Annotated in this window: 47 protein-coding genes (1 of these 47 running past the window's edge); 34 read left to right on the top strand and 13 right to left on the bottom strand. The window is 44.4% G+C overall.

Annotated elements, in window-relative coordinates:
• From C9I89_RS03105 to C9I89_RS03065, 9 genes are all read left to right on the top strand, one after another.
• A protein-coding gene (locus tag C9I89_RS03105; RefSeq protein WP_107281902.1) for a xanthine dehydrogenase family protein molybdopterin-binding subunit crosses the window boundary here: on the top strand, window positions 1–275 show its end. It extends 1,879 nt beyond the left edge of the window; only the last 275 of its 2,154 coding nucleotides appear in the window; its start codon lies beyond the left edge, outside the window; the stop codon is at window positions 273–275.
• A complete protein-coding gene (locus C9I89_RS03100; protein WP_211315194.1) occupies window positions 265–735 on the top strand; it encodes a (2Fe-2S)-binding protein in 471 nt (156 codons plus the stop codon). The genes C9I89_RS03105 and C9I89_RS03100 overlap by 11 nt, the downstream gene beginning before the upstream one ends.
• Complete coding sequence (locus C9I89_RS03095; protein ID WP_107281900.1) at window positions 729–1,583, top strand: FAD binding domain-containing protein; 855 nt, start codon at window positions 729–731, stop codon at window positions 1,581–1,583. Before C9I89_RS03100 ends, C9I89_RS03095 begins: the two co-directional genes overlap by 7 nt.
• 460 nt (window positions 1,584–2,043) lie before the next feature.
• Window positions 2,044–2,820 (top strand): molybdopterin-dependent oxidoreductase FAD-binding subunit, encoded by a 777-nt coding sequence (gene ygfM, locus C9I89_RS03090; RefSeq protein ID WP_107281899.1) that lies wholly within the window; start codon window positions 2,044–2,046, stop codon window positions 2,818–2,820.
• 2 nt (window positions 2,821–2,822) lie between these two features.
• Window positions 2,823–5,699, top strand: a complete 2,877-nt coding sequence (locus C9I89_RS03085; RefSeq protein WP_107281898.1) for a molybdopterin-dependent oxidoreductase Mo/Fe-S-binding subunit — start codon at window positions 2,823–2,825, stop codon at window positions 5,697–5,699.
• Between the two features lie 289 nt (window positions 5,700–5,988).
• Window positions 5,989–7,401 (top strand): nucleobase:cation symporter-2 family protein, encoded by a 1,413-nt coding sequence (locus tag C9I89_RS03080; protein WP_107281897.1) that lies wholly within the window; start codon window positions 5,989–5,991, stop codon window positions 7,399–7,401.
• Between the two features lie 180 nt (window positions 7,402–7,581).
• Entirely contained in the window at window positions 7,582–8,898 is a 1,317-nt protein-coding gene (guaD, locus tag C9I89_RS03075) for a guanine deaminase (RefSeq protein WP_107281896.1), read from the top strand.
• A 147-nt stretch (window positions 8,899–9,045) separates the two neighbouring features.
• Window positions 9,046–10,431 (top strand): NCS2 family permease, encoded by a 1,386-nt coding sequence (locus C9I89_RS03070; protein WP_107281895.1) that lies wholly within the window; start codon window positions 9,046–9,048, stop codon window positions 10,429–10,431.
• A gap of 153 nt (window positions 10,432–10,584) precedes the next feature.
• Complete coding sequence (locus C9I89_RS03065; protein ID WP_107281894.1) at window positions 10,585–11,271, top strand: DNA alkylation repair protein; 687 nt, start codon at window positions 10,585–10,587, stop codon at window positions 11,269–11,271.
• Between the two features lie 65 nt (window positions 11,272–11,336).
• On the opposite strand, the gene C9I89_RS03060 is transcribed toward C9I89_RS03065, so the two are convergent.
• The gene (locus C9I89_RS03060; RefSeq protein ID WP_107281893.1) at window positions 11,337–12,014 is read right to left on the bottom strand and encodes a MaoC family dehydratase; all 678 of its coding nucleotides are present in this window, start codon (window positions 12,012–12,014) and stop codon (window positions 11,337–11,339) included.
• 696 nt (window positions 12,015–12,710) lie between these two features.
• Between C9I89_RS03060 and C9I89_RS03055 the strand changes: the two genes are divergently transcribed.
• Complete coding sequence (locus C9I89_RS03055) at window positions 12,711–12,935, top strand: alternative ribosome-rescue factor A (protein ID WP_107281892.1); 225 nt, start codon at window positions 12,711–12,713, stop codon at window positions 12,933–12,935.
• Window positions 12,936–12,959: 24 nt separating this feature from the next.
• Here the strand turns inward: C9I89_RS03055 and C9I89_RS03050 are convergent, their stop codons facing one another.
• On the bottom strand, window positions 12,960–15,755 hold the full coding sequence (locus C9I89_RS03050) for an EAL domain-containing protein (protein WP_107281891.1): 2,796 nt from the start codon (window positions 15,753–15,755) through the stop codon (window positions 12,960–12,962).
• A gap of 658 nt (window positions 15,756–16,413) precedes the next feature.
• On the opposite strand from C9I89_RS03050, the gene ptsG reads away from it, so the two are divergent.
• Window positions 16,414–17,802 (top strand): PTS glucose transporter subunit IIBC, encoded by a 1,389-nt coding sequence (ptsG, locus tag C9I89_RS03045; RefSeq protein WP_107281890.1) that lies wholly within the window; start codon window positions 16,414–16,416, stop codon window positions 17,800–17,802.
• A 51-nt stretch (window positions 17,803–17,853) separates the two neighbouring features.
• On the opposite strand, the gene cyaB is transcribed toward ptsG, so the two are convergent.
• Entirely contained in the window at window positions 17,854–18,396 is a 543-nt protein-coding gene (cyaB, locus tag C9I89_RS03040; protein ID WP_107281889.1) for a class IV adenylate cyclase, read from the bottom strand.
• Between the two features lie 242 nt (window positions 18,397–18,638).
• Complete coding sequence (locus C9I89_RS03035) at window positions 18,639–19,175, bottom strand: hypothetical protein (RefSeq protein WP_107281888.1); 537 nt, start codon at window positions 19,173–19,175, stop codon at window positions 18,639–18,641.
• Window positions 19,176–20,137: 962 nt separating this feature from the next.
• Between C9I89_RS03035 and C9I89_RS03030 the strand changes: the two genes are divergently transcribed.
• The gene (locus tag C9I89_RS03030; RefSeq protein WP_107281887.1) at window positions 20,138–22,651 is read left to right on the top strand and encodes a hypothetical protein; all 2,514 of its coding nucleotides are present in this window, start codon (window positions 20,138–20,140) and stop codon (window positions 22,649–22,651) included.
• 180 nt (window positions 22,652–22,831) lie between these two features.
• On the opposite strand, the gene C9I89_RS03025 is transcribed toward C9I89_RS03030, so the two are convergent.
• From C9I89_RS03025 to C9I89_RS03010, 4 genes are all read right to left on the bottom strand, one after another.
• A complete protein-coding gene (locus tag C9I89_RS03025; protein ID WP_107281886.1) occupies window positions 22,832–24,016 on the bottom strand; it encodes a YibE/F family protein in 1,185 nt (394 codons plus the stop codon).
• An 83-nt stretch (window positions 24,017–24,099) separates the two neighbouring features.
• Entirely contained in the window at window positions 24,100–26,310 is a 2,211-nt protein-coding gene (locus C9I89_RS03020) for a bifunctional metallophosphatase/5'-nucleotidase (protein WP_107281885.1), read from the bottom strand.
• Window positions 26,311–27,042: 732 nt separating this feature from the next.
• Window positions 27,043–28,950, bottom strand: a complete 1,908-nt coding sequence (locus C9I89_RS03015; protein ID WP_107281884.1) for a methyl-accepting chemotaxis protein — start codon at window positions 28,948–28,950, stop codon at window positions 27,043–27,045.
• Between the two features lie 560 nt (window positions 28,951–29,510).
• The gene (locus tag C9I89_RS03010) at window positions 29,511–30,083 is read right to left on the bottom strand and encodes a PhnA domain-containing protein (RefSeq protein ID WP_107281883.1); all 573 of its coding nucleotides are present in this window, start codon (window positions 30,081–30,083) and stop codon (window positions 29,511–29,513) included.
• Window positions 30,084–30,460: 377 nt separating this feature from the next.
• Between C9I89_RS03010 and C9I89_RS03005 the strand changes: the two genes are divergently transcribed.
• Together C9I89_RS03005 and C9I89_RS03000 are read left to right on the top strand one after the other, a co-directional pair.
• A complete protein-coding gene (locus tag C9I89_RS03005; RefSeq protein WP_107281882.1) occupies window positions 30,461–30,943 on the top strand; it encodes a hypothetical protein in 483 nt (160 codons plus the stop codon).
• 210 nt (window positions 30,944–31,153) lie between these two features.
• On the top strand, window positions 31,154–32,353 hold the full coding sequence (locus C9I89_RS03000) for a S1 family peptidase (RefSeq protein ID WP_107281881.1): 1,200 nt from the start codon (window positions 31,154–31,156) through the stop codon (window positions 32,351–32,353).
• A 491-nt stretch (window positions 32,354–32,844) separates the two neighbouring features.
• Here the strand turns inward: C9I89_RS03000 and C9I89_RS02995 are convergent, their stop codons facing one another.
• Window positions 32,845–33,840: a lipoyl protein ligase domain-containing protein gene (locus tag C9I89_RS02995; protein WP_107281880.1), complete on the bottom strand. Its 996-nt coding sequence runs from the start codon at window positions 33,838–33,840 to the stop codon at window positions 32,845–32,847.
• Window positions 33,841–34,066: 226 nt separating this feature from the next.
• Here C9I89_RS02995 and C9I89_RS02990 point away from each other — a divergent pair, with 226 nt between their 5' ends.
• The gene (locus tag C9I89_RS02990; RefSeq protein WP_107281879.1) at window positions 34,067–34,735 is read left to right on the top strand and encodes a response regulator transcription factor; all 669 of its coding nucleotides are present in this window, start codon (window positions 34,067–34,069) and stop codon (window positions 34,733–34,735) included.
• Between the two features lie 72 nt (window positions 34,736–34,807).
• Here C9I89_RS02990 and C9I89_RS02985 read toward each other — a convergent pair whose 3' ends face one another.
• Complete coding sequence (locus C9I89_RS02985; RefSeq protein WP_107281878.1) at window positions 34,808–35,437, bottom strand: hypothetical protein; 630 nt, start codon at window positions 35,435–35,437, stop codon at window positions 34,808–34,810.
• A gap of 260 nt (window positions 35,438–35,697) precedes the next feature.
• Between C9I89_RS02985 and C9I89_RS02980 the strand changes: the two genes are divergently transcribed.
• Window positions 35,698–37,092, top strand: coding sequence for an ATP-binding protein (locus tag C9I89_RS02980; protein ID WP_107282299.1), 1,395 nt, complete (start codon window positions 35,698–35,700; stop codon window positions 37,090–37,092).
• Window positions 37,093–37,188: 96 nt separating this feature from the next.
• On the opposite strand, the gene C9I89_RS02975 is transcribed toward C9I89_RS02980, so the two are convergent.
• Window positions 37,189–37,620, bottom strand: coding sequence for a hypothetical protein (locus C9I89_RS02975; protein ID WP_107281877.1), 432 nt, complete (start codon window positions 37,618–37,620; stop codon window positions 37,189–37,191).
• A gap of 316 nt (window positions 37,621–37,936) precedes the next feature.
• Here C9I89_RS02975 and C9I89_RS02970 point away from each other — a divergent pair, with 316 nt between their 5' ends.
• The 8 genes from C9I89_RS02970 (at window position 37,937) to C9I89_RS02935 (ending at window position 45,662) form a co-directional block, all read left to right on the top strand.
• Window positions 37,937–40,018 carry a TonB-dependent siderophore receptor gene (locus tag C9I89_RS02970; RefSeq protein WP_107281876.1) on the top strand — a complete coding sequence of 694 codons (2,082 nt, stop codon included), beginning with the start codon at window positions 37,937–37,939 and terminating at the stop codon, window positions 40,016–40,018.
• Window positions 40,019–40,231: 213 nt separating this feature from the next.
• On the top strand, window positions 40,232–41,077 hold the full coding sequence (locus C9I89_RS02965; protein ID WP_107281875.1) for a DUF3450 domain-containing protein: 846 nt from the start codon (window positions 40,232–40,234) through the stop codon (window positions 41,075–41,077).
• A 1-nt stretch (window position 41,078) separates the two neighbouring features.
• Window positions 41,079–42,425, top strand: coding sequence for a MotA/TolQ/ExbB proton channel family protein (locus tag C9I89_RS02960; protein WP_107281874.1), 1,347 nt, complete (start codon window positions 41,079–41,081; stop codon window positions 42,423–42,425).
• Window positions 42,425–42,955 (top strand): MotA/TolQ/ExbB proton channel family protein, encoded by a 531-nt coding sequence (locus C9I89_RS02955; protein WP_107281873.1) that lies wholly within the window; start codon window positions 42,425–42,427, stop codon window positions 42,953–42,955. Before C9I89_RS02960 ends, C9I89_RS02955 begins: the two co-directional genes overlap by 1 nt.
• A complete protein-coding gene (locus C9I89_RS02950; RefSeq protein ID WP_107281872.1) occupies window positions 42,955–43,359 on the top strand; it encodes an ExbD/TolR family protein in 405 nt (134 codons plus the stop codon). The genes C9I89_RS02955 and C9I89_RS02950 overlap by 1 nt, the downstream gene beginning before the upstream one ends.
• On the top strand, window positions 43,359–43,985 hold the full coding sequence (locus C9I89_RS02945; RefSeq protein ID WP_107281871.1) for an energy transducer TonB: 627 nt from the start codon (window positions 43,359–43,361) through the stop codon (window positions 43,983–43,985). Before C9I89_RS02950 ends, C9I89_RS02945 begins: the two co-directional genes overlap by 1 nt.
• Before the next feature lie 5 nt (window positions 43,986–43,990).
• On the top strand, window positions 43,991–45,157 hold the full coding sequence (locus C9I89_RS02940) for a tetratricopeptide repeat protein (RefSeq protein WP_107281870.1): 1,167 nt from the start codon (window positions 43,991–43,993) through the stop codon (window positions 45,155–45,157).
• A 313-nt stretch (window positions 45,158–45,470) separates the two neighbouring features.
• The gene (locus tag C9I89_RS02935; protein WP_107281869.1) at window positions 45,471–45,662 is read left to right on the top strand and encodes a hypothetical protein; all 192 of its coding nucleotides are present in this window, start codon (window positions 45,471–45,473) and stop codon (window positions 45,660–45,662) included.
• 309 nt (window positions 45,663–45,971) lie between these two features.
• Here the strand turns inward: C9I89_RS02935 and C9I89_RS02930 are convergent, their stop codons facing one another.
• Entirely contained in the window at window positions 45,972–47,576 is a 1,605-nt protein-coding gene (locus tag C9I89_RS02930; protein ID WP_107281868.1) for an ABC-F family ATPase, read from the bottom strand.
• A 399-nt stretch (window positions 47,577–47,975) separates the two neighbouring features.
• On the opposite strand from C9I89_RS02930, the gene C9I89_RS02920 reads away from it, so the two are divergent.
• From C9I89_RS02920 to C9I89_RS02875, 10 genes are all read left to right on the top strand, one after another.
• Entirely contained in the window at window positions 47,976–48,641 is a 666-nt protein-coding gene (locus C9I89_RS02920) for a PepSY-associated TM helix domain-containing protein (RefSeq protein ID WP_107281866.1), read from the top strand.
• A 35-nt stretch (window positions 48,642–48,676) separates the two neighbouring features.
• Window positions 48,677–49,192, top strand: coding sequence for a DUF2271 domain-containing protein (locus C9I89_RS02915; RefSeq protein ID WP_107281865.1), 516 nt, complete (start codon window positions 48,677–48,679; stop codon window positions 49,190–49,192).
• 17 nt (window positions 49,193–49,209) lie between these two features.
• Entirely contained in the window at window positions 49,210–50,046 is an 837-nt protein-coding gene (locus C9I89_RS02910) for a DUF4198 domain-containing protein (protein ID WP_107281864.1), read from the top strand.
• An 86-nt stretch (window positions 50,047–50,132) separates the two neighbouring features.
• Window positions 50,133–50,450 (top strand): hypothetical protein, encoded by a 318-nt coding sequence (locus C9I89_RS02905; protein WP_107281863.1) that lies wholly within the window; start codon window positions 50,133–50,135, stop codon window positions 50,448–50,450.
• Window positions 50,447–51,028, top strand: a complete 582-nt coding sequence (locus C9I89_RS02900; RefSeq protein WP_107281862.1) for a DUF6162 family protein — start codon at window positions 50,447–50,449, stop codon at window positions 51,026–51,028. The genes C9I89_RS02905 and C9I89_RS02900 overlap by 4 nt, the downstream gene beginning before the upstream one ends.
• 151 nt (window positions 51,029–51,179) lie before the next feature.
• Entirely contained in the window at window positions 51,180–52,049 is an 870-nt protein-coding gene (locus C9I89_RS02895) for a metal ABC transporter solute-binding protein, Zn/Mn family (protein ID WP_245905405.1), read from the top strand.
• Between the two features lie 2 nt (window positions 52,050–52,051).
• A complete protein-coding gene (locus C9I89_RS02890; RefSeq protein ID WP_107281861.1) occupies window positions 52,052–52,792 on the top strand; it encodes a metal ABC transporter ATP-binding protein in 741 nt (246 codons plus the stop codon).
• Window positions 52,792–53,667 (top strand): metal ABC transporter permease, encoded by an 876-nt coding sequence (locus tag C9I89_RS02885; RefSeq protein WP_107281860.1) that lies wholly within the window; start codon window positions 52,792–52,794, stop codon window positions 53,665–53,667. Before C9I89_RS02890 ends, C9I89_RS02885 begins: the two co-directional genes overlap by 1 nt.
• Window positions 53,668–53,730: 63 nt before the next feature.
• Window positions 53,731–54,573, top strand: a complete 843-nt coding sequence (locus tag C9I89_RS02880) for a metal ABC transporter substrate-binding protein (protein WP_211315211.1) — start codon at window positions 53,731–53,733, stop codon at window positions 54,571–54,573.
• A gap of 182 nt (window positions 54,574–54,755) precedes the next feature.
• Window positions 54,756–55,019, top strand: coding sequence for a DUF3622 domain-containing protein (locus tag C9I89_RS02875; RefSeq protein WP_107281859.1), 264 nt, complete (start codon window positions 54,756–54,758; stop codon window positions 55,017–55,019).
• A gap of 306 nt (window positions 55,020–55,325) precedes the next feature.
• On the opposite strand, the gene C9I89_RS02870 is transcribed toward C9I89_RS02875, so the two are convergent.
• Window positions 55,326–56,309: an integron integrase gene (locus C9I89_RS02870; RefSeq protein ID WP_107281858.1), complete on the bottom strand. Its 984-nt coding sequence runs from the start codon at window positions 56,307–56,309 to the stop codon at window positions 55,326–55,328.
• Window positions 56,310–57,671: the final 1,362 nt, after the last annotated feature.

Raw genomic sequence — 57,671 nt, 5'->3', positions numbered from 1 at the left:
ATGGCATGTTTGCTCAGAAAACCATGGCAGATTACGTGATCCCAACCTCGCTAGATGTACCGATGATCAACAGTGAGCTGGTGGATAACCCTTATCCGTACGGGCCTAAAGGCGCGAAAGGTGGTGGTGAGCTGACACATAATGGTGGAGCAGCCGCGTTTGCAGCTGCGGTTGAATCTGCCATTGGCAAACCGTTGTCTTCTATTCCGGTGACACCTGAAAAAGTGTGCGAGGCGCTTTATAGCGATGAGCTTGGAGAGCAGTATGGAAATTGAGTTTATTCTGAACGGTGAACAGGTCACTGTGGATGTCGATCCGATGCAAACGCTGCTGGTTACGTTACGGGGTAACCTAATTAAGACGGCGACCAAAGAAGGCTGCGGCGAAGGTGAGTGCGGCGCCTGTTCCGTGCTGTTTAATGATCGGCTGGTAAATGCCTGTATGTTTCCGATTGCTCAGGCTGAAGGCGGGAATATCATGACATTGGAAGGTCTGAAACAGACCGAGAAAGGCCAGTGTGTGATTGATGCGTTACTTGAAGCCAAAGGCGTTCAGTGTGGGTTTTGTACACCGGGAATGGTACTGGCACTTTATGCATTACTGGAACAAAACAGCAATCCGAACGAAAGTGAAATACGCACTGCCATTTCCGGGAACCTGTGCCGTTGTACCGGCTACGGCATGATTGTCGATGCGGCCCGTATTGCAGCAACGAAAGGAGAAGGATTATGGTAGCAGTTTATCGTCCTGAAACTTTAGCGCAGGCTCTTGATTGGGTTGCGGTGGGGAAGCATACCTTGTTTTCCGGCGGCACTGATTTGATGGTTCAGCATGCAGTACGGTCAGGTTTGACGCCAAATTTTGAGCAGGATGTGGTGTTTCTCGATGCGATTGAAGAGCTGAAGCAGATCACCCAGACCGAACAAGGACTGTCTATTGGCGCGGAATGCAGCCTGGCAGATATCGAACAGGATCCCCTGGTGCCGGATATTTTGCGTCAGGGGGTGGCGAATATTGCTGCACCGGCCTTACGGAACCGGGCAACCATGGCAGGGAATATTTGCAATGCGTCGCCTGCTGCTGACTCTTTACCGGCGCTATACCTGTTAGATGCGACAGTGGTTTTGTCTTCACTGCGTGGCCAGCGTGAAATGGCCATTGCCGATTTCATTACCGGTCCGGGTAAAACACAGTTACAAGATGATGAAATTTTAAGCCATATCATCGTTCCGAAGTCCGATTTACCGATAGTTTTCTATCACAAGGTCGGAACCCGGGCGGCGAATGCCTTAACTAAACTGTCGGTAGCAGGTCTTGCCAAAGTGGTTGACGGGCAGGTTGTCGACTGGCGTGCCGCGTTTGGCGCGGTGGGACCTAAAGTGGTGAGAAGCCGCGAGTTAGAGCAATTGATCATTGGTCAGCCAGTTTCGATGCTTGGTGAGCCGTTGTTCGTGGGTAACATTCTGGAGCAGTACAGCAAAATCATTCGCCCGATTGATGATCAGCGCTCAACCGCTCTGTATCGCCACCGTACGTCCCTTAATCTATTGCAGCGCTGGTTAACACAAGTCAGTACTGCGTAGTTATACTCCTAGTCTCTTATTTTGTTGTTTGATTTTGGGTATTAATTTTGATTAATACCCTTTTTTGTATCTGTTATTTGTCGCGTTAAAATCAATGAGTCTTTCCTCTAGCACTATCAGCACTATCACTATCAATTTGATAGAGAAGTTATTATTTTGATAGGGAATAATGGGGTATTGATAATTGCTCCTATTTACCGCCATATTCTCCAATCTGGCCAAGCTCTTACGTCGTTTCTGAAGCTTGACCTACCTCTCAAATCACGTCTGAATTCAGACCATGCTCACGAATATCATTTCTTATTTGGGGCTTTTTCAAGTTTGGCTTAATAGTTGCCTTTTTACCTTTCAAATACGATGGGTTTTAGTAAGACATTGAAACTTTCACCTATTTATCACTACTTATTCAGATTGATATGAAAAATTTAACAATAATCAGAATTCAATGAAGGTAAGAACAATGATTGAACACTACTTGAAGCCTGACTCTACCGCGCAAGCAATCGAATTGATGCAGCAGCACCTTGGTGTTGCGACCTATTTTGCCGGAGGATCAAAACTAAACGCCGCGCCAACAAAAACAGAGAAAACAGTCGCAATTTCTCTTGCGAATCTGGCGTTGGATAAGATTGAGCAACAGGGTGAAGCACTACACATCGGTGCGATGTGCCGTCTCCAGACCATGATCGATAGTGAGCTAATGCCTGTTGCCTTAAAACAAGCGGCGGCTTTTATTTATTCCCGTCATGTGCGTAATCAAGCCACTATCGGTGGTGAAATTGCGGCGGTACAGGATGAAGCATTATTGTTACCAAGCTTAATCGCACTGAAAGCCAAACTAGAATTGGCTGAATCCGGTGAAATGGATATTGAAGAGTATATTGCCAGCGATAAGCAGGGATTAATTACTAAAGTGATTATCCCGAACGTTAACTTAACGTGTCTGGGTTATAACATTGCTCGCTCGGCAGCGGGACTTTCCATTGTAACGGCTGCTGTATCAGTAGATAAAACCGGAGAGAAGATTATTGCGCTTGAGGGCGTTGCCCCGACACCGATTCGTTTACGCGATGTTGAGAGTCAGGACTTAAAAGGCGAGTTACTGGAACAAGCTGTGGCTGATGCCATCTACCCGGAAGCCGATATAAGAGGAAGTGTGGAATACAAGCGTTATATCGCGGGTGTTGTTGTTACTGATTTACTTGCTGAATGTCAGCATTTGGCAGAGGAGGCGTAATCATGACTATCACCTTTACTCTTAATAACCGCTCTCAGGAACTCAACTGCAAAGCGGGTGAAAATGTCCAGAAAGTATTGCACGGTTTGGGGCTGCACTCAGTTCGCAACAGTGATGACGGTTTTGGCTTTGCCGGTTCTGACGTTATTTTACTTAACGGCAAACTGGTCAATGCGTCTTTGCTGATCGCAGCACAATTGGAAGGTGCGGAAGTGAAGACGGCTGAATCACTCAGCACGCACAATAAGTTGAGCGTCGTCCAGCAGGCAATGATCGATGTCGGTGTTGTACAGTCGGGTTATAACGATCCTGCGGCAGCTTTGATCTTAACCGAGTTGCTTGAACGCATTGTGATGCCGAGCCGTGAGGAGATCGATGATGCGCTCTCCGGTTTATTCAGCCGCGATGCCGGTTATCAGCAGTTCTACCAGGTGGTGGAGTTGGCGGCGAAGCGTAAAAATTCTCCAGAATATACAGAAGAAGTTGCGCCAGAATTTTGCGATGAGCTCGACGTGATCGGCAAAGTGAGCCCGAAAGACGACTCAGTGAAAATGGTTCAGGCCAAGCCTTGTTATGTAGAAGATCGCATTCCGGCGGATGCCTGTGTCCTTAAGGTACTGCGCAGCCCGCATCCCCATGCATGGATCAAACGATTAGACGTGAGTAAAGCTGAGGCGCTGGAAGGGGTAGTCCACATCATCACTCATGAAAACTGTCCGGATATTCCTTACACCCCGGGCGGCCAGACAGGCCCTGAGCCGTCACCGCTTGACCGCCGTATGTTCTGTCAGAAATTGCGCCATGTGGGTGACCGTGTCGCCGCTGTGGTTGCAGAAAGTGTTGAAATTGCAGAAGCCGCGCTGAAACTGATTGATGTTGAATACGACGTGCTGAAGCCGGTAATGAGTATCGACGAAGCACAAGCTGCCGATGCGCCGATCATTCACAATGAACCGATTGAGTATATGGCGGGCGCACCTGCAGATTTGGAAGAGCAGAACAAAAATGCCGATCCACGTGAAGGCAAACTGATTGTCAACTTCCCGATTGGCTGTGAGCCGCGCAAGAACATTGCCGCTTCCGTTAAAGGACAGATCGGTGATATCGACCAGGGGTTTGCAGATGCAGACGTGATCTTTGAGCGCACATATGAGTCTAAGCAAGCGCAGCAGGCACCGACAGAAATGCACATCTGTTATGCCTATATGGATGGTAACCGCGTTGTTATGCATGCCTCAACACAGGTCCCCTTCCATGTTCGCCGCCAGGTAGCGAAGATCCTGGGGATCAAACAGAACCGTGTACATGTGGTTAAAGAACGTGTCGGCGGGGGCTTTGGCTCCAAGCAGGACATCCTGGTTGAAGACTTAACTGCGTTTGCTACCTTCACAACCGGCCGCCCGGTTTATTTGCACTACACCCGTGAAGAAGAGTTCACCGCGTGTTCAACTCGCCATGTTGCGAAGGTGAACCTGAAAGTGGGGATGAAAAAAGACGGTACGTTGACGGCGATCGACATGGATTTCCAGGCCAATACCGGCCCTTATGGTAACCATGCCTTAACCGTACCTTCAAATGGTCCTGCGTTGTCACTGCCGCTCTATCCGATTGATAACGTGCGCTTTAAGGTTACGACGTATTATTCAAATATCTGTCCAACCGGTGCCTACCAGGGGTACGGTGCACCAAAAGGCGTGTTTGCCTTAACCATGATGCTGGCAGAGCTGGCCGAAGAGCTGGATATGGATCTGCTCGATATCATCGAGAAGAACCGTGTTCACGAAGGTGATGCGCTGAAGATCAAAGGTGCAGTGGGCGAGGGTGATCTTCCTGCAGAGCCGCCTCGCGTTCTTTCTTGTGCGCTGGACGAAGTGTTGCGTCAGGGACGTGAAGAGTTCGGCTGGGATCTGCCAAAAGAAGACTTAGGTAAAGACTGGACCGTAGGCCGTGGTGTTGCCATTATCCAGCAAAAATCAGGGATCCCTGATATTGACCAGGCTAACTGCAAGGCCAAACTAGCCTCTGACGGTACTTTGATTGTCCACTCCGGCGGTGCTGATATCGGTACAGGTCTGGATCTTGTGGTAGGCAAAATTGCCGCCGAAACACTGAAGATGCCGTTAGAAGAAATCACGGTGATCTCGGGCGATACCGATCACTGTCCGTTTGATAAGGGCGCTTATGCTTCTTCCGGTACCTGCTTCTCTGGTAATGCAGCGAAGAAAGCGGCGGAAGCCATGCGGGAGCGAATCTTGATCTGCGGTGCCGAAATGCTGGGCGAAGAGGTTGCTGATGTGAAACTGGTCTTCCCTGCAACGGTGGAAGGCAAAGACGGCAAGCAAGTCACCTTCGGTGACATTGCTCATCAGGCTGAAGGCGGTAAAGGCTGGGGCCAGTTGCTGACCAGCGGCAGCTTCATTACTTCTGATTTTGCCTTCCCTTATGGCGCGAACTTCGCCGAAGTGGCGGTGAATACCCGTACCGGTGAGATCAAACTTAACAAGTTCCATGCCCTGCTTGACTGTGGTACGCCAATCAATCCTGATTTGGCTCTGGGCCAGATCTACGGTGCCAGCATGCGTGCCATCGGCCACAGTATGTGCGAAGAGCTGATGTACGACGAAAACGGGGTGCCGATGAACACGGATCTGAAGAGCTACGGCGCACCGATGATCGGCGATATTCCTCGTGATTTCCGTGCAGCACTGGTGCCAAGTGATGATCCTGTCGGCCCGTATGGTGCCAAGTCAATCTCTGAAATTGGCGTTAACGGTGCCGCTCCGGCTATTGCCACCGCGATTCATGACGCCTGCGGGGTGTGGATCCGAGAATGGAACTTCACACCAGAGAAGGTGCTGAAAGGTCTTAATAAGCTCTAAGTAATGTTGAAGCGGTTGCTTTTCTGGGGATGGGAAAGCGACCGTTTCTTTATTTAGCGAGTGAGCTGTCATAATTTGGCTGGTAAAAAAAAGACGGATTAACGGGTGAGTTCACCCGCTGGTTGGTCATAGTGTTTAAGGGTGAAGGCGCACTGGGCTGTATGGCTGAGTGAGAGGCCCTTTGGGGAAATTCTAGCCGGGTTATCGATTCCATACTCGTCCAATCTTTTCGCGGATTACGGCTTAACAGGCTACGTCCAAGGAAGTATCAGAAACGGATGGTATTGAAATGAAATTGTTCTATAACGTTGAAGACAAACCGCCGGTCGGGGCATCGATTCTGTTAGCACTCCAACATATGCTGGCCGCAATGGGGGCCATTATCGCCGTGCCGTTAGTGGTGGGAAGTGCGATTGGTTTGCCGACGGATCAAATGGTGGTTTTAGTTAATGCAGCTTTAATGGTATCTGGTGTTGTTACCATTATTCAGTGTAAGGGGGTTGGCCCGGTAGGCATTCGTCTGCCAGTGGTCATGGGCACCAGCTTTACTTTTGTTGCGATTTCTATTTCCATTGGTCTGGATGCCGGGGTCTCCGGTATCTTCGGGGCATCACTGGTCGGTTCGCTGGTTATGATCATTGGTAGCCGGTTTATGCCGCAAATCCGTAAATTGTTTCCCCCTGTTGTCTCCGGCACTGTAGTGGTCCTGATTGGTCTGACAATCCTGCCGGTCTCAGTCGATTGGTTTGCGGGTGGTTTTGTTGGTCAGGAACAGTACGGCCAGGTCAGTAACCTGATGTTAGGTTTGCTGGTACTGGTGGTAGTCATTGTGTTGTCGCAAGTTGGCAAGGGGATCATCTCTGCCGCGGCTATCGTTATCGGCATGGCGGTAGGATATGTGGTTGCCATCTTCATGGGTATTGTCGATTTTTCGCCAGTGCGTGATGCACAATTTTTTGCGCTGCCCGAATTGTTGCCCTTTGGCGTGAGCTTTACTATCAGTGGCATTATCGGTATGTCGATTGCGTACCTGGTCACCATTATGGAATCAACCGGTGACTTTCTTGCCTTGAGTGACGCGACTCATACCAAGCTGACCGGTAAAAAATTATCGAAAGGCATCTTGTGTGATGGTATGGGAAGTGCACTTGCATCGCTATTTGGTGCAACGCCATTTTCATCATTCAGCCAGAACGTGGGTATTGTGTCGATTACTGGCGTGGCAAGTCGTCATGTCGTGGCTGTTACCGGCGGCATCATGTTACTTGCAGGTTTGTTCCCTAAACTCGGTGGCATCGTCGTTACCATTCCATCTCCGGTTCTTGGTGGTGCAGGTTTGGTGATGTTCGCCATGATCATCTCTGCCGGTATTGGCATTCTTTCTCGTATCAATTTCACCAAACGTAACATGCTGATCATCGCCGTCGGTGTCGCATCGGGTATGGCCGTTACCGTGCGCCCTGAAATCCTAACTAATTTACCTGATTCAATGCGTGTAATTTTAGGCTCAGGGATCACAACGGGGTCGTTGGTGGCATTGGGAATGAACTTCTTTATTGGTATTAATCGTGAGGATGAGGCGGAAAGTGCCGAAGAGAAGCGTGAAGCGTTAGTCGAGCAGATCAAAGAATGCGAAGCCTGCAACCGGGCGCTTGAAGAGCAGCAAACAATGGAACAACAGACAGAGTTGGAGAAAAGTTGATCACTGAACAGTAGTCATCACAGATTTCAGGCAATACATGCCGTAGCTTTAAGGGTTTAGTTTTTAACTATTCAGACAGTACCAAGTTTAGAAAACTACGCGTCAGGGTAGCGAAGTCACACAGCCCTACATCAAAGTGACTACCTGTAAGACGTAAGGGAATCATAATTAGAGGTCTATATGGAACACTCTCAATCAGTTAAAGCAATTCGTGCGTCAATTCTAGATATTGCGAGAGTAGTCGATAATCCGGAAGATATTGAAAAAAACGTTCGGTATATCGATGATGGATTAATGCTGATAGCCAATGGCCGCATCGAGTGGGTCGGCAACTGGCAAGATGGCAAAGATATGGTGCCGGATTCGGTTCGTATCCGCAGTTACCCAGGTAAGATCCTGATGCCGGGCTTTATTGATACGCATATTCATTACCCGCAAGCCGAAATGGTGGGTGCGTATGGCGAGCAATTGCTGGAATGGCTCAATAATTACACCTTCCCGACAGAGGCCCGTTACAAAGATAAAGATTATGCGCGCGAAATGTCTGCGTTCTTTTTGAAGCAGCTGCTGCGCAACGGAACAACAACGGCTTTAGTCTTCGGTACGGTACACCCGGAATCTGTCGATGCGTTATTTGAGGCCGCAGAAAACATTAACATGCGGATTATTGCCGGTAAGGTGATGATGGACCGTAATGCGCCTGATTACCTGCTTGATACCCCAGAAACCAGTTATAATCAGACCAAAGAGCTGATTGAAAAATGGCATAAACGTGGACGTTTGTTGTATGCGATAACGCCGCGATTCGCGCCGACGTCTTCGCCCGAGCAGTTAGCCATGGCCGGCAAATTGAAGCAAGAGTATCCGGATACTTATTTGCATACCCATTTATGCGAAAACAAAAATGAAATCGAGTGGGTCAAAGAGCTATTCCCCGAGCAGGATGGTTATTTAGACGTTTATCATCAGCATGGGTTAACGGGCTCAAAGAGTGTATTTGCCCACTGTATCCACCTCGAAGATAAAGAGTGGGATTGTCTGCATGATACCGATTCAGCGATTGCATTCTGTCCGACCTCGAACCTGTATCTCGGCAGCGGTTTGTTCAAACTGCAAGAAGCCTGGCAACGTAAAGTAAAAGTGGGAATGGGCACCGATATTGGTGCCGGTACCACGTTCAATATGCTGCAAACCCTCAACGAAGCTTACAAAGTGATGCAGTTGCAACAGCATCGATTGTCAGCCTTTGAAGCCTTTTATTTAGCGACGCTGGGCGGAGCTAAATCCTTATCGCTTGATCACCTGATTGGTAACTTTGATATCGGCAAAGAGGCGGATTTTGTGGTTATTGATCCTTGTTCCACCCCGCTTCAGCAGCTTCGCTTCGACAGCTCCAAAGATCTGGCCGAAGAATTGTTTGTATTAATGACACTGGGCGATGATCGCAGTATCTACCGTACCTATGTCGATGGACGTTTGGTTTATGAGCGCGGTTAAATGATTCATTAAGTTGAAAAATAAGCATTGTTGAGAGGAAGCTCAACAGAATATTTGTGATTAAACAGTGATGAGCGAGCAAGCCGCAGTGGGCGAAGATTACGTCTTACACGGCTTCTTGCTCCAAATGACAAAGGAACTATCATCATGTCTGATAACAGTACGTTACAATCCGGACAACCCAGTGAAGGTACATCGGATACAGTAAGTGGAAGTAAATTAGATTCATATTTTTATATTACAGAGCGAGGCAGTTCGGTTCGTCAGGAGTTGGTTGCAGGCTTGACCACCTTCCTGGCTATGGTCTATTCCGTGATTGTTGTACCAAGTATGTTAGGTGTTGCCGGCTTTAATCAGGGGGCGGTATTTATCGCCACTTGTTTGGTTGCGGCATTTGGTTCGTTGCTGATGGGCCTGTGGGCTAAATTGCCAATGGCAATTGGCTGCGCAATTTCACTGACGGCATTTACCGCGTTCAGCTTGGTACTAGGGCAGGGGGTAAGTATTCCTGTGGCTTTGGGCGCGGTATTTCTGATGGGGGTTGTGTTTACCGGCATTACCGTCACTGGTGTTCGCCAGTGGATCCTGACCAATTTGCCATTTGGTATCGCCCACGGTACCGGAATTGGTATCGGATTGTTCCTGCTGTTGATTGCTGCCAATAGCGTCGGACTGGTCATTAAAAATCCGTTTGACGGCTTGCCTGTGACATTGGGTGAATTTACGTCGTTACCTGTATTGATGTCGTTGCTTGGTCTGGCTGCTATCTTTGGTTTAGAGCGTCGTCGGGTTCCTGGTGGTATCTTGCTGGTGATTGTAGCGATTTCTGTGTTTGGCCTGATCTTTGACCCGAATGTTACGTACCAAGGGTTATTTGCCATGCCATCATTTGGTGCGGAAGGTGAGTCGTTACTTGGCACCATGGATATTATGGGTGCGTTAAATCCGATTGTTATTCCGAGTGTACTGGCACTGGTGATGACTGCGATATTTGATGCCACAGGAACCATTCGTGCTGTTGCCGGACAAGCTAACCTGCTTGATAAAGACGGACAAATCATTAACGGCGGTAAGGCACTGACATCCGATTCAGTCAGCAGCATCTTTGCGGGCTTTGTTGGTGGTGCACCTGCGGCTGTTTATATTGAATCAGCGGCAGGTACCGCAGCAGGTGGTAAGACTGGCCTGACTGCCACCGTAGTCGGTGGGTTATTCTTACTGATGATTTTCTTGTCGCCGGTCAGCTACCTGGTTCCGGCTTACGCAACAGCACCGGCACTGATGTATGTTGGTTTATTGATGCTTAGTAATGTTACTAAGCTGGACATGAATGATTCTGTCGATGCTATGTCTGGCATGGTGTGTGCAGTATTTATTGTACTAACCTGCAATATTGTAACAGGTATTATGCTTGGCTTTAGTTGTCTGGTTATTGGCCGCGTTATTTCGGGTGAATGGAAGCGCCTGAATATCGGTACGGTGCTAATCGCAGCGGTTCTCGTTGTTTTCTACGCCGGAGGATGGGCAATTTAACCCAGAGCGGATGAAGGACTGAGAAAAAGGGCACAGATTATCTGTGCTCTTTTTTTTAACGGGTTAATTATTGTTAAATGTAATGGGTATATGTTTCAATGCGGCCGTCGAAACGGATAGTAGAATTCAGCAGTAAAAAAGGAAGCACTCTTCATGTCATTGATGATACCTATGGTGATTTTTATGCAGCAGCGATTGGCCGAAGCGATGGATGTTGATGCCGCTGCTGGCATGCAGGCTTATATGAAAACGGAACAGCCATTCTATGGTGTCAAAACCCCTCAGCGACACTTGATTTTCAAGCAAGCTCGGCAGCATACAACGGTATCTGATTTTACCCAGTATCGCCGACTGGTCTTGTGGTTATGGTCTGGCGTATATCGAGAAGAGCTCTATCTGGCGATGGATGTGGCGGAGTACTACAAAGAATTTCGTACTAAAGAAGCCTTTGCGATTTATGAAGAAATGCTGCAAAGCGCAGACAATTGGGACACGGTGGATAAACTCTCTTCCAACTTGATTGGCGAGCTGGTCAGAACACACCGGGCATTTGAAGCGAAGCTCATTGAATGGCGGCAGTCTGATAATATGTGGTTCAGACGAGCATCGTTACTTGCTCACTTGAAACATAAAAGTGAAACCAATCTTCCTTTACTGGAAGAAACCATTCTGATGCTGGCACATGAGAAAGAGTTCTTTATCCGCAAAGCCATTGGTTGGGTATTGCGGGAATATTCAAAAACCGATCCTGAGTATGTGTCTCAATTTGTCACCAAACACCGTGATCAGTTATCAGCGATGAGCCAGAAAGAAGCATTAAAAGTGATTAATAAGTCGTAATAACAATCGTGATAAAACTAAGGCTATCAATGGATGGCCTTAGTAAATAATATGTAATATTAAATTTAGAAGTACAGACGAATCACTGATTCAGCAACACAGCCTGGACGACGGCAGCCTTCAATTTCTACTGAAATTTCCTGAACAATTTCCAACCCACGTTTAATCGGTGTTACAGATTGGATCTTGGTACGTGCACGCACGCGATTGCCTTCCTTAACAGGATACGGAAAGCGTACCTGGTTCAGACCGTAGTTCACCGTCATTTTAGCGGTTGGGAACTTGGTATTGTCCGGATCAACGCTGTCAGTTAGTACAGATAACAGAGACAGTGTTAAGAAGCCGTGTGCAATCGTGGTTTTAAACGGAGACTCAGTTGCAGAACGTTCAGGATCAGTATGGATCCACTGATGGTCTTCCGTGACATCGGCAAAGCGGTTTATACGAGACTGATCGACCGTTAACCAGTCACCGACATGGATTTCCTCACCAAGAGTAGCCGTTAATTGATCGACAATTTTGGCTGCTTCAGGGTGAAGTTGGATAGGTGCAGGTTCTGGAATGACTTCACCATTAGACGCCATTTTTTGTTCTTTTACCCAAGAGGCTAATTGGCTGTTGTTAGCCATGCTTAGGAACTCAATCCAGTAATCGCGAATTGATGGAGATAGCCAGTCTTTAAATTCAAATGGATGCTGCGCCAGCGTTTCGCGCTTTTGCTTAAGAAAATCGACTACTTTCATTGAACATGACCTTATTAAAATGCTGTCTCAAGTCTTTTTGAGGCGTCATATTGTAACGATTATCGACTCTAATAAAAATTAAAATGTGTTCCGCGTCTCATTTTTTAGCTCATCGGATGAGTTAAATTTCATTGAAATCATAGAGATAAAAATTTTAAAAAAATAGTGTAAATCATCTATTTTAACGGGTGAAACGACGTTTATGAGATTAATTATCATCGTAATGGCGAATATTCCGCCAGTGTTATGAATGCAATATGCCAGGATTTATCATTGTTTCAGCAACGAGTAGCATTGTGTCTTTTATCAAAGAACACTCAACTTTGTCGTTGCGCTTAACTTGGTTAATCAATTCTAGAATAGGATTGATATTTGTCGAGAAGGAATACCTTTAAGCTGGATCGGGATTCGAATTTTCACAGTGATATCACATAATATCAGCCGAGATCGACATCGAAATAAATTTGAAATTTCAACCTTAATCTTAATTGACCTTAATCAGGTTAGGTTAGTATGCCGTGCCAGACAAACGGCATGGTAAAGAGACTTGGGCAGTTTTGTGGGTTTGCGGAGCATGGGGGGATTCAGTTTTACTTGATCACAAATTGGTGTTACACAAAGAGTGAGCATTAAGGTATTATCTATTCGCATTCATCAAATGATGAATTATTAACCATAAATATTTAGGAGCAATCCATGGCTAAGAAACGCAAGCAAAGCCAAGTTAATCAGGCTATAGAGCTTGATGTGACGGCGAAAACCAACGAGTTTGGCCGCGGCACGATTCGAGACAACGCGTTAAAAGCAGTTGTGACCAGTAAGTTATTCAAGACGCGTGTTGTTAAAGCGAAGAAAGGCAAGGGGAGTTTCCAGCGTAATGAGAAATATTCAGGACGAGAGTCCTATTCAATGGCGGCTTAATCAAGTTGTGATTGAATAGGGTTTTTATCCTATCGCTGCAGTTTCAATAGCTTCAGGAGCTTCAGGAGCTTCAGGAGCTTCCGTAGATTGGTATGATGGTGTTTTTGTGAGGATATTATCAATAGGCTCCGGCTTACCAATGCCATACCCCTGTGCAAAATCTACCCCAATCGTTGTTAACTGATCTTTTATCGCGTCGTTCTCTACAAACTCAGCAATCGTTTTCATACCCATGATATGGCCGATTTCGTTGATCGATTTCACCATTGCACCGTCAATCTGGTTATTTAAAATATCTTTGACAAAAAGGCCGTCTATTTTAAGCGTACTGACTGATAAGTTTTTAAGATAGGCAAACGATGATAAACCACTGCCAAAATCATCCAAGGCGAACTGACAGCCAAACTCGCGCAATATGTTGATAAACAAAGTCGCATCACGCAGGTTGCTAATTGCGGCTGTTTCCGTTATTTCAAATTGAATTTTGCCCGGGGGCAGGTTATCGCTTTTAATCTGTTGCATGATATGACGCAGTAATTCGTTATCGCCTAACGATGCGCCTGACAGATTGATAGTTAGGTGATCTAAATCATCAAGTTGAGGCAGATGCTTTTTCAGCCATGAAAAAGTGTGATCAACTACCCAACGGTCAATCGGTTGAGATAAGTTATAGCGTTCAGCTGCCGGGAAAAAGGTGCCTGGAGGAATAATGTCACCATTTTTAGTCCGTAAACGTAGCAGTACCTCGTAGATGCGTTTATGAGGTACATCTGATAGAGATACAATGGGTTGTGCATAGAGCTCAAACCGATTTTCGTTTAAAGCGTCTTTTATCTCATTAACCCACCGGAATTCTCCATCGCGTTTTGCGAGCAGCGCATCATCAGAGTGATAAATATGGATTCTATTGCGGCCTAAATCTTTGGCGGCATAACAAGCTGAATCAGCATGGATCAGCACTTCTGTGATATTCCCTGAGGTCTTGCTGATTTGAGTTAAACCAATGCTGACTCCAATGCTGAATGAATTCTTCATCCACATGAACTGAAATTTCTTAACTAATTCTAATACGGTATTAGCCGTTTCCTCAGCTTGTTCGAGGTTACAGTTCTCCATTAAAATTGCAAATTCATCACCGCCGATTCTTGCTAAAATGTCTTTTGATTGTATGGTTTTTTGTAATAACAAACTTAGTTGGCGTAGTAATTCATCACCCGCGACATGGCCGCAAGTATCGTTAATGATTTTAAACTGATCGAGATCTAAGAAACACAAAGCATGGGTAGCATTGTTTTGTTGTGCATCATCGACAAGCAGGGCAAGCCTATTTTCAAATTCGTATCGGTTGATCAACCCTGTAAGCATGTCGTGTTTTGCTTGGAAGGATATTTTTTTGGATGCCATTCGTACTTCAGTAACATCTTCTTGCATTCCGATGAAATGGGTAATGACACCATCATCATTGATAATAGGGACAATGCAAACCTGAGCCAAAAACAATTCGCCATTTTTTTTGCGGTTATGTAATTCGCCGCACCATTCTTGGCCTGATAGTATTGTCGACCATAACGTTTCATAAACAGTACGGTCGGTTTCTCCAGAATTTAAAATGTTAGTTTTTTTTCCGATAACTTCAACTGACGAATAACCAATCATTTGAGAATACTTAGGATTGATATACTCGATAGTGCCATCAATATCCGTAATTAGAATGCCATTAGGGCTATATTCGACGACCATCGAGAGCTTTTTAAGGTTGTCAGTGTTGCGTTGTATATCAGTTCTATCATCATAAACGCCCACGCCGCCTTCTATGTCACCGTTGCTTGAGTAAAGGGGAACAAAATCTCCGTGGAGATACATAAACCGATTACCGGTAACTGACGTGTAGGGACCGTCAAAAGAACTGATATTTCCTGCCAAGGATTGGCGAACGGCTTCCAGCATTTCGGGGTCTTTAAGGTGTGTGAGCATATTAAATCCAATCAGCTTATCCTTTTGGGCGCCAATAATATCCTCAAAACGTTTGTTGGTTTTTATCAATTCACCTTGGTTGTTGTAGTGAAAAATACCAACGGGCGAATGCTCAACAATTGAGTTAAGTTTTGCTTCACTTTGAACCAGTTCGGATGTTCGTTGTTCTATCCTTTGTTCCAGCTTCCTGGCCATCCGGCGAGATTCAGAGGTAAGTAGGATAAAAAGAGGGTAAACCAATAGTAAGAATAATACTGAAATGACAAGCGTAAGGTATAGGTTTTTACTTAGAAGTGCTTGAATATGATTTATCGGAAGATCGGCTCCGGCAATATATACTGTTCCATCTTCAGCATAGAGAGGAATAAAAATGCTACGAAAACGTCCCCACTTATCCGTATATTCAAGAAAGCTTGTTTCACCACTGCGAAAGACTTGATAGACCAGAGGATCAACATCGTCATATTGTTCGAAAAAAGAAGTCAGACTGTCATGCTTTTCGAGTGCTTGGTCGGATGCACTTGAAGACGTAAAGAATATTTTCTCATCCTGTAGTATCAGAGTATAAATATAAGCAACTGGGTTGCTATGGGTGTATTCCGACAGCTTCAAGGTGATTTCTTTGTCCTGTTGCTCTGACAGCCCATCTTTAGTTATTGCTTTATTATGAAAGTTATTTGGTAATAGTAGCGGAATGGTAAGCGCAGCACTTTCAAGCTGCTGATCCAGGGTGGAATAAATCTGTTTCTTATCTTGGTAGTAATTGAAAGCAGAAAAAACAATAATCCAAGTTACGTAAAGCGCAATGGCAAAGTAAATGTGCTTATTATTTTTTAGATGCTGCATTTAGGCAATGTGTCATATTGATTGTAGAAAGATGAATTCTGCCCACCTTATGCTTGAATTGCAATGAGAAAGCACAATTAACGCTCAGATATACATCAATAGCTTTGTTGATTATAAGCATAAATGCGCACAGGAATGGTTGCCCCCTCAAGCTCATTTGACGCAGAACTACGATGACTTCAAATCAGCGCCTTACCTAGAAGCCAATAAACGCTCGCTGCAACGAGCATCTTGAGGTTGCTTGGGTATAAGTAGCAACGTTAAACCTAATTGATAGGCCTTGAGTATTGGCCTGGTTGTTATTAGCATGAAAAGCAACGGAAAAGTGCGGTCAAGCAAGACAAGTTAAGTTAACCTTACACACAATTACCAGGTGGTTACGTTACGTTACGTTATGTTACATTCAGTGTGATGGCCTCCTCGTAAATATCAAAATTGGTATCGTATGATACTCCCCGTTGAAACAAAAAGTTTATAACGAAATTAATAAACGATTCTAAATAAAAGCAGGGACAAGAAAGAGGCGATTTACTTACTTTTCTTGATCTGCTGCGAACTTAAACACACGGTACCACGGTTATTTATAAAGTAATCGATAACGATGCCCTGATACTACCAGGGCTTAAAAAATTTATGTTCATAATGAATGGGGGTTCAAATGAACTTTTTCAGTACGATGCAAAAAATGGGGCGTAGCCTCATGCTTCCTGTAGCATGTATGCCAGCGGCTGGTATTCTACTCGGGATTGGTGGTAACTCAGAAGTCGCAAAATTCTTGCCTGATATTGTAGCGCAAGTCATGACCGAGGCCGGTCTGGGTGTGTTTGCCAATATGGCATTGCTATTTGCTATCGGTGTTGCGCTAGGCTTTACAAAAAATGACGGTGTTGCTGCACTGGCTGCTGGTCTTGGTTATCTAACCATGACTCGCGTACTAGGCGTTGTTGCTGAGGGTACTGATACCGGTGTATTCGGTGGTGTCATCATGGGCTTGGTAGCTGCACAACTATTTAATAAATATCACTCTATTAAGCTACCAACTTACCTTGGCTTCTTCGGTGGTAAACGCTTCGTTCCAATCGTAACCTCATTAGCGGCGTGTGTTGTTGCGGCTATACTGGCTATCGTATGGCAACCAATCGGTGCTGGTATTGCGACATTCTCTGAGTGGGCTGCTTACCAGTCTCCGGAAGTGGCATTCGGTATCTACGGTATTGTTGAGCGCTCTCTAATTCCATTCGGCCTGCACCACATCTGGAATGCACCTTTCTTCTACGAAGTTGGTGAGTTCACAACTGCTGCTGGTGAAGTTGTTCGCGGTGAAATCCCTCGCTACCTAGCAGGTGATGCAACAGCAGGAAACCTGGCTGGTGGTTACATGTTTAAGATGTTCGGCTTACCTGCTGCATGTCTTGCAATGTACGTAACAGCTAAGCCTGAGAACAAACTGAAAGTTGCTTCAATCCTGGGTTCTGCAGCATTGACTTCGTTCCTAACAGGTATCACCGAACCAATCGAGTTTGCATTCCTGTTCGTTGCTCCTGTACTTTACGTTGCTCACGCACTACTAGCAGGTTCTGCATTCGTAGTGATGATTATGCTGGGTATTAAGCACGGTACTACTTTCAGCCACGGTCTGTTTGACTTCACTTTACTATTCGGTCAGTCAACAAACGGTTGGTTACTACCAGTAATCGGTGTTATCTACGCAGTAATCTACTTCTTAGTATTCGTTACGCTAATCAAGGCTCTTAACCTGAAGACTCTTGGCCGTGAAGACGAAGAAGAAGCAAAAGTTGCGGTAAACACGTCATCTGACGGTCTGGCTAAAGATATTACTGATGCATTCGGTGGTAAAGCGAACATTAAAGATTTAGAAGCTTGTATCACACGTCTACGTGTTACTGTTCACAACAGCGCTAAGGTTGATACTGACCGTCTTAAAGCACTAGGTGCTGCTGGTGTGTTCGTTAAAGGCGACAACTTCCAGGCTGTATTCGGTACTCACTCCGAAATCATCAAAGGTCAAATGGAAGTACTAGCATAATAAAAGTCTAATTTAGACTAAGCTAAGCCCGAACTTTGGTTCGGGCTTTTTTTATTGTGCCATATAAAGTTCGCGATATGATTTTAACTCAAGCTGTTCTTCATCTAACCCTAAGTTCTGTGCCAGAGTTAGTAACTGCTGCTTATATTCTTTTAACATAGATTCGTCATCAGTCATGATTGCAAGTTCAGCAAAGTCACCAATATCTTCAAGATGATCAACCGTCACATGATATTTACCGAGAAAATAGATGCTTCGTTTCTTTCTCATATCTAAAACTTGCTCGAACCCCATTGTCTTCAGCATACTTTTAGCTTTAACAGAGTCAGTAATGTTAAGCGCTTCACAACGATCTTTCTCTGGTCCTTTCACTATCCAGAGCATAATTCCAGACGGTTGCATTTCTCTTATGCAAACACTCTTACTTTCGCTGCACAATGAATGCTTAGGTGAATCAAAATAGCAATCGTGCTCTAGGTTGTTTTCCAGCATTACTTCTGGACTCATTTCATGCAAATTAAATAAGAAACGGTCCCTGGAATTTAAACGATATTTAAGTTCTACTTCGAATTTACCCTCGAAATGCTTGCTCATGGGCTTACCTTTAAACAAGTTAATATAAGCGGTTATGATACTTCGGATTCGTAAGCTTGTATGTCGTAGTAATAAAAAAGGCATCAACATACTGAAACACATAGAAATGTTATCTTTTGTGGTGGTGTGGTGGTGGTGTGAATTGACCATGAAATTGAAAATAGTGAGAGCAATATTGCCAGTCAACGGGGGAGATTGAAACTAAAAGTGCAGTCAGTTGCCGTTGTTCCTTGGCTCCTTTGTTAATTGAGAATTTCCATGCCAATAGCGATTGCCGCGACAATCCCAAGGAACCAAGCGCACATTGTTAACTCTTCGTAAGCCAGTTCAATGTATTTTGACTTCTCTTTGACTATTTCTGATATTTTTTCTGTTGTATCAAGATAAGCATTAATAATATGTTGATCTCGACTTACTATATCGGCCATATCTAGGTATTTTGCAGCATCTCCATTTTTTTGCAGTACGGGACAATCCACCATTTTTAGAGCCAGTAAAGAGTGGCCCCAGGCACAAACTGCGGCAAATAGGGCAATCAAAAATGCAACCAATTTTATCCATTCAACAGGTATTGATGGTTCAAAGATGCTTTCACTTTTTATCACAGCAACAGATCCAAGAGCGGCGATGGCGATGGTTAAAAAACTTAGTAACTTAGAACATTTACTTTCTAATTGATCAAACCGCGCTAGTTCTGCACTGTATCTATCTTTTAGGTAATCGATTGTTTCTATGAGGTTTCTCCTTTTTTCATGTCTTGATCGCAATGCGTCCAGCATTATTATGTTCTTACTCTAGATTATCGCCACCAAATAACAGTATTAATAATAAAAGAGTGCTGCTATTAACAAGTATTATACAAAATATAATTTATACCTGATAAATAAGACTTTTTTCGAGATGATGTGCTTTTTTTGTGCGGTTGATCGTTTTTTTGTCGGTGGCACATACATCAGTTCCAATCAGCTTGACCACGAACAGCGGTCACGTTTGCGCGATACGTACATTTTTCTTGAATTGAACTGGCTGGTATCACTCTGAATCCTGCATCTTGAGGTAACTTGCGTACATAAGCATGTATTCACCGTATCAGCAGCTCCGTTATAGCTGAGATTTGTGACTGACAAAAAAGCTGAAATTAGCTATTACTGTTCGCTATCGTGTTGAGTATTTATTTAAATTGAGTTGGTGACTGTACGTGCTGTGTTATTTAATTGACGCTGCGATGTTTATTTGACACTTCGGGTTGTAATATATTAGATATCTTTTTTTTGAGGAATGTTTGTATATTTATTATGCGCCGACAGGTGTGGTAGCCATAAATGTTATATTTCATAAGATCCTGATTTATAGCGTAAAGTGTATTTACTCTAAAGAGGTTTTAAATTTAACCCCTTATTAATCAATATATTAGTTGCTTCGCCTAAAGGGTTGCAGTAATTGATATTAATCCCACCTCTTCCATAAATATTTGGTATATATTCGTGATTGGTATAAGTTGTGCTGTGACCATAAATGATAGCAAAGGCCCCGAGAACTTTTCGAAAATATGTTAGCACTATTAAGTAACTCAGTGTTTCTCATAATTTTTTAAAGACGTGCTGTACAAACTTACCGCTATTTCCGGCTAAATAAAACCGAATAAGGAAGCCGGGTGCAAGTTCATATGGGGTCTTGGCATTGAATAGAATCAAATGGGAATTTCAAAGCAACTTTTACTATCCAAATTTAGGTAGAAAATATGATTAATCTGAACAAGAGTTTGACGACGACTACTTTTAAACATTCGTTACTGGCAGCCAGTATTACGCTCATTTTAACCGCGTGTAATAGTGGTTCATCCAGCTCTGACAGCGCAGTTTCGGCTCCCTTGACACCATCTACACCAAAAACCAGTTTGTCAGGCACTGTGGCTGATGGCTACTTGGTTAATGCCACTGTATGTCTGGATCTTAATGAGAATAAGAAGTGTGATAGCGATGAGCCATCAACAATCAGTAATCAGGGAGGAACCTTCACGCTTTCTGGTGTCAATCAAGCTGATATTGATACCTATCCGCTGGTAGTAGAAGTCATTAAAAATTTGACTATCGATGAAGACCACCCTGAGCAACCAATCGATGGGGATTATTCGCTTACAGCCCCTGCCGGTTACACTTTTGTCAGCCCGTTAACTACGCTTGTGCAACAAGAAATCGAAGCGAACAAGGATGTCGAAGCGTATTCTGTTGAGGATGCAGAAGCCAGTGTCAAAATAAAGCTCGGCACTGATCTCGAGATGTCTACCGACTATGTAGCTGCTCAGAAAAATGACAGCACTGTTTCAGTACAGGAAAAAGAAGAATTCAAGCAACTGCACAAAGTTGCACAGGTGACGGCGACCGTATTGAAACAGAATCTTAAAGTTGTTGAGCAAGCGGTTCAAACTAGCGGGCAAAGTATCGATTTTGAACAAATAATGGATCTGGTCGTGGCACAAGTACTTGATGCCCTGGAAGCGATTAATGAGCAGGTTGAAAATAACGCCGAGGAACTAAGTGAATTTGATCCTCAAGACATTTTGACCGGCAACAATAATAGCTTGTCTGATGATCTGAGTTTTGATTCTGAGACGGTGGTTAATAAAATTGAGATCCGAGAGGCAGAGAAAGCAGCCAGCAGTGCAAACATGCTGGAGCTGGTTCAGACAGAAGGGGTTAACTGGTTTTACAGTGGCCGCCATGGCAGCACGCTTGAGGCGGCACATGGTACCTTTAAGCACATTCCTGCTACTGATAATACGCCAGCCAGTTCGGAAGAAACCGAGTACCGATATAATGCAAGCAGTAATGGTTTCATTGAAGACACTGATTCCGGTAGTGACGATGACTACCTGTTGACTTCAGCGGGTTGGGAAAAAATTCGCGAGCAAGAGGAAATCAGTATTAATGCTGATGGTACTATCTCTATTACTAACCCTAACGCGCCCGAGTACGCTGAATTGCTAGAAGCAACCACTTTTGATATTTCAGGCAAAAATATAGCACTGACATTAGACGGCTCCGCTGATGCCGGTTACTGGTCTGAATTCGTTACTCAGGATGCAGTCTTCCCAGACAGCGCAAAAGCCTTCAAGTTGAAGTTCACCACACTCAATGACACCTATGAAATCTGGAATGGCGATTGTGACGATCCGTCTTACGAGGTAAACGGTATGTGTAACAGCGTATGGTTAAACTCAGCAAATGGGCCGGCAGAATATTTAGAGCAGTTGTTATCCGAAACCGCTGCTGCAACAACTGATCCAAGTCAGATAAAAGGCCCTCAAGTGGCGTGGTTCAATAATGGGTCGATTGTTGCCGAGATGCTGATTGATGGCACGGTGAACTATTATGAGGTTAAGTACAACAACAGCAACAACAACTACTACTCATCGACGGCAGAGTTCTTGAAAATCGGAACTTGGCAAAACAAAATCGTTAATGGCGTGAAGATGTTTGTCCTTGAGTTGCCGACCAAAATTCTTGGCCTGGGTGATTACGATTATTACGAGCGCTTTATCTTATTAACCGAGTATCAAGGTGCGGTTCGACGCGGGGAATATATTCCTGCAGGCACTGTGGAACATGATGAATTAGCCTTTAATAAATCGGCCGCTGACAGCATTGTAGCTGCATTTAGTGATAGCTTGTTTGACGAGCTAGTCACCGAGTTTAACCAAGACACTTCTGATGGTAATGAAACACCAGATAACAGCGATCCTTCAACCCCGCAGCTGGAAACCTCACTACAACCCTGCACAGCAGGTGACTCAGGCTGGGACGATGTTAACGATCGGCCAACAACGTTTGCGACTAAAACGGATTATGACAATGTATTGGCATCTAACTGCACTACGAGCCTTTCGTTTGCTGCAGATAATATGGTGGGCAAAACCTTTATCTTTTCCGACGAGCCAACCGAGTCTATTTTCTTTGAAACTGATAGCAAGGCGCTGTTTACTTCTGTCGCTGATAACGGAACGGCTGAAAATAACGATATATCGTGGTCAGTTAATAGCGAAGGCCAGATAGAACTAAGCATATATTCGGCTGAGCCAGTTGCTAATCCCGAGATTGAGTTCAGGGCCGTACTCACACTGCTTGAATCCGCTACTAACGAGCTGTCAGTGAAATTCTATCATGAAGAGTCTGAGTGGTATTCTGGCGCGGTGATGGACGGAACCAAAGGCGAAATCTGGAGTGTAATTCTGGTTGAACAAGGGCCTAAATCGTAGTTAACGTCAAGTCTTGCAAACTGAGGCGTGTTAGTTAAGCTTGATAGAGCTCACAACCAGCCTAATAAAAAGTTGCATCTGTCGACCTCTTGATCACGAGTGGTGATCAAGAGGTTTTATAGCTGATAGCCTTCGGTGGTTTGTCGTTTTAACCATCTTTCCTATAATGTCTGCCGATGCTTAATTACATACAGGATGATCTTTGCTCGTCTCAGACAGTGAAAAACACTCGGTCGCCTGTGTTTCATGGCTCGGCTTGAAGATGATGCTCGAGAGCAAGGCTGTTAAAGGAATTGTTAGTACAATACCAATACTTCCCGCCAGCGCATGGATAATGCTCAAAGACATTATCGGCGTATTGATAAACTGTATAAGCGGCATATCCAGCCCCCATACCATCATGATGGTGGTGATGGAGCTTCCGGTAAACGCCAGAATCAGAGTATTGGTCATGGTTCCCATGATATCCCGCCCTATATTCATGCTTGCCAACATCAACTGACGCGGCGTCTGGTTAGGGTTTGCCTGTTGTAACTCGTTGTATGCAGAAGCAATAGAAATAGCCACATCCATCACCGCGCCTAGCGCCGAGATCATAATAGCGACGAACATTAACCAGCGAATCTGAATAGGCTGATCCGTCACTAAATACATCACATCTTCTCCCTTATCGAGATAAATGCCGGACAAGTGAGCCATCTCGCCAAACCACTGGGCCATGATGCCAGCACAGAGTACTCCCAGCAATGTTCCCAGCATTGCAGATGCGCTTTTCCGGTTATAACCCGCGACGAGGATAAAATTGACCACAATCTTAAGTGCCATCAATCCAACCGTCACCCAAATAGGACTGAATCCGGCAAAGATAGCAGGTATCAAGATACCGATGATCAGAGCGGCCGTGAAATAAAGGGAGACAATCGATTGCAAGCCTTCTCGTTTACCAAAGAGTAATAGCAAACCCACGAATACTGCCGTCATCCAGTAGATGGCCGTCGAGCGTTGATGATTAAAGGCCCAAAACAGTTGGCCATTAGGCGTTTCCCTGATCAGCATAATGAATTCGCCTCCCTCATTAGCCAACACGTTATGTTGACGACTTAAAGGGTTTTTAACCTCCACCACTTTGCCCTGCATAGGGCCATCTAGAATTTCAGCACTGAATTCCTGCCTTCCGGTCAAGATCGAAGGGGCGAGAGAATCTTTCGTCAATTCACTCTTCGTGATGGTCAGCACCTTGGCGTGAGCAAACTCCTGGCGGTATTTATTTGAAGGACGAAAGTCTTCGCTGATTTTGGGTGAAAAATAAAAAATCAGCGTGGACAGGATGACGATAATCAGAGAAAACGAATATTTTTTTATCATGATAGTTACGCGCTAATAGATAGAAAAAATGCAAGGTGCCTTTGTGCACCTTGCATTAGGTCTACGGACTCATTTACCAATAATTAATTGATACCTTTCACCATATAAGTAACCTTGTCAGGGTTAACTGGATCAAACTTGTAGCTACAACCCCAATTCAGCTCTTCACCAGTTGCGCTCGCATCCGCCTCAAAGGCTGGGTTAGCGTAATAAGTGGTGTCATCATTAACATTGACAGCTTTGCCAATACCCGGGTACTTCACGTTACTCGGATCAATGTGGATACAAACCTCTTTATTTTTCAGTTTATTCCACAAGACTTCACCAGCACCATCGTCATCACGGGTAGCAGCAATACCACGGCCTGCCTGCATCTGGTCAATACGCCAGTTGTCTGTTGTTTTCAAGTAATCGCCGGTTGAGCTCACTCCCTTGTTCTCACGAACAAATTCGGTGATCATATCGCGGATAGCATAGATAGGTTCATTGGTTGAATCGTAGAATTTATCTTCTTTTTTGACCCAGCCATTAGCAAGAGCCTGGCTGCCATAACGGTAGCTGTTCAGTGCCAGCTTATATTTGGCTGAAGCGTCGAACGGCTTGCCGTCGATTTCAACAATGCTGATTCGCTCACCAGCAGGCTTCGACAAGTCCACAGTGTAGTTGATAGCACCATCAAACTGATCGTAGTTATATGCCTTAACACTATTATTGAAAGAAATAGTGATATCGCCATCTTTGTAAGTATTGAAGTAGTTGTAAGACCACTCCATGTACTTCATCAGATTCTCACCAGTAATATTCACACCGACTAAAGTATTGTCGTACTTGTAGAGGTTAGTTGCGTCTTTCTTGGCAAAATCTTGACCATCACGCAGATTACTTGTGTCACTGAACAGTGAAGCAGCCGCAATAGTGGCGCCAGAATGGTCCAGCTGAATGTACTGGATCAGATCCATCAATGGTGAATCCTGCACTTTAGCTGCATGAATGGTACTGTACAGACGCACCGTGGTATCGGCATCCTCGAAGAAGTCTTCTTCCACTATCTCATCTGCACCACCCGTTGAGGTTGGGGTGAAATTACCCGAGATAGTACCAATAATCTCTTCGGCATCAGCCTTGGCCTTGTCATCGACATACTGGTATTTCGCAGCCAAATCAGCATCTTCTTCAACGTTCTTGGTAGAGATGTTGCTCAATGTAGTATCGACCAGCACCCATTTTCCGTCTGCATCTTTCTTCACCTTGATTTCGGTTTTCGCAAGGGCGGAACCCCACTTACCCGGTTCAATGATCTTCACTTTAGTCGCAGTGGCAGTTTCATCGAAGACGCCTGATAGCGCCTTATCTTCATCACTATGGCTATTTTTGCTGATGTCTTTACCTTCAGCTTTGCCCATAGTAACTTCTTCGATATAGGTCGCATGCTCGTGGCCTGCCATAATGACATCAAACTTGTCAGCCAGAGCAGAAGCGATACCGTATACCCCCATTCCGCCATCGGTGCGACCTAAGTGCAAGGCACCGACAACAATGTCTGGATTATGGGCAGCGGTCACTTCTTCAACCGCAGCCGTTGCCGCTTTCAATTCCTCTTCAAAATTCAGGCCAGCAAAATGTTCAGGGGCAGAGGCTTCCCAGTTAGGCACATAGGAAGGAGTCAAGCCAATGATGGCAACCTTACAGCCATTGACGTTGTAAATTTGGTAGCTGCGCAGGTAATTGTTGCCGTTGCTCGCCCATTTGATGCTGCTGGAGATAACAGCACCATCAAAGTTTTCTAGATTACGATCGATAAATGAACGGTCAAAGTTGAATTCGTGGTTACCCGGTACCCAGAGGTCATAATTAAGGCTATTTAGAGTATCGATCATAGGGTGGCTAGGCTGATCGTTGAATAGCTGGGCTGAGTTACCTTGTACCGTATCACCGATATCAATTAGGATCATATTCGGGTGATTTTCTCTCTCCTTCTTCAGGAGAGTGGAGATACGGGTTAGGCCTGCATCGCTATCCTCGGTGCCCAACGCATAATCGTAGCCGAAGACTCGACCGTGCAGGTCGGAGGTGGCGCCAATAACAATGGATTGCTCCGTTAGCTCGCTGTTTTCGCCCTTGATTACTACTTCTGGTGTATTAATCAGAGTTAAACCTTGTTTAACACTGGTAGTTGTGGTGGTGTTTTTATTGGGTGCGTTATTGCTAGTGGTCGTGTTGTTATCATCGGAATTACACCCGGTTAATGCGACTGCAATAGCCAGGCACACCAAATTGCGCTTATATATTTTCATTTGTTTGCTCTTTTAAATTATTGATTTTTTTGCTGTAGGGTTTTTACTCTAGAATTCTATATTGACGACATTAGAAGTTACTGCTTCCTGCATCACATTTCTAAATATATAAAAAATTAAAACCATGAAAAGCAGAAAATAAAAACGGATACAAACCAGGTGTTTACATATATAATATTATCCGTAATAGTGACGCAATCGTTTTCTATCGGGTTTTTATTTCTTTTATCTTTGCTTTTAACAAAGTATTAATGTTTTTGCTCAATATAATCCAAAAAACAATTAAATTATAAATATTAGGATTTAATAATCGTCCTCAGAAAATGAATATTAATATGGACAGATAGGACTTCCAGCATCAGCGATTGTAAGTCTGCGATAAAAGCTATGATGTATTGTGAATCTGCTCTAGATCATCATCACTCGTTACAGCCAACTGCGAGTAAGATTCCTATTTCTTTGAGGTATATCGAGTACAACTTCTTTGAACGCATGGATCGGACGATAGAGAATATTCAATAAATACAAACTGAGGCGTGTTAGTTAAGCTTGATAGAGCTCACAAACCACCCTAATAAAAAGTTGCATCTGTCGACCTCTTGATCACGAGTGGTGATCAAGAGGTTTTATAGCTGATAGCCTTCGGGGTAAATTAATACTTCAATGCTACTGGTGAAAATGAGATATTTCTATCAGGTTTGATTTGTTTCTTTGCTTTGAAGAATTTCCGTCTTATTGCAATCTGAATTTACTGACAACAGATTTTAACTGACTGTTTGCCGCAGCAAGATTGATGGTTTCATTGGATGTTTCTTCGCCATTCGCAGATAACTCACACACAATTTCTCGAATAGTTGCCATATTACGGGTGATCTCACCAGTGACTGAGCTCTGTTCTTCGGCTGCGGTAGCAATATGCGTGCTTAGGTCATTGATATGAATGACTGACTGGACGATTATATCGAGATCATTAGCCACCAAATTAGAATTCTCTGCTGTTTTTTCGCATGTTGACTTTGTGAGTTCCATTGCGCCAATTGCGGCAGTTGATCCTTTGCGCAGTTTTTCCAGTGTTTGTTCAATCTCTGCAGTACTGGCCTGTGTTCTGGACGCAAGTGTCCTGACTTCATCAGCGACAACGGCAAAACCTCTACCTTGTTCGCCTGCACGAGCGGCTTCTATGGCGGCATTCAAAGCAAGTAAATTTGTTTGATCGGCGATTCCGCCGATGACTGTCAGCACGTTAGTTATCTCCAAGGTGTCCTGGCCGATTTCTGTAATATTGACAGAAGTATTTTCGACTTCCTTGACCAGTTGAGAAACAGTGGTTGTTGCTTCGGCAACGACATTTTTCGACTCAGTAACTTGCGTGGTTGCACGATGGGTAAATTGCGACGCTTCAGATGCGTTACTCGCTACTTCACTTGCAGTGGCACTCATCTCTTCAATAGCGGCAACGATTTGCTCCGTTTCTGATGAGTGAGCCGTCAATACTTTGTTATTTGCATCTGTCTGACTTTTAAGATGATCGACGCTGCGAGAAATATGATCTGAAGACTGTGAGACTTCCAACATCAGAGATTGTAAGTTTGCGATAAAGGCATTGATACACTGTGAAATCTGCCCGAGATCATCATCACTTGTTACTGGTAATCTGCGAGTAAGATCGCCATTCCCTTGTGATAAATCGAGTACAACTTCTTTGAGCGAAAGAATTGGACGATAGAGAACATTTAATACTGCAACGATAAGAAAAGCTGTGACAGATAACATAACCACTGAGGATATAATCGCACTGGTCAGCGCATCATTGACAGCCGTATAGGCGATTGACTTATCCATACCAATAACAAGATACCATTTATGGCCGTTAATTAGTTTTAACTCTTTGGTAAAAGATAATTTATCTACGCCGTTAAGCGTATAAGGTAATGTGCTCTCGTCTTGAGATTGCATGACACGCTGTACATCGGCCATTCCAATATCGGCAAGTCGAGTTCCTATAGTGAGTTTGGATGAATTGGAAGCTAATGCTTTTCCTGTGCCATCGACAATGGTCGCGACGGCACCCGGGAAATTGATATTTTTGACATTTTTGGTCAGAACATCGAGTTCAATATCCCCCAAGATCACGCCATCGGCAACTTTCTTCACCACAGAAATGACGTAGTTCCCTGTTGTTGAATCTGGGTAGATATCAGTCAGGTCTAAGCCATTTGCAGATTTTGCCTGTTGATACCAAGGGCGCGTGCGGGGATCATACAGGTTAGGATTTGCAATACCATCAACCCAAACTGCGCCTGCTATGGTCGAATATGCACGGCCATTATCAAAACCGTAAAGTACCGCAGTTAGGCCACTGGTACTTTTCGTCAATTTTGCTGTTTCAAGATAGCGTTCACTCGGCAGGCCTGGTTGATAATGATTTGCCAATGAATCTACGGCGTTAATTTTACCCTGAAACCATGTTTCAATTTTATTGGCTTCGTACCGGACAGTGGAAAGTGATTGGGTATTGACGCTCTGAATTGTGCTATCTCTGAGATGAACGTAAGACAGCCAGTTAGCTACGAGCAAACACGCAGTTACTAATATAATTATCGAGGCTAATATCGTGTTTTTAAAACCGAGGGTTTTCATTGATTTTCCTTGTACATAACATTTATGCCGATGTGGCATTTTTCGAGGCATTGAATATGCGCTGTGTTACTGCGCATGAAATTGTATACCTCGGCAGAATTCAATAATTTGTCTGCTGTCATATAACGCTGGATAATGTTGGGCGAAAACTTTATTAATAGATTGATCATTAAAGTGTTTTTTTTTGAGAAATTGTTTTTACTGCAAGGCTACCGGGTGCTTTTACCTTTGAAATATGCTGTCACCGTGGTTAATGTACAGGACGGTAGTTTCGCTAATGTATCCCTTCAACCTGCTCTTTACTGAGCTCGTTTCGATTACCAGTCGATTCACCATCCAGCCAATACTTATTGGGTGATAAGATATTATTCGGAACCATAGTCTGTTTAAGCTTCTTCAATAGTGCCAGATGAGGTACTTGCGGTGCGGGCAGAAGCCTGTGGTGATCAATTCACGAGCTAGCTTTTGCTAAAAGGCCGCGGCCTTATGAACTTAGTTTATCGGATACAAAAAAGGCGCTAATTAGCGCCTTTTTGTTGCTATTTCGATATGAAAAGCGATTACATCTTTTTACAGTATGCTGCGATAATGACCATATTGGTACCCGCAGCCTTACCTGTAATGTGTAGTGGGTTATTGGTTAGTCTGATGCCTCGAACCGCAGTACCTTGCTTAACCACTAGGCTAGAACCTTTTACTGGCAGATCTTTGATGATGGTAACGTTGTCACCAGCCTGTAGTGCAACACCGTTTACATCCAGTGTTTGTACAGAATCGAGTTCTTCGGCAGCAATGCCTTTTTCAGCCCACTCAATCACGTCTTCTTCTAGATACAGCATATCCAGCAGATCTTGTGCCCACGTTTCAGCAGAAAGGCGTTTCAGCATACGGTAAGCCATAACCTGAACCGCAGGTACTTGGCTCCACATGCTATCGTTCAGGCAGCGCCAGTGATTCTGCTCCATAGTATCAGCATCTTCAATTTGACTACGGCAAGTGCCACAGACCATTACACAGCTGCCAGCAGTTGTATCAGGAGAAGCCGGCACTTCATATACGCTCAGGTTGTCTTCAGATGAACAAAGTTCACATTTAGCGTCAGCGCGCTGCTTAACGATATTTTCGATAGTCATAAGGGTGTGTCCGTAGAATTGTTGTGGCGATATTATGCCAGTATTTCTTGATAAATAAAGAAAGCTGGCCTTAGATCACGGTTATCTAGAGTATTCTAAACCGTATAATTGAGGGCATTGAGCATTTAGCGGCTGTTTGACAATAAATTTTCACTTAGCGGTTTGATGTGAAAATCACACTAACGCCATGATATTAAGCAATATTATTTAAGTTCGCGTTGGAGGTTTTTCACTGCAATATCAGTGTTGATTGATTTTTAAGCACAAAAAAACATCGGGTGTTTTTGTCGATGCAGTGGTGATTTCTTGTCAAATGCTCGCTAATATTATTCATAAAGCATTGTATGGATAAATAAATTATAAAGAAGAGGGGATTTATGAAAAAAGCAGTAGCTTTGTTTGCGTTGCTGGCTTTGGTCGGCTGTGATGAAGATGATGTGAAAGATATTCTTCAAGGCAAAACCACCGTGTTTGCGGTGTCAGATGTGACAGTGAATGGGTCTGGTAGCGTGCCTGTTGGTAATTATAAAGTTAGTGAAATAACACCTGAATTACAGAGTTTGATCCCTGAAGGTTTCCCTGATGGAACTGAAGCGGATCTTGATAATGCCGGGATCGGTACAGATGGAACCTCTTGCGGTCAAATTGTTGTAGCTGATGAGCTCTGTTTTGAAAAAGATAACCCGAATAGCTGTGTACCAAGTGATGTTACAAAGTTAGGATTGGCAGTATATAAAATTGACCTTAGTGACATAAAAACCGCCGCTAATTTAGATTTCTATCCAACACTCGCAGCAGAGTTGGGTGGGTTATTCGTGCAAATAGAGTATGAAGATATAAATTGCTCAGCATTAAATTAATCTTGCAACAATTAGTTTTCACATAAGAAGCCATATCAGGTGTGGTTTGTTACCGGTTTGGATAAATGTGAGTAATTTAACTGTATGATTTGTATTGAGTAAGACCAATATATATTTAAATGAACCCAATCGCATTTTAGTGTATCGACCTTCTTTCTATAATTTGTTCTGTGCTTATATAGCCAAATCACCTCAGATGCAGAGTTCGGTATGGATTGGAAAAATGCTGTACATATAAGCCAGAGTATAAGCAAAGCAGTATTGAGTGTTTATTGTTTAGCAGGGGCAGTTAATAGTAATGCAAATGATGTGACGCCATATGTGGTCGGCGGTAGTGAAGTGGCATTCGGCGAACAAAATTGGATGGTGACGCTACGGGCTAATCAAGTTAATGAAGCTCCATTTTGCGGTGGTACCGTTATCGATGATAATTGGGTATTAACGGCTGCGCATTGCGTAGTCATTGGTGGCAAAGACGCTACCGATGCAAGCAGTTATTATGTACTGCAGCCTAATCGCATAACGATTGTTGCCGGTGTGACTGATTTAGAACAAACCGGAGTTAAACATTCTTACCCTGTTTCACATGTTATCATTCATCCTGATTACACACCGTTCGATAGACAGATTGTTTATGAAGAAGCAGACGGAACAACAGTGTCTGAACTGGTTCATACAGCGCTTAATAATGACCTGGCCCTGCTAAGAGTTAGTCGTGCTTTTGATGATACGATTACACCCATCGCACTGGCTGATAGGGCCGGTGCTGAGCAAATAGACGCGATATTAAAATCCCAATGGCGTGAAGAGTTACGGCCAAAGAATGTGATAGTCTCGGGATGGGGAGCGATTGATCCCGCCGGTACTTCTCAATCAACAATTTTAAAACAAGCTGAATTATCATTTGTACCGGTTGATGAATGTTATAAGCGCCTAGAAACTGGCAATGATGCCCTATTAATTATCGATAGCCCTGCTAATATAACCAAAGTGTGTACATTACCGCCTGAGGTGTTAACCCCCGGTGGTTTTGTCGGTGCTGATTCTTGTAAAGGTGACAGCGGTGGTCCGCTGAGAGCCCAGAATCATTACGGTGAATGGGTTCAGCATGGTATTGTAAGTGGCGGACCCGGTGGCCTCCCTGTTTGTGGTTCTCTAAATCGCCCTAGCTTTTATACTCGTGTTGGCACTTATTATGACTGGATCCAGTCATACATGGGGACGGTGCCAGCAAACTCGGTTGAGGGGCCTGATATTATGAAGAAAAATTGTAATTCAGGCTCTGGCGGGGTTACAGCCACTAACTGCGAGATGATTGATGGTGGCGGTGGATCTATATCATGGCATTGGCTGCTGATGTTACTGTTACCAGCAGTATGGCGATGTAGGGGCCAAGATAGAAAGAGTTAATCCACAGGCAGCGTTAACTAAAAGTAAAAGAATCCATGCGGACCTCTGTGCTTGGGAATAGACCGGGAATTGAAAACGGAGGCGGTTTAAGTGCCTCCTTTTTATTGTTCCTACATCCAGAATGCCATTAGCGATTTTCCATTTCAGTGTTTGTATAGCGCGGGCTTTTACATCCTCAACTGATAAAAATACTGCGCCCTTTGGTTTTTATTAAATCGTACAAAATCTGCGGTTAATGTGCTTGCAGAGGTAAACGAGTCGACATTTATCACGAAAGAAACGGCATGCTGTAATGACCTGTGGGTAACTGTGAATATCATCGTTATCCACAGAAGCTGTGCATAACTCTGTGGGAAATGCTTCAAGACTAGAAATCATGCTGACTCCAGTAAAGTCAATAGATTATAGGTGAAATCTGTAGATAACAATCGCGATTTTGATTTACTACAACTATTGAAAAAAGCTTTAGCATCAAAGGAATAAAAGATCCGTTACGTAATCTCATTTTCCAGCCAACTGGCGAATTCAAACAACTCATGCTGGCTTTCACCGAAGTCGACCATCATGTTACAAATTACTGGCATGACCGATTTAGCCTGATAGGGGTAACCAATCATTCTGTCGCAAAAGGTGTTGAACAGAACGCGGAGTTGGTTAGTACAATGGCAGTGAATATAGGCAATTGTGCCTTTAATTACGGTGAGTTCCAATTTGATTGTTCCCCACGTAAAACGACCATTCAGCTGTCGATGAAATGAAGGAGACTGACCATAATTCCAGTCCCAGCTTGAAATAAGGTGGAGCTTTGTTCCCAACCCCGGTAAATCAGGTAGAGGGTTTATATTGAGTCTTCTTTCTTGTGGCATGACGGTAAAGTGCTCACTACAAGCGCTGGCCAAGGCTCTTTCGATGGCTTCATGTTGAATAAGGGGATTTGATTCGCAGAGATTGCCGTATTTACTGATAACTGAAGAGGTTTCATTGTCATTCGTACCTTGCCGCTGCATGAACTCATCGACCGCTGATAACTCAGCTTGTACTCTGATAGTGCAATGCTGCATGAAGTTGCCATTAACAATGCTAGTCGCAGTATTTGATATTTTTTTCTTTCCAATCACAATTTCGTTGTTTTCATTGCATTCTGCGTTGATCTTAAGCTTATCTATTAAGATCGTGAGAATATCTTTTACCACTGCGGTATTGATGTCGTTTGCATTTCCCATGAGTGAAAAATTGGTATGGCCGGGATCTTGATAAATAGCACCACCATAAGTAAGGCGACGAACAATGCTCAGGCTCTTCCGGTGAACATTTTGGGTATTACATACTAACCACGGGTTCTGATCTTTGCCTATGTTGACTGATGAGCGGTTACGCCAGACTAACAAAACGCATTGACCAGGAGAGAGGGAATTAAACAACACGTCTTCAACCGCCTGGTTAAACCACGGATTGGTTGATTGTGATGAGTAGCTATGTAATTCCATCGGGTATGCCTATAAAACCATACAAAGCTGACGATTATACCCTCAGTGCTAACTGTTGCATATTGATTTTTCATGCACAAATGGTGGATTTATCGCTGGCTGCGTGCGGTGGACTATCAATTCGGGTTAATAGTCAACCAAGTGGGAATGAGATTTATTCTTGCCCTTGAAATATACAGCGCTCATCAATTAGAATGAGAATTGTTTTTATTAAGGCGTGTTTATTGTGTCCCACATTCTTGTCGTTGATGATGATATCCAGCTTTGCGAACTATTACATGAGGTCTTAAGTGAAGAAGGCTATGATGTCCACTGTGTGTACTGTGGCGAGAGTGCATTGACATACATGCAGGAGCATGCCGTTGACCTGGTTTTGCTTGATGTAATGCTACCGAATCTTAATGGTATGCAAGTGGCTCGTCGTATTTGTCAGCGCTTTGCAACGCCTATTCTGATGTTAACGGCATTGGGGGATGAAACCTCTTTGCTAGATGGCCTCGAGGCGGGTGCAGATCAATATGTCGCCAAACCATTTCGGGTGCCTGAATTGTTAGGGCGTATTAGGGCTATATGGCGAAGAGTCGGGTTAGAACGACAACGGCAGAGCCTTAATTGCTATCAGACTGAACTGTCGCAGCAGATTTCACGCTTGCCTTTGACTGGAACAGAAGCTGAACTATTGGATTTTTTGATTAAACATCACGGTATGGTGGTTGCAAAAGCGGAACTGCAAAAGGAAGTCCTGAAAAAAGAACTGAGCCCGTTTGACCGAAATCTTGATATGCATATCAGTAATATTCGCCGAAAAATGGTGCAGTCTGGCTTATCAAAGCAGCATATAAAGACAATTCGGGGAAAAGGATACAGTTTTATGGAAACCGCTGGGGCAGGCTAGGCTGATATCCCCAAATGACTTTAAGATGCAGAGTTCAGTGAGCACCCAGAGGTCATTTGGGTATACTCGACATTATTGACTTTGGTCGCTATAAATTAATCGGTTTCTAATGACTGCCAGTTCTTTAGTTTGAAAATTAACAGCCTTTAAATCTGGGTTTAGTTGATAAAATAACGCTGAGTCACGTTCGACATCATACCCGTGTTTGAAATAGCCGCGACCACTTGGGTACTTTAAGTTCCATAACTGGCTTTTTACGACTCGACTGATGGCAATAAACTCACCAATATAATTGGCTGTGTCTTCAGTAATTCTAAATTTGAGGGCGAGATTACCAGTACTGTTAGTATTGAAAGTTTGGTTACCGTTAGAGCCTTCAATGGTGATGCGGTAGAGTTCATACTCGCCGGCAGGAAGCGGCAGAATGAAAAGTTGTCCTAAAAGGGAAGGTGTTTTGAAGTCGGAGTGAGAATTATCATTAGTTAACATGATGGTATCGTCATCACCAATCTGTCGGATCATGAGTGTAGTGGTTAAAGCCTCACCTGAGGCGGGCAAGGTTCTCGAGGCACCAATCATACCGACTAAATAGCCTTTTGGCTGATCATTCTCTTCGGTGTACTTATCTGGCAATGTAATGTCAAGACCCGATGAGCAGCCGAAAAGAACAAAGCTATAAAAGAAAATAAAGATATATTTCATCGGTGAACATTCCTTGTCATGCCTGAACCATTTATTTCCCTAATGAAAAAGGCTAACCGCCAGTCAATTTCATAAAAGGATGGACAGTATATTCCACAAATCTCATTTAAACACGTTACTTATCTGAATGTTACTAATTCGAATGCCAAGATACGAACGATACCACGAAATGAGTGCAATTTTGATATGAAGAACTCCATTGTTGCCTGTTTGTTGGGCTTGTGTTAATGAGCCTGATTGAAGGTGTGGCTAAAAAAATAATGAAATCGATTAGTTTTAAGTATTTTGCATCAGTTTTTTTTCTTGGTGATCGAGGCGGTTTAGCTTTTCGCCTTTTTTCGTATTTTGCGGTTAGTTTAGTGTTGATCCTTGGATTACAGAATGCTGCTGAAGTCGCCTTGATTAAATCGATGCTACATGTACCTGAGAAAGTGCAGGAACAGATGTTAGATCTTGCTTACCAGGCAGATGTATTGATCGCTGAAGGGGATCTGGACGAATTGGCGGATTGGGAGAGAGGTCAGTATTACTATCTGTTTGTGTTAGATGATACGAACAAGCCTATCAGCGGTCGCGAAATGCACCCGCACTTTGAATATAAGCTGAATTATATTCGTAAGATCGATACGGTATTGGAGAATAGGGTAAATCAGCCCGTTATTGCCTTGCCATTGAATAGCGGTAATCAACTGGTGATCCAGTTTCCCCATCAATTGCATCCGGCACGAAATTTTCCATATTACTTTGGTATCATTCAGGTAATCATTGCCGCCTTGATCCTGAGCGTATTTTCGCTACTTCTGGCCCGTTATTTACAGCGTCCGTTGCATCAGCTTCAAGAGGCCAGTCGCCGTCTGGCTGACGGGGATTTTAGTGTCAGGGTTGCCAATGAGGTCGGTGACAGTGTCACTGAGTTTAATGCGCTTGCCTGTGACTTCGACCATATGACTGACCGTATTCAAATGTTGGCTGAAAAGCAAAGCAGGTTGATCCGTGATGTTTCCCATGAGCTGAAAACGCCACTGGCGCGCCATAGTCTTGCGCTGCACTTGTTACGAAAACGCATTCCTGAAGAAAGCCAGCCGCTGCTGGACAAATTAGAACGTGAATCTGATGAAATGAATGATCTCGTTACAGAAATTCTGGAATTCAGTCGGTTGGAAAACGCCTGCTATTCAGCAAATTTAGTGCCGATGCAGCTGGAAACTTTATGTCATATTCAGGCTCAGGAAAGTCGGCAGACATTAAGGCCGGAACAATCTCTTGTTTGCGATCTCGGGAACGCAACTTCAATGGCACTCGCGGACAGCCGATTGCTGCTTCGGGTGGTAAAAAATCTGCTGGGTAATGCAATCAAATATGCCGGGGAAACGGCAGAAATAACATTATCGGTTAAGCCGCCTATTAAAGACGACGGTCAGTTTGTGACGGTAACTGTTGAGGATAATGGCCAAGGGATTGCGAAGCAGCATATCAAGCGGATATTTGATCCCTTTACCCGGCTCGAAGCTGCACGAGATAAACAGTCTGGTGGTTATGGTCTGGGTTTAGCGATTGTAAAAGAGTCGATGGCGGTTATGAAAGGCACAGTGAAGGCTGAAAACAGAGATCAGGGCGGGTTACGTATTATATTATCGTTTCCTGTTGCAGGCTAGCTATCACAATTGGTCTTACAGAAACCAAAAAGGCACGCTGAGATCCCGAAGTCTTAGCGTGCCTTTTTGTATCATGTGAATGATACGCACAAAAGCTTACTTAGCTGTATTAATGATGTTCTTGAAATGCTTCGATTTAGTGAATAGGTAATCGACATCAGGCGGGAAGTCTTTGTTCGACTTGGCATGTTTCATCATGTCGAACACTTTAAATTCCGTTAACACCGCATATTGGTACGGTTTGAAATCACTATTGGCTTGCATCGTAGGGTCGAAATATTGATCCCCTTTCTTGATAATGGCCTGGTCAAGCAAAGGGTCTTCACAACGATAACCCAGAACGTATCTTTCACCTTTGCCATAAATGACATTCATATAGCTATTGTAAAAGCTCTCGTCTTCTTTCGTTGTACAGGTTTCTAATACGTCTTCATCCATGGCATTGACAGTGACAATTCGGATGTTATCCGGGTTAAATTTTAATTCTGTCAGTTGCTGGCGAATTGCTTCTAAGCTCAGTTGCGTCACTTTAAATACCGCATAATCAATAAAATCGTCGGCATTATACAGTTATCTTTGAAAATCACCAAAAAGCCTCAAAATTACAAGTATTAGTCATCAGCCTGATTTGGGACGCGCGTCTGAACATAGAGCTTTCAGGCGTACTTACCTCTACCAATTGCAAAGAATGTAAATTTAATGCAAATGACAATCGTTATCATTTATATTCATTTCCGAATTTGAAGTGGTAGCCGGCAACGGCAGCAATGGGGTTCTCACATTCTCTTATAACTACAACCAACAAGAGATACGTGACTCATTAAATTTTTGGAGATAATGGAATATGTTTCATAAAAGTCAGCTGACATTATTGATTGGTGCGATTTTAGCGCTACCAGTAGTTCAGGCTCAGACAGCAGATGTTGATGAGCATATGGTAGTAACAGGTCGCAACTCCGGCTATAAGGTTGATACCAATACCAGCGCCATGCGTATCGAAGCAACCCAGCTTGAAACGCCGGGACAAGTTACGGTCATCGACGAACAGCTTATCGACGAGCAGCGGGCAAGTACGCTTGGTGAAGTGCTGAAGAATGATGCAAGCATCTCTGCTGGTGGTGTCAGCCGTAACCGCGAGTCTTTCTCTCTCCGTGGGTTTTCGTTAGATAGCGGCAGCAGTTTTTTACGTGACGGTAAGCAGCATTGGTCTCATTACCGTCAGCCGATAGAGTTGCTTGAGCGTGTCGAAGTACTCAAAGCTCCTGCTGGGTTGCTCTACGGAAAGTCGGCACCTGGCGGCCTGGTTAATATGGTATCAAAGAAACCGACTTACGAGACAAAGGTAAATGTGAGCCAGGATATTGGCTCTAACAACGAATCACGTACCGTTGCCGATATCAGTGGTTCTCTGAATGATGAGCAGACCCTGCGTGCACGAGCGATTGTCGCCAAGCAGAGCTACGACTCATGGCGAACATATACCGATGGCAGTACGCCTTCGACCGAGCGCTTTATTGGTGGTCTGTTCGTCGATTATGATATCAACGACACCGTTACCGTATCATTTCACTATGACAAAACGAATGACAACGGTAATGTTGATTCAGGTGCTTACATCGTCGACGGCAAACCGGTATCAGGTCGTGATCACATCTGGGATGCACAATGGTCAACGATTGAGAACGATGTCGAAAACATCGGCTTTGATGTGGCGGCAAAGTTATCCGATGGATGGCGCCTGAAAGGTGGCTATAACCATCAGGACTTTGAGCGCCGAGATATCGAGAGTTTCTCAAAGCCTGACACCTATAACCCTGCTGATGGTACATTTACTTACAACGGTTATGACCGTTGGGACAACTGGCAGTTTGATACTGCATATGTTGATCTTGTTGGTGAGTTTGATGCGTTGGGGGTAAGGCACCAAATGTTGGTTGGTGCGAACTGGTTGGGTTATTACTACAAAACTCAAAGTGAGTACAAGAAAGGATACACTGCGACGGCGGATCAACCTATGGATAAGCCTGCTGATCTGCATTACAGCAATGGTAAGGTAAAAGATCCAACTAAGCGCGATTCATATGGTATCTATGTTCAAGATATGATCACGTTCAATGATCAATGGCAATTACTGGCAGGTCTGCGCATCGACCGTGAAGAAAACGATATTGATACTTACAATAATATTCTGCCTAAAGCGGGGGTGATTTATCACCCGGCAGAAAATGGTTCGATTTACCTGACGTATTCAGAAAGTTTCGAACCTAAAGATCCCATCAATAATGACAATGACATTAATAACGGGAAGGCACTTGATCCTGTCAAAGGCACGCTTTATGAGCTAGGGTCGAAATGGGAGTTACTCGATAACCAGCTGTTTGTCTCTGGCGCCATATTTGAAATTACTCAGGAAAACAAAGTGATTTCTCAGGATCTGGATGGTCAGTCTGATTTTGAAACCGAGACCACACAGGCAGGAAAACAGATCCACCGTGGTGCTGAATTCAGTGCGACCGGTTATCTGTCAGAAGCGTTCTCGCTAAGCGGTTCGATGACTTACCTAGATGCTGAAATCAAAGATGAGTTCGATGCATCCATTGACGGTAACCGTCCGGCAGATGTGCCTGAGTTCTCTGCAAGTGTCTGGACGCGGTACTCGTTTGCGAATAATACAGATTTGAACCTTGGTGCCATTTACGTGGGTGACCGTTTTGGTGATGAGAAAAATACGTATAAGAAAGACGCTTATACCCGTATCGATACGGGGGTTGCTCATACCATCAAATACGATCAGACCCTGGATATGATTGTGCGTTTCAATATAGAAAACCTGTTTGATAAAGACTATCTTGCAGGTGGCAGCCAGACTAAAACGGTGATAGGCGAAGGCCGTAACTACATGGCAACACTTCAGTTCCGCTACTAACGCCATTGGTGAGGGGGAAGTACTTTCCCCTTTTACTTTGTTTCACACGTCGTCGCAACCAGATAGTTGTACAATCTGAAAATTCTTCAGCTCGGTGTCATTTATGTGGCCCTCGCTTTCAATTAGAATCTACTGGATTTTTTATTTTTAATACTTACCTAATTTATCGGGTGAATTTTTATTTTAACTTTTTCAAAAGTATTGATTACAAATATGAATTTAATAAAACCTAGTTTGGCTATCCTGATGCTCAGCGTTACTGCCGGAGCATATGCTAATGATCTTGACGCCGCTCGGGTGATTGAAACTAAGACCAATACCGCATCAACGCTGAGTCAGAACAAGATTGATAAGAGTGCAGAAATCGCCTTGTCGATGAAAGCTGATATCGAACAGCTTCAGGAGGAAGTTAAAAACCTAACGGTTTATCGTGATCATTTGTCGCGCCTGGTTGCGAACCAAAATGAAGAAGTGACAAGTATCGATAGTCAGATCCTGGGTATTAAAGAAACACGTCAGGGCGTGGTCCCCCTGATGTATAAAATGATCGATGGTTTGAAACACATTATCGCGGATGACAAGCCGATTAAACGTGAACAGCGTTTGGCTCGAGTAACTAAGTTAGAAGGGATGATGTCACAAGCAGATATCAGTGATGCCGAAAAATATCGACGAATTCTTGAGGCCTACCAGATTGAAGTGGATTACGGCACTAAGCTGGGCGTGTATCAAGGTAAAGTGGCGATAAGGGCAAATGAGTCAATCGAAGCGGATCTGCTTCATCTTGGTCGTATTTCTTTGGTTGCTCGCAGCCTGGACGGAACGCGTTACTGGGCATGGAATGATAAAGAAAACGGTTGGCAAGTTATTGATAGTGCTGAAAGCTCAAATATTGATAAAGCGTTTGCTATTGCAGAAAAACAGGCTGCGCCAAGCTTAATCACGCTACCGGTTTCGGCACGGGCTGTACCTGAAAAACTGACTGCGACCCCCCCCGTATCTCAACAAGCCGCATCTCAACAAGCAACAACAGCATCAACTAACGTGGAGACCAACTAAGATGAAGTTCAAAACGTTAGTAACAGCCCTTTGCCTGTTTAGCTTGCCGGTTACGGTCTCTGCTGAATTAATATCTACAGAAACATTGCTTTCAAAAACACAGCAGGCCCAGAAAGCGCAGCGTGCACATAACATACAACGTGAAGCCGGATTTAACCAAACAGAGCAGGGTATTCGTGCCCAACGTGACGCACTGCTTGCTCAGCGTGATCAACTTCAACGTGAAACTGATCAATTGAGCAAGACCTTCAGCGAAAACGAAAACCGGCTTTCAGTACTGGAAGAACAGCTTCGTTTAGAAACCGGAAGCCTGGGAGAGTTATTTGGTGTTGTTCGCCAGTCGGCCAAAGAACTGAACGCTGAAATGGATTTCTCGGTAACGGGGGTTGATAGCACGCAGTATGCATCTGTTGTCGATCAGATTGTTGACGCCAAGGCATTGCCTTCGATGACTCAGTTAACGGGCCTGTGGCAGGGCATGGTTGAGCAAATTGATGCCAGTGCAGAACTTGCCCCTGTTTCGGTGCCGTATATTAATGGCGAAGGGTATAAAGTCGACGTAGACGCCTATCGCCTGGGCAGTTTCGCATTGGTTGGCGACCAGGGTTACGTTCAATGGAATAGTGTTCGTCATGTTGCTAAGCCTTATTTAAAGCAACCTGAAAAAGGTCCGGTTTCTGCTGATTTGGCGAGCATGAGTCAAGTCGGCCTGATGCCGCTGGTTGTCGATCCTTCCCGCGGTATGATGCTTGAGCAATTAGCAAATACCCCTTCGCTAAGTGAGCGACTGGAACACGGTGGCGTTGTGGGTAAGATCATCTTAGGCTTACTAGCGATTGGCGCGATTATTACGTTGTTCCGTGGCGCTAAGCTGTTTATTGCCCGCCAGCAAATTAAAGCGCAATTAAAGAAACCACAACAGCCTGGCAATAACCCGTTAGGCCGCGTTATTGCGGTGTATGACAAAGAACAAAATCGTAGCGTTGAAGCATTAGAATTACGTTTGCTTGAGGCCATTGTTGATGAACAGCAAAGTCTTGAGAAGGGCTTATCGATGCTGAAATTGCTTGCGGCACTGGCACCTATGTTAGGCCTGCTGGGCACGGTGACGGGGATGATCGAAACCTTCCAGGTGATCACCCAGTTTGGTAACGGTGATCCTAAAGTGATGGCGGGCGGTATATCAATGGCGCTTATTACGACGGTACTCGGCCTTGTTGCGGCAATGCCACTGCTGCTTGCGCATAATATTTTGAGCACTCAAGCTGATACCATCCGAAATATTCTGGAGAAACAAGGGATCAGCCTTGTTGCAGAGCAGGCTGAAAAAGTAGGAAAAGCAGCATAATGGAAATCAGTCTTTTACAAGCCTGGTGGTTATCATTATCACAATTCATGAACCAGGGCGGCCAAATACTATGGTGGTTGGCTGCCGTGGTCATGCTTTGCTGGTTGCTGGTGGTTGAGCGGGTTATCTACCTGCTCTTCCAGTATCCGAATCAGAGAAAAGCCTGGCTCGCGAAATGGCATGAACGTGATGATCAAACCTCATGGTATGCCCATGCAATGCGCGAAGGCTGGTTAAATGAAGCCCGTACCGCGTTAAGTCAAAACTTAAACTTGATCAAAGTGCTGGTGGCCATTTGCCCAATGCTTGGCTTGCTCGGTACGGTGACAGGCATGATTTCTGTGTTTGATGTGATGGCGACGCAGGGCAGCAGCCAACCTCGTTTAATGGCCTCAGGTATTTCGCTTGCGACACTGCCGACAATGGCAGGCATGGTTGCGGCACTTGCTGGTATGTTTGTTCACGCTCGTCTTGCTAAAGCTTGCCACATGCGTGAACTCAAATTAGAAAAATTATTAAGGAGCCAATGATGAGACTCAGCCGTCCGTCTTCTGCTCGTGAAGAAGCACAAATCGATATGACATCTATGTTGGATATTGTTTTTATCATGCTGATATTCTTCATTGTTACAAGCTCGTTTGTTCGTGAATCGGGTGTCGAGGTCAATCGCCCGCAGGCCAGCAATGTTGTGAGTCAAAAGGATGCAGGGATCTTTATCGCCATCACATCAGCCAATGATATCTATATCGACAAACGTGTGGTGGATGCTGAACGTGTGCAAGCTACACTTGAGCACCTGCTGCTGGAACAGCCGGAAGCATCGTTAGTGATCCAGGCTGACGAACATGCCTATAACGGTACTGTGGTGAAAGTGATGGATGCGGCGAAAGGTGCGGGTGTACAAAATATCGCCCTGGCGGCGGAGAAGCGTTAATGTTTTCTGTAGCTTTTCGGCTTTTGGTTGCACTGCCGGTATCGACGGCTGTGGCGTTGGGATTGTTCACCTTTATGGCGTGGATGGTTGATAACGGCCAGCAACGTGCGCCTGAACAATCTCAAGTGCTGGCGTTTGATATCGTGATGGTTGAGCAAGAGCGCGATGCTCAGCGACGCCAGCGTGCTTTGCCACAAAAACCGGATACACCGGAACCACCACCGGAAGCAGTGCCAACCAGTTCGCAATCTGTGACGGCGACACCCACGCCAGCCATGCCCAATTTGGCATTGGACACGGCAATTTCTGGTGTGGGGATTAATGTGCCTCAGTTCTCTGATTTTGGTGCCAATCAGCAAGCGATGCCGTTATATAGTGTTAAACCTCGCTATCCTGCGCGAGCGGAGAAAATGCGGGCGAAAGGGTATGTAGTGTTGTCTTTCACCATCGATCCGCAAGGGCGTCCTACAGATATTTCTGTGCTTGAAGCAAAACCTCGGCGCTTATTTGAAAAAGAGGCCATTCGCGCACTGCGTAAGTTCAAATATCAAGCCAAGGTAGTTGATGGAAAAGCAATTGCGCAAGAAGGTCGAACTTATCTATTCAAATTCGAGCCCAAAAAGTGATTAAGATGAAGAAAGTTGTTATTGCTCTTGCCTTGATGCTGTGTGTACCTGTGAGCACCAATGCTGAAGAACTCTCTCAGTTTACTGCCGGCAAAGTTCAGCGTGCGCATAATTTGCAGCAAGATGAAAAATTGAATGACGCCATTGCGTTGCTTGCTGATTTAGATCCTTCTCGTGCTTATGACAAAGCGTTTGTAAAGCGTATGCTCGGCATCTTCTATTGGCAGAAGGGCAATACCGATAAAGCCATTGATAATCTGTCTTATGCCGTTAAAAGTGGTTTGTTAAATGACGAGCAAGCATGGGTTACGCAACGTATGTTAGCTGACATTCTATTATCGAATCAGCAGTTTAAAGCCGCCTTACCGCATTACTACGCGCTATCAAAGCAGATCCCGGAGTCTCAGAAAGCCGATGAATTATGGTTGCGCATTGCGCAAAGCCATTATCAGCTAGAAGAGTGGCAACAGGTACTCTCGGCGTTAAACCGTTATAAGTCGTATCAAAAGAAAGATGAGACCCAGCCTCTGACCATTCGGTTGGGTGCGCAGCTTCAGCTGAAACAATGGAAAGCATCCATTTCAACCCTTAATTGTCTTATCGTGTTAGAGCCGAATAAAACAGTCTGGTGGCAGCAACTGGCGGGCATTCAATTACGTATCGGGCGCTCATCCGATGCGTTAGAGACTCTGGCCCTGGCGAGGCATCAGGGGGTCACATTAAGTCAGCAAGATCTGAAAACTCTTGCTCAGCTCTATGCACAAGCTGGTATTCCCGAGCGTGCTGCAATCTTGTTTGATGAGTTAGATGCTAGCCAGCACAATCCCGGTTTACTGTCTGAACAAGCAATGTATTGGCAGATGGCAAAAGAGTGGGATAAAGCCATCTCTGTCTGGATGTTAGCGGCAAAGTTAGACAGTAAACACCGCTGGCCGCTGGCCCAATTACTGCTTCAGGAAGGTCACTATCATAAAGCACTTGCCGAGCTGGATAAGGTAAAACGTAAAGACAAGAAAGCAGTGATAGAGCTTGCGAAGGTGCGGGCCTATTACAAGCTGGAAGAATTTGAAAAAGCGATTATCCACGCCAAGCTTGCAAATAATATTGCGCCCTCTGCTGCGTCAAAAAGCTGGATCAAATACTTGGAGCAGGTTCGTCATATGCAGAAGTGACCCTATAAATACTGCGTTACTTCGCTTCAAAACAAAAAGAGCGATGGACAATTTGGTCCATCGCTCTTTTTGTTGATTGGGTGTTTAGGTGCATATTTGGCGGGCTTCTGGTGATAATACCTATAAATTTGATCAATATCAGCATTGACTTAGAAAATGGTATACCTGAGGGAAATGTCAGCCGGATGAATTGATAGTCATAATGTTATTGTGGTAAATGTAACGGGTGATATCGACATCGTGATACCAAATTGACCAGCTGCCTGGTTAAGCACAGCCCGCTTCTTAATTTGGTATTGTTGGAGATAGGCACATGGAAAATCTTGAAAAGGCTAAGGCATTATTTACACAGCCGTTAACCTTGGAAGAGTTGCGCAAGCTTGATCAACTTGAACGTCAAGCAAAAGGAAAAGAAAGGATGTATATCGGAGCATTGTGGGATGCGGCTTATGCCGCGGTTGATCCTATCGTCTTGCATCAGGCTCGTGTTGAGGGCTTGTTGTAATTTAACTGTTTTTTAGAATACGGTAGGGAGATCGGTACTATATCTCCCTGCTTCCTACCTGTTTCAACCGTTCAAGCCGCTTTTTTCAGCTCGGGATGGACGATATCGAGGTGAGTAGTATTAAGGAACTGCGCAACACCAATCAGATCGAGTGATTTGAAGCTACGCTTGGGTCCAAAAATGCCAGTAAGTGGATACGACTGGATCCGGTCGATACAGTGATTTCACATCCTGGATAAATATGTAGCGGCCGGTACCATTGTTCTGACTTATTCTGGTTGATATATGTGTATTTCTAGACCGTAATGCTTATGCGACGTTTAACATTTTTTGTTGATGCGACAGATACTCATCATAAGTACCTTGGAAGTTAACGAGCTTCTTGTCTTTCACATCAATAATAGAAGTTGCAAGAGATGATACAAACTCGCGGTCATGGCTCACAAAAATAAGCGTACCTTGATAACTTTTAAGTGCGTTATTAAGCGCTTCAATCGCTTCCATGTCCATGTGGTTCGTTGGTTCATCCATAACGAGAACATTGATGTCTTGCATCATCAACTTACCAAACAGTAAGCGGTTCTTTTCACCACCAGAACAATTTTTCGCTTTTTTGTTTGCATCATCAGCGGTAAATAGTAAGCGACCTAAAATACCACGAACCATCAAATCATCGTGCTTCGTTGTGCGCCATTGTGAGATCCAATCGAAGATACTTAAATCGTTGTCGAAATCGGCTGTGCTGTCTTGTGGGCAATAGCCGATAGAAGCATTTTCAGACCATTTAACAACGCCTTGTTTTTGCTCTAACTCGTTGACTAGGCAGCGTAGCAATGTCGTTTTACCGACACCATTTTCGCCAATCACGGCTAAACGAGTACCTGCTTCCAGAAGTAAGTTACCGTTTTCAAAAAGTAATTCATCTTCAAAGGCATGCCCCAAATCTTGTAGCTCAAGTGCTTGGCGATGCAGCTTCTTGCCTTCACCAAAATCAATCGATGGGCTAATACGGCTAGTCGATTTAACTTCGTCTAGCTTGATCTTATCCATCTTTTTCGCGCGAGAACTTGCTTGCTTAGCTTTAGAAGCGTTTGCACCAAATCGATTTACGAAATCTTGAAGTTCGCTAATTTCAGCCGCTTTTTTAGCATTGCCAGCCAATAATTGCTCACGAATGAGGCCTGAAGCTTCAAGGAAGTATTCGTAGTTACCTGGGTAGATACGAAGCTCGCCGTAATCGATGTCTGCCATGTGAGTACAGACTGAATTCAAGAAGTGGCGGTCGTGCGAAATGATGATCATCGTGCACTTACGCTGGTTCAATTCTTCAGCAAGCCAGTTAATCGTATGAATATCCAAGTTGTTGGTTGGTTCATCTAACAACAAGATATCAGGGTTGGCGAAAAGTGCTTGAGCTAATAGCACACGAAGTTTCCAGCCCGGAGCAACGTGTTGCATTAAACCGAAATGGAACTCTTCTTCAATACCAGCTTGCAGCAAAATATCGCCAGCGCGGCTTTCTGCGGTGTAGCCATCCATTTCTGCGAACTCACTTTCAAGTTCGGCCACTGCCATGCCGTCTTCTTCGCTCATTTCTGGTAGTGAGTAAATACGGTCACGTTCTTTTTTGATTTCCCATAGCTTGCGGTCACCCATGATCACTACGTCGATAACGTTGTATTGCTCGAAAGCAAATTGGTCTTGACTTAGCACGCCAAGTTTTAATCCAGGGGTGATAGATACATTGCCAGAGCTTGGAGCTAATGCACCGCTAAGAATCTTCATGAACGTTGATTTACCACATCCATTGGCTCCGATTAAGCCGTAACGGTTACCGTTACCAAACTTAGCAGAAATGTTTTCAAATAAAGGTTCGGCACCGAATTGCATGGTGATGTTTGCGGTTGATATCAAAGAAGTATTCCTAGGTATGAAGATTGACTAAGCGCTTAGTCAGAGATGCCAAATCTACAGAAATTAAAGCACGAATTAATAGGTGGCGAATTATACAGATTTATTAAACAAATAACAGATGTGGGAGGTAAGTCACAGAAGGTGGTTGGGTTTGAGGAAAGAACAAGAGAATTCTCATTTAAATTCATGAATTTTATGTGGGTAGCTGAAATTGACGCATCAAGAGTATCCATGGTTAAGGAAGTTGAGACATCAATCGTCTAAATGGCGGAGCAAAATGAATTGGTGTTTTGATCTGTATCTTAACGTAAACAATGTAAATTAAATGCCAATGATAACCATTATCAACTACATTGATGCCATTCAGGAAAAACACATTCAATTCGGGCTGTTATCCTCATGGCTTCTAAGCACAAGGCACTGGTAAACAATAAGACGCTGTTGAAAAGCAAGGCTGTTCAGACTTGGGCTCGCCGCCTGCATATCTATATTTCAATGGCATTGCTGCTTGTTGTGCTGTTTTTTGCGATTACCGGAATCACGTTAAATCGCCCGGCTCTGTTCGTAAAAAGCCAGCCTGATATTTCACAATTAACCTTGTCATTACCGGTTGAACTGCTGAGTTCAGACGGTGGTAAATATGTACCGAATGAAAGCGCCCTGGTTAAACACCTGACGCAATACGCGCGGTTATCAGGCCAGCCTTCGGCACTGCAGGTATTCACGGAAGTTGAAGACGATGAATTGCTCGAAGGCGAGATCACGATGGACTACAAAGGCCCGGGCTATAACGTTGCGGTATTTATTGATATGGCAAGTGCAGAAGCGGTCATCGAGAAAACACATTATGGTGCAGTGGCGATACTGAATGATTTACACAAAGGGCGAAATAGCGGTGAGGTATGGAAATGGTTTATCGATATTACGGCCTTGCTGATGGTGTTTTTTGTTCTGACCGGAGTGTGTCTGCTAGTACCAAAGAAAAAGACATTTAACACCTCGCTTAAGTGGACGGTATTCGGCTCTCTTATCAGCTTATTAATCTTCTTTGTTGCTGTTCCTTAAAAGTATACGGCGCATTTGTTCCCAAAGGATTTTCCATGACACTTATCACCAATAGCCTTTTGGTTGCCGCATTGGCTTTGCCTCTTTTTGCTCAGGCTACCGCAATTCCTGCAAGCGCACATATAGAGGTGGAATTTGAGTTGCCAAAAATTGAAACCACCATGTATGCCCGCCCTTATGTTGCGGTCTGGGTAGAAAATGGCAACCGGAAATCGGTACGCACTATTGAGTTGTGGGTCGGAAAAGATGAGTGGCTTAAAGATTTGCGTAGCTGGTGGCGAAAAGTCGGCCGCTATGACCGCGAGTTGGTTGACGCCGTGACGTCCGCAACACGGCCTGCGGGTGAATATCGTTTTATCTGGGACGGATTAGACGACAACGGTAACCGGGTAGAGCAGGGCGATTATACCTTCTACGCTGAAGTGGTCCGTGAGCATGGTGGCCGAAATTACTTACGGCAAAAAATGCACCTAAGTGATACCGCATTTACGCATAAGGTTGCGCCGACAGAAGAAACTGGCGTTATCACGATTAGCTATAAAATCAAATAGGAAATCGAGTAATTACAATGACTAAAGAAAGCAAAGTGAAAGCACTGACCATGGCTTGTGCGGTAGTTGCGGGTCTGGCAGTAACGGCTACGGCAAATGCACATCCACGCTGGGTACTTCCTTCCCACTTCACGGTATCGAAAGAAGGCGGCGATTGGTTAACTTTTGACGTGACGGCGTCACACGGTACATTTGTGTTTGATAAACCTGCAGGCAGTGAATCAGCAGCGGTTGTGATGCCCGACGGTCGCAAAGAACGGCCAAATTTTGTGATCCGCGGTAAGCGTCGCTCTATCTTCGATTTCTACTTTGAAGAAGAGGGTACGCACAAAGTAGAAATCAACAATGTGCCGAGTTATTACACGCAATATAAGGCTGGCCGACGCGACACTGTTAAGTGGATGAAAGCCAGCAAGGCCGAGCGTGAAGTACTACTTCCTGAAAAGTCTCGTGATGTTGTAACTCAGCTCGGTTTCACCCGTGCAGAAAGCTATGTCACTGTGGGGAAACCAACCGGAAAAGCCATGGAAATTGAGGGTAAATATCTCGAGCTGCTGCCGGTTACGCATCCATCCGATATTGTCGAAGACGATGAAGTCAGCTTTCAGTTTTACTATAACGGTCAACCTCAGCAGGGCGTGACTGCCGAGATCACTCGTGAGGGTACGCTTTACCGCAATCACCAGCAGCAGATTGATGTCGTGAGTGACGAGAATGGCATGGTGACCTTTATACTCGATACGGCAGGTCGCTGGCTGATGAAAGCGAACTATAAAGGCGAGTTACCCAACAACCCATTGGCAGATATCGCAAGCGTCAATGTTCATTTTACCTTTGAAGCGTTACTTCAGTAACAACGGCTAGCTAACCTAGCTAACGACTGAACTAACCTGTTTCAGCAGGCTATAAATTTATTTCTTATTAAGCTGTTGAGGTTTTCATGAAAAAGAGCACCAGCCTTGCTTTATTGTCTCTTACTGCACTTTTTTCTGGCACGGCAAGTGCGCATTTCCCCTTGATGAGCTGCTGGTTCGACGCCGATAAAGTGATTTGCGAAGCTGGCTACAGTGACGGGAGTGCAGCGGTAGATTATGACATTAACATGTATGACTACGATGATAATCTGATTGCCAAAGAGACTACCGATAAGCGTTCAATTGGCGAGTTTACCAAACCGAAGGCTGATTTTTATTTAGTGTTTGATGCCGGCCATGAAAGTCCGGTTGAGGTCGATGTGGTTGAGATTTCAGAAAAATGAACAGCCAAACAATTCATACCGATGATGGTGGCCGAGAAGGGAAATGGGTCGCACTTTCTATTTGCCTCATTCTGGCTATAGCCGCGATTTTACTGCCGTATCATCAGCAAATAGCCAAACAGCAATCGCTGAGTACGCATCAGGTTTTTATCAAATACTTGGCTGCTGATGAGTTAGCAATGATTGCCGAACTTCGACTGGCCCATGAAGAAATCCGTAATTTACGCCAGGACAGTATCGAATTAGCGGGCACTGAGCGTTGGGCTGATATTGCTGAGCTTGAAGCGCTTTGGTTAGCTCCTTTTATTCAGGATAAAAGCTGGGAACGAAAAGGTAAGCATCTCTGGTTAAAGATAGCGCCAGCGATTTATCAGGGAGTACCTCAGTTAGAGAGCGGTTCGGCCGCTGTTGTATTGAATTCGATGCAACAGGAACCTGAGATCTGGTTATTCCTGGATAAGAAGCTCCAGCCTGCCATTGCAGGTGACGTTGTAACTGAAAAGGTTCCATTTCAATCACGGGTATTAATAGAGGCAGGTTGGAAGCAAGTTGTGTTTGCTGATAGCGAAGTGTTTTAGCAAAACAGCCGTTTGTATTAATGATTCAGATTTTCAACACATGGTATTCATCATGAAATTACTATTAGAACAGTTTTTATTAAGCATAACGTTATTTAAAAAACAGACCATGATTACAATCCTTATCAAAACGGCATCGGTCGCTATCTTTATGCTTGCTGCCGTGCAGGCACAGGCTAATGAGAAATTAACTATTGGTATTACCCTGCAGCCTTATTACAGCTATGTAAAAGCGGTTGTCGGTGACAAGGCTGAGGTGTTGCCGTTAGTGGACGAAGGTTTTAATTCCCATAACTACTTACCTCAGCCTAATGATCTGCGTCGTCTGGGAAAAATGGACATTATTGTCATTAATGGCATTGGTCATGACGATTTTGCGCTGAAGGTCATCAAAGCCGCGAACCGCGCCGATCTTATCGTGCTAGAAGCCAATAAAGATGTGCCGCTGTTGCCGGCAATGGGGCAATCAGTCGGTGATGGCGCGGTTAACCCTCATACCTTCGTTGGGTTGTCGACCACCATTCAGAAGGTGTACACCATAGCCAGTGAACTGGCCAAAATTGACCCTGAGAATGCGCGGGAATACCGTAAAAATGCCCGTGCCTATGCGACCAAGTTTCGCAAAATGAAGCGCGAAGCCATGCTGACCTTAGGTGACTTGAATACTGCAGGCATGACCGTTGCGACTACCCACAATGCATACGGTTATATTTTGCAAGAATTCGGAGTGGATGTTGCCGCAGTCATCGAACCCGCCCATGGTGTTGAACCGAGTGCCAGCCAGCTGCAGGGCACGATAGAGAAGATCAGGAATGCCGGTATCGACGTGCTTTTTTATGAGCTAAACATGCCGAATCGTTATGTTGAAACCATAGAACAAGCGACGGGTATACGGTTATACCGGTTCTCGCATATGACCCATGGATCGTATGCAGTGGACAAGGTCGAGACCGAGATGAAAGAAAATTTGGCGACTCTGGTTGCAGCCATGAAATTTGCGGCAATGAAGGGAGGACGTTGAGTGTGGGCCCTGGTATCCGTTTACAAAATGTCGGCCTGAAATATGGTGGCAACGTTATTCTGCAAGATATTAATCATGAACTATCAGCCGGTAAATGCCATGTTGTGATGGGGCCGAACGGTGGTGGCAAAACATCGCTATTACGTTCGATTCTAGGTTTGACGCCATTCTCTGGTGACATTGAAATCCAATGGCCTGAAGAGAAAGGGACGATTGGTTATGTGCCACAAAAAGCGACCTTTGAATCCAGCCTGCCGTTTACTGTGATGGATTTTATTTTACTTAACCAGAGCCGTCATCCGTTGTTCTGGCGTAAACGTAAAAGAGAACAAGATCATGCCTTAGCTCAGTTAGACCGGATTGGCATGGCTAACCGTGCCGACCGCCGAATGGGTCAATTATCCGGTGGTGAACAACAGCGAGTGTTGTTTGCGCAGGCGTTGCTTGATTCCCCGGACTTTCTGGTTCTGGATGAGCCCACGACGGGGATGGACGAACAAGGTGTTCGGTATATTGAATCGTTAATCTATGAACTGGTTCAGGAAAACAGAACAATATTGGCGGTTCACCACGATGTGACGGCCGTTCGCCGTTTACAGGCAGAAGTGCATGTTGTTAACCGTCATTTGATTGATAGTGGCGCGGTCTCTGAGGTGCTTGCTCCTGAAAAAATCGAGCGCCTGTTTAACCACTATAGTGCTGCGTCTGTTTCAGTAAATAAAACGATGAAGAAGGTCGCGTAATGGATTTAATTCGTTTTTGGGCGCAAGCGGGCGTTGATGCGGGTTGGTTGAGTGAAAGTTTTTCATATTCCTTCATGGTAAATGCTGTCGTGGCGGCATTGATACTGGGCCCGTTACTGGGCGGATTGGGGACGTTGGTTATCGCTAAGCGACTGGCATTTTTTTCAGAAGCGGTAGGGCACGCAGCATTAACCGGTATCGCGCTGGGTGTTTTGCTGGGTGAGCCGCCCGATAACCCGATCATCGGCTTATTCAGTTTTTGTATGATCTTTGCCTTACTTCTGCACTTTGTCCGAAATCGCACAAGCGTTCCTTACGACACGCTGGTTGGCGTATTTTTGGCGCTAGCATTGGCAGTGGGCGCGGCGCTATTAATGTACGTGGCACGTAAGATAAATATCCACATGCTGGAAAATGTGTTGTTCGGCTCGATCCTGACGATAACCGATTACGACTTGTTAATACTGGCTGTCAGCTGTGCATTGATCGTCCTTGTTTTAGTGCCTATGTTTAACCGTATTTTACTGACGTGTATCAGTCCTGATATTGCCCGTGTGCGCGGCTATGCGACCAATTTTTACGACTACCTGTTTGTGATGATGATTACGCTGGTCACCATTGCGTCAGTGAAAATTGTTGGTGCAGTGCTAGTGGGAGCGTTATTGCTGATCCCAGGGGCGACTGCTCGTTTGTTAACGAAAAACATGGGCAGTTTTGTCATTATGTCGGCATTTCTTGCCACGATCAGTTGCCTGATCGGCACCATCTTGCCGATGGAAATGAAGCTGCCCGTGCCATCAGGCGCCGCAATCATCATTGTTTCAGCGTGCTTCTTCCTGACAGCAACGTGTTACCGCATAATCCGAAAAGGATAACCTGACGTGTTTAAGACCCGTATTAACGAACGACTATTAAAAACAGTTTTTGCAATAGTCACCATGAGCTCTGCGATGACTTCTGCGGTAGTAAAAGCAGAAGATATTTTAACCGCTACACCAGTGACTTATATGTTAGCCACAGAGCTAACCAAAGGCACTGAAATTACCACCCAATATTTGCCGCCGAAGCGTTTTGGCGTGTCGCGATTACCCAACTGGTTTAGCACCAAAGGGGCAGAGCTAACGGCACAAGCGGCTAAAGATGCGACAGTGGCCATTACTTTAGCTGCAGTGTGGCCACAGGATCCGCTGTTCACTCATGCCAGACAGGGCAATGTTCGTATTATCGAAATTGATGCATCCCAGGCAATTTCGCCACGTGCTCAAGGCGTTGCTGCTTTACGCCTTGAAGATGGTTCGACCTCGCTTTATGCATGGCTGAACCCGACGAACCTGACTCGAATGATTGCAATTGTGAGTCAAGACTTGCAACAAGTTTGGCCTGAACAGGCTATAACAATTGAGCAGAATCAACAGCAACTGATGATTGCTGTACGTCAGTTAATCAATCAGCAACAGAAAGTGTTAATTGACGCCGAGATAGATTCGGTTGTACTACTCTCTGAAGAGCTGGAAGATTTCGCATCAGGTAATCAATTGTTTGTTGTCGAGCGGTTTACCCATCCAGAGCTTGAATGGACGGCAGAAGACAAGCAGGCTTTATCTGAATTGCTCCATGGCGATGACTCGCTGTGGTTGCTGACCTCGAAAAAAATGAGCGCACTGCTGAAATTAATGGTACCTGATCCAAGGCGCGTTCTAGTTGTTGATAGTGTTGATCGGTGGGGGCGAGAAGGGATCAATAAAGATAAACCGCTTAACCGTTGGCTTCTGAAATTGTAATGCCGAATGACTGTCAACAGTACCTGACTGCTGGCGGGAGGGCTTGCTTCACATGAATAGCTCAACAAAGCAGGCTAAATATGTTTTAATGTCGACCTTACAAAGGGACAGCGTTATTCAGAGCGATAACAGCTCAATTTGGTTAATAAATGCTATACCTTGAATTATCTTTAGGAAAAGAAATGGCAAACGGCAAAAAATTTGATTACCGCGTAGTAGAAAAAAGAACTGGCTGGGCGGCGGAAATTATTCGACAAGTGTCAGCAAGACGAACCACTATCTCTAAGCGCCAAGCCGACTTTGCTACCGAAGCAGAAGCAACTGAATGGGCAGAGAAGGCGTTGGCTGAATTTGTACAAAGCCAAGTAGAGCGCAATAAGCGTAAGTCGCTACAGCGCAAAGCGGTAGATGAAGTTGTTGATTCAGAAGAAGTAACATCGCTCTAAACCAACTATTCGTTATTATTGCTAGAAACCTTAGGCTGGATCAGCCTAAGGTTTTTTTGTCTGTACCTTGCCTATTTGGAAAAGCTACCGATCTCATCCTGAATCAACCGCAGCCAGTAAGACCCTTCCACTCCACTGCGTAAATCCACTTTCCTGATAGCAGTTTGTTTTTACGTGATTTTTGCTATGACTCACAAATAAATTTCACTATAATTCTGAGCAATTGAGTTGGCACTATGATGCATCGCATTTAGTTGCCCCGCTGGGATTTAGCTATCTTTGGCGGTAGCGTGTCAATTATTGCCTTTATTTGTCTAATGGACTGATTACGCCACTATGGTGCAATCCGGCAACATGGGTATAGATTTGAGTGGTTTTGATATCAGCATGACCGAGCAATTCCTGAATATTTCTCAGGTCGGTTCCGTTTTCTAACAGCCTGGTAGCAAAAGAATGCCGGAATGTATGGCAGCCGGCTCTTTTTAGAATATTTGCATTTTTAATGGCTTTCATAACTTGTTTTTGTACCGCTCTATCAGTGAGGTGATGGCGCATCGTTTTTTCTGAACGAGGATCGATACTTAATCGTGAGGCAGGGAAAAGGTATTGCCAACCATAGCCTTTTGCTTGAGTAGGATATTTCTTTGCTAATGCATAAGGCATATAGACATCGCCAAAACCATTACTTAAATCTTGATCATGGAGTATGTTAACTGCTTTGAATTGTTGTCGAAGTGGTGCGTGAAGAGAGCGGGGAAGAAGCGTTTTTCTATCACGGTTACCTTTACCATTCCTGATAGTTATTGAACTGGTATGAAGATCAATATCAGTTATTCGAAGTCGTAATGTTTCGTTGATTCTTAATCCGCTTCCGTACATCAGTTGAACTGCAAGCTTGAAAGGTGATGGTACAAGCTCAATGATTTTGACTGCTTCTTGGTGACTGAAGACTTCAGGGATCTTCGGACCTTTTTTTGCTCGTTTAAACGTCAGTTTTTCAGTGTTCTGTTTCAAGAGTTCACGACATAAAAAAACTAATGCATTTAGTGCTGTTTTTTGTGTGTTGGGAGAGACATTCTTACTGATGACTAAATGTTCAAGGAAGCGGCTTATATCCGTTGATGTAATATCTTGACGCGACTGATAGCCGCTGTAGTGAATGAAGCGCTTAATCCAATGGATGTAGGTTTTTTCTGTCGAATAGGAGAGGCCACGGACTCGTATAAATGACGTTAGCTCGGAAATAAATTTGCTGTTAATCTCAGAAATAAGCGGTGGAATATCGTTCATATTACTGTTTATCCATCCAGTTTTTTATTGAGGCTAAACAACAAATACACGATCCACAATACATTGTTAATTTGATTCGCTGATTTTTACATGTGCTTCACATTAGCGTGAAAAATAACGTTGTATCAGTTACATAAATAGGTAAGTCGATTGTGTGATATACGAACCTAAGGCGTATATATGAGAGCTGATTATCTAGGTTATTGAATTAATTTGATGTTTCTTAAAGGGTTAAAAGGTGATCACCGAAAAGTAGACCATGAAGGAAATATACGAACGAGTTATACGAACTGGTTTCGTTGAATAAAATGTTATGCACCTAGAGCAATGTATTGTTTTGTGTTGTAGCTTCATCGTTCAATACCAAAATTTCTCAGGCCATTCGTTCATCAAAAGGCTGTCGTTTGGCATCGAGGATAAGCTGGTTGGAAGTTCAGTTGCTGTCTTTGTGTATGAACCGTCAGGCTTTCGTTTAATACCCTTTGTGTTCCGCGGTTTCAGAAAGCAGCGATCCCTTTGGCTTGCAACTTCAGCGCAGGGCAGCCAATCTGGTTTGGCATCAGGAATGTAAAAAAGTCCTGCTGGCTTAAAGGCGTGGATTGTCTCACGGGATCTTCAAGTCAGGATTTGTTGCTGTTCCATTCAAAAGACATCATGCGCGGACAGATTTTCGGCCAAGCAAAAGCAGCACAAATGGATGGAGTTGCATAACAAAAGTATCAAGGTGACGCATTTTACTCGGCATTTTTGGTATGAAATTCAGTGGATTTGGTGAGTTCATCGTGGCGCACCTTATCCTAGGCGTTATGGCGCTAGGTGCACAGAAAACGTGGTGATCGCTTTACTGCCTCGGGTCGTGCTTAGCCGCTATGAAGTCGGTCTTTTCAGGCGATATACCTGAACGCTTCTCTGTATAACGAACTGGGATATTGATTGGTTTTGTCCGCAGCACGCTCGATTTGCGTTCCGAGTATGCTAGTTTCTGAGTCAATGTTCCAATTAGCGTCATTGCCATGTTTTTTTTGACCTTACCAATTAATTTCATAGTTTGCGGTTATTGAGCTGTATACCTGTAACATCATTTATCGCTTTGATAAAAGAGCGATTCAAGTTCAAATAACCTCTTATTTACGATGTAATTCAGCAAGTTAAATGGCATTTACTTTAACTATTTACCAAAATGGTTATCATATTCGTTCATGTGCCGGACATACTTAAGCGGTAGCGTGCGTGGCGATTGATGTTGTTGCCTTGAGTGCGCCATAACAAAGGTATCAAGGTGACGCGTTACACTCGGCATTTTTGGTATGGAGTTCAGTGGGCTTGGTGGGTTCATCGTGGCGCACCTTATCCCAGGCGTTA

This window comes from Photobacterium lipolyticum (genome assembly GCF_003026475.1).
Lineage (GTDB): Bacteria > Pseudomonadota > Gammaproteobacteria > Enterobacterales > Vibrionaceae > Photobacterium > Photobacterium lipolyticum.
This window is presented reverse-complemented; position numbering and strand designations above follow the sequence as displayed.

Coding starts and splice junctions, on each gene's coding strand:
- ptsG (WP_107281890.1), top strand. CDS start 16,414: ATGAACTTTTTCAGTACGATGCAAAAAATGGGGCGTAGCCTCATGCTT.
- C9I89_RS03050 (WP_107281891.1), bottom strand. CDS start 15,755: ATGCAGCATCTAAAAAATAATAAGCACATTTACTTTGCCATTGCGCTT.
- C9I89_RS02940 (WP_107281870.1), top strand. CDS start 43,991: ATGAAGAAAGTTGTTATTGCTCTTGCCTTGATGCTGTGTGTACCTGTG.
- C9I89_RS02950 (WP_107281872.1), top strand. CDS start 42,955: ATGAGACTCAGCCGTCCGTCTTCTGCTCGTGAAGAAGCACAAATCGAT.
- C9I89_RS03085 (WP_107281898.1), top strand. CDS start 2,823: ATGACTATCACCTTTACTCTTAATAACCGCTCTCAGGAACTCAACTGC.
- C9I89_RS03020 (WP_107281885.1), bottom strand. CDS start 26,310: ATGAAAATATATAAGCGCAATTTGGTGTGCCTGGCTATTGCAGTCGCA.
- C9I89_RS03065 (WP_107281894.1), top strand. CDS start 10,585: ATGTCATTGATGATACCTATGGTGATTTTTATGCAGCAGCGATTGGCC.
- C9I89_RS03015 (WP_107281884.1), bottom strand. CDS start 28,950: ATGAAAACCCTCGGTTTTAAAAACACGATATTAGCCTCGATAATTATA.
- cyaB (WP_107281889.1), bottom strand. CDS start 18,396: ATGAGCAAGCATTTCGAGGGTAAATTCGAAGTAGAACTTAAATATCGT.
- C9I89_RS02945 (WP_107281871.1), top strand. CDS start 43,359: ATGTTTTCTGTAGCTTTTCGGCTTTTGGTTGCACTGCCGGTATCGACG.
- ygfM (WP_107281899.1), top strand. CDS start 2,044: ATGATTGAACACTACTTGAAGCCTGACTCTACCGCGCAAGCAATCGAA.
- C9I89_RS03005 (WP_107281882.1), top strand. CDS start 30,461: ATGAAAAAAGCAGTAGCTTTGTTTGCGTTGCTGGCTTTGGTCGGCTGT.
- C9I89_RS03100 (WP_211315194.1), top strand. CDS start 265: ATGGAAATTGAGTTTATTCTGAACGGTGAACAGGTCACTGTGGATGTC.
- C9I89_RS02985 (WP_107281878.1), bottom strand. CDS start 35,437: ATGAAATATATCTTTATTTTCTTTTATAGCTTTGTTCTTTTCGGCTGC.
- C9I89_RS02965 (WP_107281875.1), top strand. CDS start 40,232: ATGAATTTAATAAAACCTAGTTTGGCTATCCTGATGCTCAGCGTTACT.
- C9I89_RS03080 (WP_107281897.1), top strand. CDS start 5,989: ATGAAATTGTTCTATAACGTTGAAGACAAACCGCCGGTCGGGGCATCG.
- C9I89_RS03060 (WP_107281893.1), bottom strand. CDS start 12,014: ATGAAAGTAGTCGATTTTCTTAAGCAAAAGCGCGAAACGCTGGCGCAG.
- C9I89_RS02920 (WP_107281866.1), top strand. CDS start 47,976: ATGGCTTCTAAGCACAAGGCACTGGTAAACAATAAGACGCTGTTGAAA.
- C9I89_RS03000 (WP_107281881.1), top strand. CDS start 31,154: ATGGATTGGAAAAATGCTGTACATATAAGCCAGAGTATAAGCAAAGCA.
- C9I89_RS03010 (WP_107281883.1), bottom strand. CDS start 30,083: ATGACTATCGAAAATATCGTTAAGCAGCGCGCTGACGCTAAATGTGAA.
- C9I89_RS02935 (WP_107281869.1), top strand. CDS start 45,471: ATGGAAAATCTTGAAAAGGCTAAGGCATTATTTACACAGCCGTTAACC.
- C9I89_RS02870 (WP_107281858.1), bottom strand. CDS start 56,309: ATGAACGATATTCCACCGCTTATTTCTGAGATTAACAGCAAATTTATT.
- C9I89_RS02980 (WP_107282299.1), top strand. CDS start 35,698: ATGAAATCGATTAGTTTTAAGTATTTTGCATCAGTTTTTTTTCTTGGT.
- C9I89_RS02915 (WP_107281865.1), top strand. CDS start 48,677: ATGACACTTATCACCAATAGCCTTTTGGTTGCCGCATTGGCTTTGCCT.
- C9I89_RS02910 (WP_107281864.1), top strand. CDS start 49,210: ATGACTAAAGAAAGCAAAGTGAAAGCACTGACCATGGCTTGTGCGGTA.
- C9I89_RS02955 (WP_107281873.1), top strand. CDS start 42,425: ATGGAAATCAGTCTTTTACAAGCCTGGTGGTTATCATTATCACAATTC.
- C9I89_RS02960 (WP_107281874.1), top strand. CDS start 41,079: ATGAAGTTCAAAACGTTAGTAACAGCCCTTTGCCTGTTTAGCTTGCCG.
- guaD (WP_107281896.1), top strand. CDS start 7,582: ATGGAACACTCTCAATCAGTTAAAGCAATTCGTGCGTCAATTCTAGAT.
- C9I89_RS03055 (WP_107281892.1), top strand. CDS start 12,711: ATGGCTAAGAAACGCAAGCAAAGCCAAGTTAATCAGGCTATAGAGCTT.
- C9I89_RS03025 (WP_107281886.1), bottom strand. CDS start 24,016: ATGATAAAAAAATATTCGTTTTCTCTGATTATCGTCATCCTGTCCACG.
- C9I89_RS02880 (WP_211315211.1), top strand. CDS start 53,731: ATGAGCTCTGCGATGACTTCTGCGGTAGTAAAAGCAGAAGATATTTTA.
- C9I89_RS02995 (WP_107281880.1), bottom strand. CDS start 33,840: ATGGAATTACATAGCTACTCATCACAATCAACCAATCCGTGGTTTAAC.
- C9I89_RS02905 (WP_107281863.1), top strand. CDS start 50,133: ATGAAAAAGAGCACCAGCCTTGCTTTATTGTCTCTTACTGCACTTTTT.
- C9I89_RS03030 (WP_107281887.1), top strand. CDS start 20,138: ATGATTAATCTGAACAAGAGTTTGACGACGACTACTTTTAAACATTCG.
- C9I89_RS02895 (WP_245905405.1), top strand. CDS start 51,180: ATGCTTGCTGCCGTGCAGGCACAGGCTAATGAGAAATTAACTATTGGT.
- C9I89_RS02900 (WP_107281862.1), top strand. CDS start 50,447: ATGAACAGCCAAACAATTCATACCGATGATGGTGGCCGAGAAGGGAAA.
- C9I89_RS03035 (WP_107281888.1), bottom strand. CDS start 19,175: ATGCTGGACGCATTGCGATCAAGACATGAAAAAAGGAGAAACCTCATA.
- C9I89_RS02875 (WP_107281859.1), top strand. CDS start 54,756: ATGGCAAACGGCAAAAAATTTGATTACCGCGTAGTAGAAAAAAGAACT.
- C9I89_RS02885 (WP_107281860.1), top strand. CDS start 52,792: ATGGATTTAATTCGTTTTTGGGCGCAAGCGGGCGTTGATGCGGGTTGG.
- C9I89_RS03095 (WP_107281900.1), top strand. CDS start 729: ATGGTAGCAGTTTATCGTCCTGAAACTTTAGCGCAGGCTCTTGATTGG.
- C9I89_RS03070 (WP_107281895.1), top strand. CDS start 9,046: ATGTCTGATAACAGTACGTTACAATCCGGACAACCCAGTGAAGGTACA.
- C9I89_RS02970 (WP_107281876.1), top strand. CDS start 37,937: ATGTTTCATAAAAGTCAGCTGACATTATTGATTGGTGCGATTTTAGCG.